The following is a 57,671-nucleotide window of genomic DNA, read 5'->3' as shown; positions in this document are numbered from 1 at the left end:
CATCTTCGATAATAACAATTTTATCGCGCCCATCCAGTTGCCAACAATCCGCAATACTAATATTTAATAAGCTTAAATTACCACCGATTAATTTTGCCGTAATAGGAGGACTGGTTTTGGCCAAACTATTTAAAGGGATTAACGAATTAATGACGATTTGTTGTTGTTTACCGAAAATAAAATCTAAGCTAATCTCTAACGCCGTTTGATCTAATTCTGGCTTAAGCAATGCCGCCGCGCCATAGCCATGCACCACTGGCCAATCAAGTTGTTGAGTAAAATAAATTAACAATGCCGTAATATCACTAAATCCCATTAATAATTTTTTCGGCGCGTGCATTAATTGATCTCGCAATGGCTGTAAATAGGGAATAAGATCCGCACTGCCTTCTCCACCTCTGAGTGGCCAAATCATTTGAATATCACTAGCTAACATATAATCGCGTAAAATTGCTGCGCGATATTGTGGTGATTTAGGTTGAAAAACATGATCATCATAAACGCATTCTATACCATAACGATTTTTTAAAATTTCGCTAACGTGTTTTGCATCTTCTCGCCGTAACGTACACGAAGCGGGTGCGACTAAACCAATTTTATTACCTTGCGTTAATGAATATGGATTTAAAATAGTTGTCATGAATCATTTGCCTTCAGTGATAAATCATTGTATTGTGTGCTACAAGAAAATTTGGTGCCAATTTATTATGACAGAAGTCGAGATTAAAATCAGTCAATCCGTTGCCATTTTAGTAGATGGTAATAATATCGAACGTAGTATCCACGAGCAATGCAGAAACGATGCTGCTATGTTGAATTTCGATACTCTGATCCCTAAACTAATCGACGATCGCGCGTTAAACCGTTTAATTTATTTTCGTGAAGGTAAACACATTTCCTCTAAATTAGCTGAGCGCTTACATGGTTTATATCATGGCTCGGTGGTACCTTGTCATAAAAGTGCCGATATTCCCCTCTCTATCAAAGCTACGCAATTAGCCAGTAAAGTTGACACCATTATTATTATGTCTGGTGATTCCGATTACATTGAATTAGTGCGTCATTTGAAAGCCATGGGCGTACGCGTAGAAATTGCCGCGCTTGAAAGCACTACCTCTCATCTCCTCATGGAAGAAGCCGATCATTTTCATCCCATTGTCGAAGAAGATTGGTTTATTTTATCCACACGTAAACCGCTTAATCATCGCCGCCGAAAATATCGCGACTCTTCGAATTAGCCGATAACCCGAGAGCTATCGCCACAGCGGGCCAAACAGCGCTGATGGTATGCCACCATGCTCTCATGCCCAGCTTGGTGGCAAACTTTTCTTGATTTACCGCTGCGATAACGTTGCTCAAGTGCTCAAAAATCAATAAGATGCATTAAGCTAATACTGCTCGCCAATGAAAAAGCGGTGAGCACCTTGCAATCGCTGGGAATACATCCACCCGCGTCTTGTCAAACTATTTAAGTTTTCTAAAACATTGCCGATAATATTATCGGGATACTGTATCTTATGTTTTTGCAGCCACATTCTTCAGGATTGAGAATGAAACATTACCTTGGAATAAAAGCTGATGAAAAATAAAATCATTGATGAAATCGTACAAGAAATTGATCGATTAGTGAAAGCAAATCACCAATTTGCCATTATCGCTATTAAGATAGAACAATTTTCTCATATTAATACTATCTTGGGTTTTCATATAGGTGATCAACTTTTGCATCAGATCAATAAACGTCTTCACGAATATGCCCAAAACTGTTTTATTCGCAAACTTGATCACGCTGAATTTATTGTGATCCATGCTCATAAAAATCAACTCGATTTATTGGATGGATTTGTTCGCGAACTCAAAAAGCAATTAATTAATTTGTATCATATTAATAAACATGAGCTCCAAATTGCGCTACGCGTGGGTTTAACGACTTACCCCAATACTGAAAAAAATGCTCAGAATTTACTGCACCAAGCAAAAATCGCGATGAACCATGAGATTGAATCACCTCATCAAGATTATGTTATTTATCATGAAGAATTTAAACAATCAGAAAAAATTCATCACTTAATTCAACAAGAAATTTGTAAAGGATTAAAAGAAGAAGAATTTATCTTGCACTATCAACCCAAAATTGATTTGCGCACCGGTGAAATATGTGGTGTTGAAGCCGTTGCCCGTTGGAATCATCCAACATTAGGATTAATTCAACCTAAGCAATTTATCGGTGTTTGTGAAAATGCCGGTTTAATTTCGCAAATTGAAAAATGGACGATTAAGCAAGCTTTTTCTGCATTAAAAGAATGGCAAGACTTATATCATGCTAATTTTCATGTGGCAGTTAATCTTTCAACAAAAGAGTTGATTAATCACACCATGATTGATTTTATCAGTAATATTATCGACGAGAAAAAAATTAACCCACGCCAGATTGAAGTTGAAATTACCGAAAGCTTGCTCATGGAAAACTACTCAGAATATGAAAGTGTTTTATATAAAATTCATGATTTAGGAATTCACTTAGCCTTAGATGATTTTGGCACAGGATATTCTTCACTACATTATTTAACGCATTTTCCATTTGATATTGTCAAGCTCGATAAAGCCTTTGTGGATTCACTCTTAACCAACTCCAAATCTAAAATCATTACCAAAGCTATATTTAATTTATGCAAAGAATTAGGATTAACAACCGTTGCTGAAGGTATTGAAACTCGCGATCAATTTGATTGTCTACGAGAAATGAATTGCGATCAAGTTCAAGGATTTTATCTTTCACCACCCTTAACTCAAGATAAAATTTCAGCATTTGTTAATACTAAAGGCCATTTATGTGCAGAACGTTTAATCCAAAAATCGAGCACTCATCCCACACAATCATTGCAGCTTCAGCAGTTAAATCAATTAAAAGAGGCTCACCATAAAATCAAACACAACTTTTATGCCGCAATTGAATTATTCTCAAGCTTAATCGCCATGCATGAACGTAATAGCGGTGGTAATTCTCATGCCATAGCCTTACAAGCGCGCGATTTTGCTGAATATCTGGGATTAAGCAAACTCGAGCAGCAAACCATTTACTATGCGGGTTTACTGCATAATTTAGGTAAATTTGCTTTGCCGCTCCATTTAGTCAATAAACCATTTTTTCAATTATCGCGAGAAGAACGCGAAGAATATAAAAAACATCCTCAATTAGCCGAAAGTACCTTATTACGTTTAGAAGAATTACACGATGTCATTCAATTATTAAAATTTCATCGCGAGTACTGGGATGGCAATGGTTATCCGCATAAAGTATCCAAAAGCGAAATTCCTGTGGGATCGCGCATTTTAAATATTGTGATTGAATATCATGAATTACAGCATGGCCATATTTTAGAAGAGTGCATGAGCACCACCAAAGCGCAAGCGTTTTTAACCATGAATAGTAATACTCGTTATGATCCGAGACTTGTCAAAAAATTTATTGAATTTTTAAATAATGGTACTGCTCAAGAGTTTGCTTTAAGCGAAATCCATGTTCATCCTGAGCATTTACAAGAAGGAATGATATTAAATCGCGATTTAGTCACCCAAGGCGGGATGGTGTTATTAAGAAAAAATCAAATTTTAAATCGTAATATGATTACCATGATTCAAAAATTTCATGAAGCAAAACCTGCTGATGTTCGCGTTTATATTAAAGCAAAATAACAAAGTGAGATTTAGCCTGGGTTATGATTAACAACAACATTTTTTTAGTGAATTAAGCGAATTTTCAACGGGCTTTTCTAAAAAACTACCTAAGACATAGCCTGCAAATGAAAATACGGTAACATATTCCGTATCGCGATCGTTATGACCCGAACCAGGCAAGCTTAACGGCGATGCCACATAGACACCTGATTCTACCATGGCATTTTTGAATGCAGAGGCTTCTTCGGGAGTTAATAATCCAAGTTTATGTGCCGCTTTCGTTAGACCATAATTCATCACAAAAATTAATAATCCACTGAAAATTGCCCCAACGGTTTCTTCATTGCCTAAGAGACTACCTAAATAATCACCGAATATTACCAAAGGTTGAAATGTGGTATTTATCACACTATAGGTAATAAAGCGTTGTAGCGATTTTTTTGTGATTTCGATGATTTTTTCTTTATTAATTTCCTCATCGGCGCATTGAATTAATTCGTTAATAAAATAAAATATTGCACATACTGCCCCGTCACACACGCCAGTTAACGATGAATTAAATAAAAATTTCAACACTCCAGTTACATTAGATTTAAGATCCGACCAAGCAAAAATGGCATCACCGGCTTTATAGCCACCCAACCAAGCAATGGAGCTCACCATACTTTGAGTGAGATTAGAAATTTCTCTTACTATAGTGCTAAAAGATGAGCCGCTTGGAGGTGTGGGTGAAGGTGAAGAAGATGTCGGTGAGTTATTGAGTGAAGTTGACGAGCGACTATGAGGTGATGCCATCCGAGAACCTGTCATAAGCCCTGATTCTAATGGAGAAGGAGTTGTATTATTTTCTGTATTATTTTCTGTATAATTATCTGCTTCTTCATCATCACTATCAGAATCCACCGTAATCTTAGAAGAATCGATCATACTATTTGATTCTAGTGATTCTGACGAAGGTGGAAGTAATTTTTCAGTTAATGCAGAAGTCGATGAAAAATTCATAAAACATCTTTAACACTATCATTATTATTGTGGTCATTATCTAATTTTTGCTAACAAAATGCTACCTCTCTTTTTACTCCAGATTATTAGGAGCAAAAGTTAAGACTAAATCGATAAATAAGTTTTTTGCTACTGACCAGGCCAATGTGGATTAAGTTTTATCCCCACTGATTAAATCACGAATTTCATCTAAGCTCATGGTGGCAACGGTTTCACGAGTAATATTAAACATAGCCCCAAATTCACCGAGCACCGTATCTAATAGTTCACGGGTCATTCGCTCATTTTTGGTTAAATCGTCTTTTTCTGCCATTAATTGATTAATTTGGTTACGTAAAGATTCCAAGGTTTCGTCTTTATTATCGACATTCTCGGAAATAGGTGCGATTGTCTCTGGTACTGAGAGTTCAGTCTCGATATTCCCCTCAGCTTCTGCGGGTTGATTATTTTCTGAAATAGCTTCTTCGTCTTGACTCACATCAGCAATTTCATCAAAAACTTCCTCTACATCTTCCTCTGGTTTATTTTCTGCAGGAGTTGCAGCATCAGGTTCTTTTGCTTCTTGTTGCGGAGTTTCAAGCAATGCCGGTTTTTCTGCTGCGGGCTTAACTTCAACAGTCATAAATTCACAACAGGTACTCAATAATTTCAAGAGAGTTGGCTCAATATTTTCTAACGATTGATAATTATTTCCTGTAATGCCATCGACGATGGCACTGTAGATAATTTTTTCATTTTCACGGTATAGATTGCCAATACTCGCTATAGTTTCTTCAGATAAATTTGTTTTATTCAAAATTTCCATGACACTTTTGTGTCTGCTTTCTTTATCAGCAGAAACTTTATTAACCATACTATTCATGGCACTCATTCGTTTTTTACTATTTCTACTCTGCAAAAATACCATGAATAGAATTAATAATAAAAGGACAACACTCGTCATGATTAATATAGGTAATAAATATCCGCTCATAACATTTCCTTCATGGCTTCAATTTTTTTAGCTCGTCTTTTTTTAGCTAAAAAATATAACGCTAACGCTGTTAACACAATACCTAAACCGGAACCTGAAGCAATTAAAATTGGTTTTAATCCAGATGACTTGGTTTTTTGATCTTCTTCTTTGGGTGGTTCTTCACTCTTGGTTTCTGCTTTTTTAGAATCCTCATTTTTTATCTCTTCTTTTGGAGAGTCTGCTGTTTTAATCTCATCTTTGGATATTTTTTCGTCGGCGCTTGCTTGCGGCTTAGTTTCTGGTTTTGGGATATTACCATCGCCCACTTCAATTTCACGACTCGTCACTTTAAATGGACGACCATTGCGCATAGATCCCTCCATATCAATTACAATTTTATGAACACCAGGCATGTTGGTATTGATATTAATAGTATGATTGGGAGTTGAGGCTAATAATACTTGATTGCGCGGTTCTTTATTCGATTCCACTAAACGTACGGAATAACGCATGGCATTATCAATCACTAAATCGGTATTGGGTTTAAACACGATTTTACTGGGCGTTTTGGGATCATCCGATTTTATATAATCAAATTTTACTGGCGATTCATAGACGGTAACGGTTTGTTTGGCGACACGACTAAATGTTTTACCACTGGCGGTTACCGTCACAACATAATTTCCTGGTTTATCAGCAAATTTAATTAAATGTTCACGGATTGCAGCATTCTCCTCGGGTGGCTGATTTTCCTCTGTTTCTTCAGCTGAGCTAGGAGATGCTGCGGGCTTGTTATCTTCCGCAACAGGTTGTGGTTTTTCCTGATGCTCTGGTTTCATCACTTTGGCAGGTTCGGGGGCTTTAATAGGCTTTGGTGCTGGAATTTTTTCTCCATACGGAATTTCTTCAGGCGAACGCTCTTCTTCAGGTTCTGCTGGCGGTGGAGTGGGTTCTTGAGTAACTGTTTCAGCGTTTTTTTCATCTGTACTCGATTTATTTTCCGCTGGCTTATCGGTGTTATTGTTATCCGTTGGAGTATTCGATTCTTCCGACTTTTTCTCTTCAACTTTCACATCATTTGATTGCGTAGTTGCAGATTTTTTTTCGCTATCAGCTTCACTGCTGGTTTTGCTAGATTGTTCAGTCGTTGGTGCCGGATCTGCTGTCGATTTCGTTTCTTCTTGCGGTTTCTCATTTTCCTTGGATTTTTCGTCTTGCTTAGGTTGATCGGAATCAGTTAAAGGAATTTGCACGACCTGATCGGTGGCTGGCGCCGTTTCCACTTTTTTTTCAGAGGTCTTAGTGAAATCTTCGAGTCGCCAAATTTTTTCTTGCTGATCGGGTCCTACTTCACTGACAATAAATTCGACATTTTCTAAAAATTTCTTTTCCGTAATAATTTTATCTTTATTCAATAAAGCTACTTTCATAGGAATAGTTTCATTAACAAATACGTTATAAGGTAAAATATTGGTATTTAAATGCAAATCACTTAAAATCATCGCATGCTTATCATCTCCCGCACCTTGCAATGTCCACTCGCCAACTTCCGGTGCGGGGATAGTGACTAAATCATAATTTTTTTCGTGAAACCACCTGACGTCCTTCGGATGTTGAGTGTGTTGATATTTTTCACCACTCGGAGTTTGGATGGTAAAGTCGGGCTTATTATTAAATGACAAAATCGTCAGTTCTTTTACCGATGCATCTATCTTGAAAGTCCTACCGTCTATTTTCACACTCGGCGGTTGCACATCTGCTTGAAACATTTCAAAAAATGTTTTTTCTAACTCTTGATTAGATTGAATGGCAATATATTTTCCACCGGTATCATTAGACAGACGCTTTAATAAATCCTTATCGGCATTATCAGACAGGGCGATTGAGTAAATTTTTATCTGTGATTTTTTTAATTTTGGCAATAGCTCATTTAAAATATATTCACGTGACGCTTTATTTTTATTCTCGTCTTTGCCAATATCAACAAAGCCATCGGTTAATAATAAAAGACTACGATGATATTGGCTATCTGGTTTTTTTTGCCAGTCTACAGTAACTGTGTCGAGGGCTTTAGCAATATCAGTCAGCGAACCATTGGAATGAATTAATTTTGGTTTGCTAAGTTGCTTATCTTTCCATTGCCGATCTACCGTTGCCGAAGAAATTAAATTTCCAGTATCATTAGCAAACGTCCAAAAACCAATTTTATTATTGTTAGGAATTAAATTAATTAATAACTTTGCAGCCGGTATTCTTAAATTATCGGGATCATTTTTTTTCATGCTACCGGAAACATCAATTAATACGCGCATATCATGAAGTTTGGCGGGAGTAATTTTTTCGTTACTAGAATTGGCATTGCTAGCAATAGTAATTAACATTACTACCCACGCCAAACCATATCCTAGTAATTTATTTGCTTTCACAGTTTTCCTTCACTCTAAAACCAATAACATTTTATCCACCGAGATTTAACAACTTAGTGACTAAAGGGTTTAACACAATGGCCTCTTTATTGAGGTATAGGTGACAGGGTTAGCAAAAGCAAGTTAAATACTGGGATAATTTCGAAGAAACATCAATTATCGGCAATATTTGCCAAAATAAATTACCAGGCAGTGGATGCGTTTAGGTGCGAACTTTGCTGTGATTCACTAACAAACAACCCGCAATGGCAATCAATCCACCGAGGATAGCAAGTGGTTGGACTATTTCGCCCAACGTCAGCCAAGCGAGTAATAAAGTGATGATAGGTTGGCAATATAAATAAGCGGTTGCTTGGCTTAAAGGAATTTTTGCTAGTCCATAACTCCATAACGTATAGGCTCCGGCAGCTGGAAATAATCCTAAATAAATTACCCACATGATGCTTGGAGTTGATAAGTGATGAACATCATGGATTAAATTTGGAGTAAATATCAATAATCCTAAAAAGCTCCCCCAAATTGCTACGGTGGTAAATTCAATGGGATGAACTGCTTTTAATAAATATTTTTGTCCAACTGAAAATGAAGTACCCAAGATCACCGCTATTAAACCTAAATAAATACCATCGTGCCAGGTTATTCCTCCATGTTGTGCGAGAATAAGTATGACAATTCCAACGACACTCACTAAAAAACCTAGCCAACCTAGCGATGATAGCCGTTCACGCAAAAATACGCAGGCAAATAATGCGGTGAGAATTGGGCTTTGTTGATTTAAAAAACTCATCGTACCAGCCGTTAATATTTTTTCTGCAGTCATCAAAAAAATATTGTAAACACCAATACCAATAAACCCTAACAATAATACTTGAATAAAATGCCAATTTTTTAAAGTTAATTGATCGCGGCGATACCCATATAAAACTAACATACACAGCGATGCAATCGCATAACGAAATAGCGCTAAGCTCGTTGGATGAAAGAAATGCAATTCATAACGGATAACGACATATACCGATGCCCATAAAGCACAAGCAATAAAACAAGCGATGTGAGCCACGCGATTCATATCACCACCTAATTTATGTGCTAGAGGTATACTTAGGAACCAGTTTATTGATGACAATATAAAATACTGGTGTAATATAAAGCGTGATAAATTGTGAAAAAACTAAGCCACCGACTACTACAATACCTAAACCGCGTCTGGCTTCACCACCCGCGCCTGCGCCTAAGGCAATGGGTAATGTGGCGGCAATCGCACAGAGAGTAGTCATCATAATTGGGCGAAAACGAATCGAGCATGCTTGTAGGATTGCTTCCTTTGCCGTGATTTTTTGCTGACGCATAGCATCGAGAGCGAAATCAACCATGATAATCCCATTCTTTTTCGTGATCCCCACCAACATAATTAAACCGATAAAACTAAAAATATCGAGCGCTTGTCCAAATAAAATTAAACACAATAAAGCACCAAAAATTGCAAAAGGTAACGCCGTTAAAATCGTTAAAGGATGAAAAAAGTTTTCATAAAGAATGGCCAGCACCATATAAATAACTAAAATGGTGGCGAATAATAATAAGGGTAACGTTGTTAATGATTGTTGGAATTTTTCTGCGGTTCCGGCAAAACTTCCAGTAACATCGTTGGGTAAGGTTTGATTAGCCAGCTCAGTAATTTCATTGATAACATTACCAAGTTCAAACCCAGGTTGTAAATTAAATGATAAGGTAATTGCTAAGAGTTGCCCATAGTGATTAACGGCAAGCGGCCCTGCACTTTGCGATATTTTTACCACATCACTCAAAGGCACCATGTTACCCGTGGTCGATTTTAAATTTAGATTATTTAATACATCCATGCTGCGTTGATATTGTGGATCAACATCCATAATCACATCATAGTCACCATCGGATCGTAAAATAGAGGTCACTTGTTGCTGACCATAGGCCGAATATAACGTAGATTCAATAATGGCGGGAGTAATCCCTAACGCTGCTGCTTTTTTGCGTAAAATTCGCAGGCGAATTTCTGGATTATTTAATTGTAAATCACTATCAACATCGGTTATACCTGGAATAGTGTGTAATTTTGTTTGCATTAAATTCGCAGCTTTTTCCAAATTTTCCCAAGACATGCCTTGCAACACAAATTGATAGGTACTATTAGAAGATTTCCCGCCAATGCGAATTGCTGCTGGATTGGTTAAAAAAATCTTTAACCCAGCGACTTGTTGTAATTGATGTTTTAATTGTTGAATCACTTTAGTTGCATTATCTTGACGTTCTGCAAATGGTTTTAATTTAATAATCAAACGTCCGGTGTTGGCACTAACACTAGCATCCGAGCCTTGTCCTACAGAGGAAATCACTGCTGCCACATTGCGGTTTTGTTGAGCAATATTTTTAGCCAGTGTTTGTTCTTTTAAAAAATTTTCATAGGTAATTCCTTCTGGCGCTTCCACACCACCAAAAATCATGCCGGTATCTTGGGTTGGAATAAATCCTTTTGGTACTAAATAAAATAATAAGATGGTTACCACCATAATCCCACCTGCAATTGCTAGCATGAGTTTATAATGATCTAAAGCTAAACTTAAACTATGCTCATAGGCTTGACGACAACGAGTAAAAAAATCATTAAATTTAGAAGAATTATGCTGGGTGTCTAGTTTATCGTTAACTAATCGCGCACACAACATGGGAATTAACGTTAATGCCACCACGGCTGAAAATAAAATGGCAATCCCTACGACGCTGGCGAATTCATGAAATAATCGCCCGATAATGCCATCCATGAAAAATATAGGGATAAACACGGCGACTAATGATAAGGTCATCGCAATTACCGTGAAGCTCACTTCTTTCGCGCCCAGCAAACTTGCGCTAAATTTATCAACGCCTAATTCAATATGACGGACAATATTTTCCAATACCACAATGGCATCATCAATAACAAATCCCACCGCTAACACTAGCCCCATTAAAGATAAATTATCGAGACTGTAATCTAATAGATACATTAATCCAAACGTGGCAATCACTGAAACTGGTAAGGATAAGCCAGTGATGAGGGTAAAACGAAAATTTCCAAAAAATAAATAAATAACAATGACCACTAATAAGATGGCAAATAATAAAGTAAATTGCACTTCATGGATAGAAGATTGAATAAATTCCGCGCGATTATAGACGACGTTTAACGCGGCATCGCCAGGGAGCTGTTTAGAAAATTGTGGCATGGTTTTTAAAATCGTGTTGACCACTTTTACCGTATTACTTCCAGGTTGACGTTCAATCGCTAAAATAATGGCACGTTGATTATTATACCAAGTGGCTGCTTTATCGTTTGCCGTACTATCCTCCACCGTGGCAATATCTTTTAAATAAATGGGCGCATTATTTTTTATGGCGATAATTGCATTAGCAAATTCATTAGCATTCTGCAAACCACCATCAACTTTAATTAAATGATAAAAGCCTTCTGTTTGTAACGTACCAGTAGCCTGATGACTATTTAAACTTTGTAGCGCTTGGCTAATGTCATCCAAACTTAATCCGCGATTTTTCAAGGCATCGGGATTAATATGAATGCGCACCGCATATTGTTGCGCGCCAAAAACATTCACACTCGCCACACCACCCAACATCGATAAATTAGGAGCTAAATAATTTTCTGCGAAATCATCTAATTTGGTGAGAGAAATATGATTAGCTGTTAGCGCAATATACAACACTGGCGATTCTGCCGGATTCATCTTGCGCACACTCGGTGGATTTGGCATTTGTTTAGGAAGTCGGTGTGCCACTTGCATTAATGCCGATTGCACATCTTGCGCAGCAGAATCGATATTACGACTTAAAGCAAATTGAATAGTGATACGCGTTGAGCCTGCGGTACTCACGGAGTTCATGGAATCGATATCGGAAACTGTACTCAGCGCTTTTTCTAACGGTGTGGCCACTGAAATGGCCATCGTTTCTGGATCGGCACCGGGTAAATTCGCACTCACCACCAATGTTGGAAAATCGATATTGGGTAATTCACTGATGGGTAAATTAAAATAGGCTAATAATCCAGTTAATACTAATGTTAAGGTTAAAATAATTGTGGCAACAGGTCGCTCGATAAAAGGTTGGCAAAAATTCATGGTTTTTCCTGCGTTAATTCCTGAGTGCTGACAATAACCTTGGCATTATCTTGTAAATTTGGCGGAAATACCGTTGCCACCTCATCCCCTGCTTGCAACCCCTCGCGAATATATGTCCACTCACCCATTTGCCGCAATATTTTAACTTGTTTAACTTTTACCTGATTATTTTTGATTAAATAGACAAAATAACCTGCTTGATCCACTTGTACGGCCTGGCTTGGAATGGCCAGTTGATTTTTTTCTACAGTAAAAATTAATTTTGCAATCACCGATTCCCCAGGCCAAAGTAAATTATTTTTATTAGGCATTGTCGCTTTTAACAGTACTGTGCCACTATCACTATTAACCGTATTATCAATAAACGTTAAGGTTCCTTTATCTAATAATTGTTGTTTATTACCTGTATACACTTCGACACTTAATGCTTGTTGTTGCTGATATTTCATTAATAAGGGTAAATCGCTTTGAGGTAAATAAAAATTAACAAAAATAGGCGAAAGCTGATTTACCGTCACCAAAACATTCGTGCTATTAGCATTCACTAAATCCCCTTCTTTAACCATAACATTGCCGGTTTTTCCGGCAATCGGTGCTAGTATTTTGGTATAGTTCAATTCTGCTTGAGTTTGTTGGATATTAGCTTCATCAAGTTTGATGATGCTCATTTGTTCGTCTACTTGGCTTTTGATCTGATCGTATTGCTGATCGCTGACAAAGCCTTTTTGCAATAATTTCTGATAGCGTGCTTCATCTTTTTGATAGGTTTGTAATTGCGCCTGATCTTTCGCAAGATTCGCCTGTGCTTTGGCTAAGGCCGCTTGATAGGTCGTGGAATCAATTTCAAATAGCAATTGCCCTGCTGTAACGCTCTGACCGGGAGTAAAACCAATTTTTTTAATCACTCCCGTCACTTGCGGTTGAATGGAAACGGAGCGCGAAGCTTCAATCGTCCCTTGCGTTTTCATGATTAAAGGCGCATCTCGTAATTTAACCTGGGTCACAATCACTTTGGTCTGAGGCTGATGATTAAATTTATGCTGATGCTCGCGTAACACGCGATAGCCAACAATGAAAATAATCAGAACGACAATCGCAATAATCATTAGCTTCTGCTGCTTTATTTGCATACTCACGCGGTCAACCTCACTCTCAGAATGGAAAAAATGGTAGCATACAAACCACTTAGGTGCTATAGGAATGAAGTGCTCTTAACTCGAGGCGCTCTTGGCTATTGATTAAAAAATGCAATCTGTATAGAATGCGCCCAATATTATTTTACGCTCCACCCAGACGCGAAATTTTTTCAAAACCATAACAACAAGGGAAACGATATGCTGGCGAATATTTTCAACACAAGTATGAATTTTTTAAAGGCTTTAACGGGTAATAATTCTTCTAGCTCTGTAACAAGCTCTAATACATCTTCTTCTCAAAGTCATAAGTCTGCTGACGATGGATCATACGTAGTAATTAGTTGCAGACTACCCATTGATGATAGTGCCAACACAAAGATTAATAACGAAATTGATACTAAAAAACAAGCAGAAATACAGAGTCCATTTCAAACAAGAATTGAAAGCATAACAACAAAATTACAGGGAATTAAAAATCCTAATAAAGATTCAATTATAGCATTTTCTGGAGATTGTTTATTTAACATAACGTGGAGTAATCTAGAAAATGCCAGCCGATGGTGGGAAAACTATCACAGTTCTATCCAAAGTTTGGATGAACAAGCCTGTGAAAATGAACGCCTGGTTAATACTCTAAGAATAGCAGATAGCACTTCTACCGCCACAACGTCGTTAGTAGCAAAACCCACATTAACTCTTAATCATGTTAAAGATAAAACACCTACGAATAAGCTTAAAACGATGTTTCTTGATAATATCGAAGGATTGCTACAGTATAATTTAAATGATCGAGCCTATAATTACATGCTCGAAGTTAATCAAGAGAATATTAAACTTAGAGACACGATTAGAGAGATTCAGGGAACTGTTAACGTGTTAACATCTACAAATGAAAGTTTACAGCAACAAATCCCTTCTGTTAACCGCTCTGTAAATTTAACCTGACATCGGTAAAAGCTCAATATTTCCTATTTAAAGAGGCGGAAATGCCATTTTTCGCCTTGTTTTTATTTAACCCAACACTAAATTGCATTTGCATTTTTCTTCGCCCTGATGTAAATTACCTCTTTAAGAGGTAATTAAGCTTATTATGGCAAGAAAAAACACCACACGTTACGCAATTTTAGGCGTGCTTAGCACCAAACCTAAATCCGCTTATCAAATTCAAAAGGTCATGCGTTCTAGCATTTGTCATTTTTGGTCGGAGAGTGATGGGCAAATTTATCCAATGTTGAAAAAACTCACCGCAGAAAAACTACTAGACTGTCATGCAGAAGCGACACCTGGCGGACGAGTAAAAAAAATTTATCACCTCACTAAGCAGGGACGCGATGAGTTAAAACGCTGGCTAAAAGAAGATATTCACCCAGAACCCCCACGCATTGAATTATTACTGAAATTATATTTTTCGCATAACGTCAGTGACAAGATAGCAATTCAGCATTTAGAGAAAAAACAACAAGCGGTCGCTCAAGCGCTCGCTGATTATCAAGACATTGAAAAAAACCTTTTAGCTAAAAAATTAGTCACCGCAGAAGATCGCTATGCGTATTTAAGCTTACAATTTGGCATCCAACACGCTGAGATGTTATTAAACTGGTGTGAATTTTCCGTCGCAACTATTAAAAAATGGAAATTATCATGATTAAACTTATTGCTCAAAAATTCAATGGTTTCTTAAGTCTATTGCTAAGTTTTTTACCGTGGATACTCTATAGCCTTGTGGCGGGCCACAGTTTATTATCAAAAGAAATTGGAATTTTTACTGCGATAGTCATCACCTTAATATTAAACTTCGATAAAATACGAAAAAAATTTATTCTTGATTGTTTCGGGTTGCTTTTTTTTATAGCGTTGGGTCTTGGCATTTATTATTATCCGCATGCCTGGTGGATTAATCACACTGGCATTGTCTCTAACCTTGCGATTACTACCATCACATTAATTTCATTAATCATAAAAATCCCTTTCACTTTACAATATGCCAAAGAAACTACACCAGAATTTTTATGGAAAACAGAAGGATTTTTAAAAGTTAATCAAGTTATTACCCGTGCGTGGGGCGGCGTATTTTTATTAAATAGTCTATTACAATGCGGTGTTGCAATGAACTGGTGGAATAATTCATTTTCGTCTATTGCAGAAATAATTCTCTATTTATTAGTAATCCGCTTTACTCGTAGTTACCCTGAATATTACCGCGCACAGCGATATTGGGCTTACCGTCAACACCTTAAGCCGCTGAATACCCGCTTTTTGAAAGGTAATTTTTCACCTATTACGCAAGAATCAGAAAGTCATCACCTTGACGTCGAGGGTCATATCCCTCCGACACTGCAAGGGATTTATATGCGAAATGGCCCCAATCCTCAGTTTGAACCCTTTAGCTATCAATATCCTTTTGATGGCGATGCTATGATCCATGCCATTTATTTTCAGGATGGCAAGGTTAGTTATCGCAATCGATTTGTGTTAACTCCAGAATTAGCAGCAGAACGCTGTTATGGCGGTGCGATTTATGCCAGCGTGATGACTCCCGTAAAACCGGATGCTAGATTATTAAATGATCACTGCGATCCACAAATTAAAGCGGGTAATTTTATTCATATCATAAAATTAGGAAATAATTATTTAGCATTACATGAATCTAATCCTGCCTATCAACTTTCTCGCGATTTAGACACTTTAGGGAAATGGCACCCGCAAAATGATCCGCGAATCATTCCTATCAATGCTCATACCCGTAAAGATCCTGACACGCAATCGCTGTATGCTATTAATTATAATATTGATAAACCTCCTTATTTAACCCTCTATCATTTTGATAACATAGGTAATTTAATTGAAGAAATAAATATTGAAAAAAATTATCCAACCATGATCCACGATTTTTTAATGACTAAAAATTATGTGATAATTATTGATTCGCCCGTGATTTTTGATATTAAGCTGATGGCTGAGAAAAAAAATATTTTACAGTGGCGGCCTGAATTGGGCACAGCAATAGGATTAATTCTACGGGCTAACCTTAAAAAAATACCCATATGGATAAACACTAAATCATTTTTTGCATTTCACTATTCAAATGCCTTTGAGCGAGATGGTCGGATTGAATTTATTGGCGCTCATACTTCACCATTTCCCGATAGCGTAGAAAATGATTCGCCAACACAATTAATTAAAACCACCATTGATTTATCAACTTATCAGGTTGACTTTAAAGATTTAGGTATTAATGATGGCGAATTTATGCGAATTAATGATCACTATCAAGGAAAAATAAATCGTTATCTGTATATGCCCATTTCCGTCAATAATTCATTTTCACGGCTGGTAAAATATGACGATGAAACCGGCGCAATCCTCTCTCGTGACTTTTCTGGCTATGAATTATCAGAGCCTATTTTTGTGCCAACATTAAATTCCAATACCGAAGATGAGGGTTATATTGGATTTTTTGCTCATCATCTTGCCAGTAATAAAAGTTATTATTATTTATTACATGCGAATAACTTTCTGGAAGCGCCGCAAGCTATCATTCATCTACCCCACCGCGTACCCAACGGTCTTCATGGAAATTTTTTTCATGAGTAAAACACTTACATGACTCTTGAGTGAATTTTTATTTTCGTGACAAGATGTAATTGTTTTATTTAAATGGTGGCCAGAGGTGGAATCGAACCACCGACACAGGGATTTTCAGTCCCTTGCTCTACCGACTGAGCTATCTGGCCACATTGTTCAAATCATTCACTGCTAAGTGAGTGGTGTATTAAAGCGGGTTGAAGGGATTGTGTCAAGCGAAAATTTACTTACCTTTTTAGCAGCGCAGGAAGTCTGCAAACCATAGAAAAATGCAGGCAAATTGTGGGGGATGAACCTCTTCTCTTTACAGTTTAAGCGCCGTTTATACACTGCTCTCACCAATCACCGCACCTTCAAAGGATGGGTGATCGCGAAGTGCCAAGCCTAAGATCCCGGCGATGATAATCACCGTGGGTAAGATGCTCAAGCCATGACGATAGGCTAAGGCCACGCCCTGTGATTGATAGTACACAACGATAGATCCAATTAACGGTTGCAATAAAATTGGCATCATCATAATTAATAAATTAGTAGCGCCCATAGCCGTGCCTAAAGTAAATTCAGGGACGTTGCGCTTCACGTGGGTAAAGGCTAATAAATAAGTTGCCGTACTAAAGCCCGTAGCAAACGATAAGATACTCAGTTCAAACAGCGATAAATTTGGAATATAAAAAAAAGCACTTAAAAAAATGAAGGTGGCAATAGAACCAAAAATCATCAGTGTTTTGCAGCGATAATAATTACTTAACCAACCATAGAGTGGCGAACCAATTCCCACTCCTAACATCGCTAGCATCACCACAACATTACTCATAATTAATGAAAAATGATAAACATGTTGCAAAAATGGAATTCCCCACAAAGCAATAAAAACGGTGACTACCGACATCATGAAGCCACCATAAATTCCACTGATCCAAACTTGTTGGTTATGAAAGCTACAGGAAATATTTTTCCAAAGTTGTTTGAACGATAAGTCATTTTGTAGAGAATTCTGTGGCGAGGGGCGTAAAAATAATAATAAAATAACGACAATTATCATCGCTAAAATACCGCAACCTAACATCGCCGCTCGCCAACCAATAGTAATTACAGCATAAGAAAATAAAAAATTACCTAGCACGGTCACGGCTAATCCTAATAGTTCTGCTAGCGAAATCATTAAGGCAAAATAGCGCACCGCAAACCAATCACGCACCACAGTTAACATGCCCACAAAAGCAAAACTCGCGCCGAATCCCATCAGCATCCGGCTTAGCACGGCAAGCCAAAAAGAATTCGTCATGCTAAAACAAATACAGCCCACACTTAACAATGCACAGGCTGCCGATAATAGTAAACGTTGATTGCAATGATCTAATAACAGACCGACAATAATTTGCATAGCGACATAAGTATAGAAAAAAGCAGACGAAATAATAGCCACTTGAGTTGCTTGCAAATGAAAATCGGTGAGCAATACAGTGAAAATTGGCGCTATTGAACTTTGCAAAAAAAATTGAAATGCCACAAAAAAAGTAACGCCAAACCACATAACCAGTGGATGGGACTGTTTAAATGTTATATTTTTCAGCAACAGCAATGGATTTACTCCTCTTGGCGTGGCACAAAACCCGCAGGTTTCGCACTTCCTTCGCCAAATAAAAATTTCTCCATTTCTTCTAATAAAAATTGGCGTGCTTTGGGATCGAGCGTTGATAAATGATATTCATTGATTAACATCGTTTGATGAGCTACCCACATTTGCCACGCTTGTTTGGAAATGGATTGATAAATTTTTTGCCCCATAGCACCTGGATAAGGAGGACGTTCAAAGCCTGGTAATTCTTGTTGCAGTTTGCTGCAAAAAACGGTTCGAGTCATGTTAATACCTCAGGATGTTTAATGTTTTCGATTAATTGTTTAATGGGTTTTGCTAGGCCAATAGCTGGCAAAGCATTCATGTAGTACCATTTTTCCTCATCAAATTCTTGAACCTTATTAATTTTTTTGGTGACTGTAAAATGATGCGGAATAATCTGCAAATGAAAATGACTAAAAGTATGAGTGAATTTGGGTAATATATTATGCTGGTGAATTTTTACCGAAAATCTTTGCTGACAATAGTCGATGATAGTGTCGGGCTCTTGATATTCTGGAAAACACCACAACCCTCCCCATAATCCCAAGCTTGGGCGTTGTTGTAAAAGAATTTCATCTTGTGATTGTAAAATAATAAAATGACTGTGGCGTGTTGGTTTAATTTTTTGAATTTTCTTGCCTGGGTAATCTGCGATGGCTTGGGTTAGATTAGCAACACACTGCTGTTGCAAAGGGCATTGCTCGCATTTGGGTTGAGTGCGAGTGCAAATGAGCGCCCCCATATCCATTAAAGCCTGAGTAAATTCTCGTGGTTTATTGTCGCGAACATGAGATTCTGCAAGCTGCCACAGTTGTTCAGCCACTCGCGATTCCCCAGGCCACCCGGCGATACCATGAAATCGTGCTAATAAGCGTTTGACATTGCCATCTAAAATCGCGGCGGGTTTAGCAAATGCCAAAGAAAGAATAGCACCCGCAGTCGAGCGACCAATGCCAGGTAATGCCATTAACTGGCTTAATTCTTGAGGAAATTCACCCTGGTAATCTTCTGCAATAATGTTAGCCGTGCGATGTAAGTTTCGTGCGCGCGCGTAATAACCTAAACCCGTCCATAGATGTAACACTTCGTCTAAATTCGCTGCGGCTAAATGATTAACGGTGCTAAAACGTTGAGTGAAGCGCTCAAAATATGGGATCACCGTTGCCACTTGTGTTTGTTGCAACATAATTTCCGACAACCACACTCGATACGCATTTGGTTTAATTTGCCAGGGCAACTCTTTACGACCAAAGTGTTCGTACCAATTGAGCACTTCACCACGAAAACTAAAACCTTCCATCGCAGACATCAAAAGTTTTTTAATAAATTATTTAATTTTTGATTATCACCACCACCGAGCTTTTTCTGAATCAATTGATCCACTTTTTGCGTGATATTATTTTTGGTTTTATCTATTAATTTTTGCTCGTAGAGTTTCAAAGCAACTTGCACCATATAATTCATATCAGGTTGCACACGCGGACTTAAAAATGCACCATTCACATCAAACGCCAGTGGAATTTGCGCAATTTGTTTATACCCTTGGCCACCATGTTGCTCAGAATTTAAATGTGCAATCACCCGCATATTAACAAAACGTTGCAACGGCAAATTGACATCACCCTTGGCATTTAAATTCAGTATAGGGCCATCTAAATTAAATTGGCTATTAGCAATACCCTGATTAAATTGATTATTTAAGATGATATCGACAAAGCGAGTATTGCCGGTATTATCTTGAGCTTTTACCGGTGAAGTTTTATTGATTTTAGCAAATACTTCATTGATAACATGACTCAGTTGATAACCTAAATCGATGCCATTGATTTGTCCATTATCAAAACGAATACGCATTGTACCCGTCAACGAATTTAGCCAGGCATTTTGATTATTCCCTGTGGCGGTTAAATTCCACTGTGCTTGACCTTTACCACTAATACTTTTTACGCCTAAGGAATTTTTCTTGAACTGTAAAAAGTCTTGGATATTGAGATCGGCTAAATCTCCTTTAAATGCTAATTGGGGTTGTGCGCTTCGCACATCAAGAGAGCCTGTGCCTTGATATTGTCCTTGATAAAGCTTAGCTCGACTATTATTTACGGTAATTAAGCCTTGATTGGCACTTACATTCATCTGTAAATCATTAAGTAATTTTTTATTTACCATTAATTTTGCAATAGCAAGATTAATTTTCCCGTTGAGTTGACGAAGCAAATTAATGGGTAACACTTCTGATGAACTAGCGCGTGAGGATACCGTTGGTGAAATTGTTGGGGTAGCATTATTTTTCACCCCGCTAGCTGTTTTTAATGAGTACTGATCCAGATCCAATTGATCAGCTGTTAAATTAACTACATAATTTAACGGTTTTTGTAAGTTAACGCGCAGCTCCCCTGTTATCGAAGTGTCATCAACTTTTGCTTGTAATTTATTAATGCTAATACTTGCGCGATCAGCGTAATACTGTCCCGTAGCATTGGCATGAGTTAATGCACTACTATTAACCAAAGAAATTCTTTGTCCTATATCATTGAACACTTCGCGGATATTCATATCATGAAGATTAAAAGTACCCTGAAGTTTAAATTGATTTAAAATATCTGTGCCTTGCACGGTAAAATCTGCATTAGCATGAGAAGTTTGTAGAGTGAGTGGGTTGATTTGTAGCGTTTGCTGATTAAAATCAATCAAAGCATCTCCGGTAATTTCCCCAGTAAAATTCCCGCTAGTAAACAGTTTGCTATTTAATTTTGTATCTAGGCTAACATTATTTGCAGTGATTCGGTTGCTCACGGTATTTAAATTAATCGTACTGCTCAAACGCATATGGCCATTTATGCTAGGATTACTACTAAGCAGATCTAAATCGAGCGCTACTGGAATACTCTGGTTAAAAGCGATATCACTACTTTTAAAATTAAAATGATTAATTTGCAGCGTTTTATGTTGCGATTGATCATTCCAAGTGACTGCCGCATCTTGAATATCAATACCGGCAATGTTAACTGGATATTTTGCCGCAATTGCGGATAAAGAAATAGTTTTAGACGATGAACTTTGATTTGTTGAAGATAACGCGGCGGTATTACCACGTGGATTGCGAGTTGGCAGATAGTTGAGAATATCATCCCAATTGGTGATGCCCTGGGCATTTTTCGCTAAATTTAATTGCAATCCAATGATTTTAATATTACCTATTGCAATTTTCCCAGTAAATAAGGGTAGCAATTTAAATTTAACATCCACTTCTTTGATTGCAGCAAAATTAGCAGGAGCAAAATTTTTGGCATTTTCTAAATCAACTTGTGGGATTTTAATGCCAAGCCACGGAAAAAATGACCAATCCATTTTTCCTTGAATCGTTAAATGACGCCCTGTGCGCGCATAAATTTGATCGCTTAAAAATTTTTTAATCTGATCAGCATTGATGTAGTGGTAAACCAACACGGCTGCGGTAATAAATAACACAACAATCAGTGTTAAGGTAATGCCTAATAACTTCAATATTGTTTTCATGATAGTGATTCCTAATTTTTAAATAAATTTCCTAAAATTGACCCTTCGCCTACCGATTTTCCACCTTCCGCAGGCGCGCTCGCAATAATGCGATCACACAAACGCGAAAATGGCATTGATTGTAACCAGGCGGTGCCAGTGCCACTTAAGGTTGCTAAAAATAATCCTTCGCCGCCAAAAATCATCGATTTTAAATTACCAGCGCGTGCAATATCGTAATCAATTTGTGACTCAAAGCCAACAATACAACCCGCATCGACTTTTAAGGTTTCATTATTTAATTGTTTTTTTACAATCGCTCCCCCTGCGGCGATAAAGGCCAAACCGTCACCCATAATTTTTTGTAAAATAAATCCTTCCCCGCCAAATAATCCGGCACCGAATTTTTTAGTCAGCGTAACCGTAATTTGCGTACCCCTCGCGGCACATAGAAAAGCCGATTTTTGGCAAATAATATTCTCATTATGTTCTTTAAGATTAAGCGGAATAATCGCACCCGGGTAAGGTGCCGCAAACACTACTTTTTTCTTAGTTTGCGCTTGGTTGGTAAAATGAGTTAAGAAAAGAGTATCGCCTGCCAGCCAACGCTTCCCCGCTCCCCACAAATTATCTAAAATCCCTGACTTTGGGTTAGAGCCATCGCCTAATTTTGCTTCGTAGGAAACCCCGTCTTCCATATACATCATGGAACCCGCTTCTGCAATTACGGTTTCTCCAGCATCCAATTCAATTTCAACATATTGAAAATCATGACCTTGGATTGAGTAGTCGATTTCTTGGCAGTGCATCATCTTCTCCAAAAATTAAGCAAGGCATGAGAATAATCTAGTTAACACTAAATCACAAGTTGGCAAGCTAGCATGAATTGTTTATCATTAAGTGATGTCATCCGTAACCAAAGGTAGCCCAGTCTTGAACATCTTTGTTAATGACAAAAAAGTTGAACTGGCGGCAGATGCCAGCATTGCGCAATTGATTACTAAGCTTAATCTCGAAGGTGAAGATTTTGCCCTTAAACGCAATGGTTTAGTCGTCCCACACAGCTTATTCGCGCAAACCCGGTTAAAACCAGGCGATCAACTTCAGGTTTCGCACATCGTAGCAATGAAATAATAAGGAAAATTTGTGGATACTTTTTATCGTACTGTTCGCAGTTTTGTGCGCAGAAATGGCCGTTTAACTCCCAGTCAAGACCATGCCTTAACCCATTCTTTTGCGGAATATGGGCTAACAATTACCGATCACCCTCTTGATTTCACGAGCATTTTTAAACGCCAAGCGCCGCTCATTTTAGAAATTGGTTTTGGCAATGGTGAAACACTTGCAAGTATGGCGCAAAACATGCCCGAACACGATTTTATCGGCATTGAAGTGCACCGGCCTGGGGTTGGCAACCTCATTAAACTCATCCAGCATCACCAATTGACGAATATTCGCATTTTTTGTGACGATGCGGTGGAAGTGCTTAAACAGGCAATTGCGGATAACTCCTTAGATGCCATCCACATCTTTTTTCCTGATCCTTGGCATAAAAAACGTCATCATAAACGCCGCTTAATTAATGAAAACTTTATTCAATTAATTACCCCCAAATTAAAAATAGGCGGTACACTACATTTAGCAACGGATTGGGAAGATTACGCATTACAAATGATGGCAGTTTTATCTCGGCAAACAACATTTAGCAATCTTGCGGGACTAAACCAATTTGCACCACGCCCCGCTTCTCGCCCACTCACCAAGTTTGAACGCCGTGGTCAGAAATTAGGGCACGGGGTTTGGGATTTACTCTTCTGCCGGCGTTAACTTAGGATAATAGGATCATGGAACACGACCCATTCATCACGACACCATTAGCTCAAGCATTTTCTGCATTAAAAGCATTTTTTTTGCAAGAAAATAATCCTTCATTAAATCAACGTTTATTCCAATTAAAAAAATTACGTCAATTAATTAAAGAAAACCAAACGCAAATTATTCAAGCCATTCAAGCAGATTTTAATTATCGTAGCCAAACAGAAATGAAGCTTGTTGAAATTTTTCCCAGTTTGCAAACTCTAGATTATCATATTAAATCTTTACCAAAATGGATAAAACCAGAAAAGCGTAAAACGAGTCAATGGTTTTTACCAGGCCGATCGCGAGTTTTTCACCAAGCTCTAGGTGTGATTGGGATTATTGTCCCTTGGAATTACCCACTTTATTTAACTATCGCTCCACTGTGCGCGGCATTAGCTGCGGGTAATCGCGTCATGATTAAGTTTTCTGAATTAACGCCCCATTTTGCTACGGTAATGACAGAATTACTAAAAAATTATTTAGGCAAAGAGTGGGTTTATGGCTGTCAAGATGATGGCAGTCTTGCCAAACCCTTTGCGCATTTACCATTTAATCATTTATTTTTCACAGGCTCAACGCGAGTGGGTAAATTAATTATGGCAGCAGCCAGTCAACATTTAACGCCCATTACCTTAGAATTAGGCGGTAAATCTCCTTGTATTATTGGCGAAACTTATCCCTTAGCCGCTGCTTGTGAAAGTATTGTCATGGGAAAATTAATGAATAGTGGTCAAACGTGTATTGCACCGGATTATGTTTTATTGCCTAAAGCCCGTTTATCCGAATTTATTGAACTCATGAAAAAAACCGTACAACGTTTTTATCCTCATCTTAAAAAAAATGATGATTACACGGCAATCATCAATCAACATCATTATCAACGCTTACAAGACTATTTAAACGATGCTAAAAATAAACAAGCTATCATTATTAATTTAAGCGCTGACGATTTACCCGCCTATAAAATGGCACCGCATCTTATTTATCAGGTTAACGATACGATGCTTATCATGCAAGAAGAAATTTTTGGTCCTTTGTTGCCTATTATTACTTATGAACAATTAGAGGAGGCTATTAATTACATTCAACAACGCCCACACCCATTAGCCTTGTATTATTTTGAGCATGATCGGAAAAAAATTCATAACATTCTTACGCGCACACTAAGTGGCGGTGTTACCATCAACGACACGTTATTACATATTGCTCAAACCGATTTACCCTTTGGTGGTGTCGGTTTAAGTGGACTCGGAAGCTATCATGGTCGCGAAGGATTTTTGCGGTTCAGCCATGCGAAAGCGGTTTTTTATCAATCTAAGTGGCGTTTAAATCGTCTTGTTTATCCACCTTATGGTAAACTAACGCAGTTTTTCTTAAAAATCATGAATCGATAACACCATGCAATTACCCAAACCTTCTACTAGCGCCAGCGCTCACAGTGAAGAATTAAGTCAATTAATTCGCGAAAAAATTCAGCAAGAACATTTTATTTCGTTTTACGACTTCATGCAGATGGCATTGTATCAACCAGGACTTGGTTATTATCATGCCGGCTTAGATAAATTCGGTGCGGTAGGTGATTTCATTACCGCACCTGAAATTTCGAGGTTATTCGGACAATGTTTAGCTCAACAATTTTTAGAAATTTCCCATAACCTGGATGATGCCTGTATTTTTGAATTTGGCGCAGGAACAGGTAAATTATGTTTTGATATTTTAACCGCATTACAAAAACACCAAGCCTTACCTAAGTATTATTATATTCTTGAAATTAGCCCCGATTTGCGTCAACGACAACAACAATTATTAAGCCAATTTCCTCAAGTTATTTGGTTAGATACGTTATTAGAAAAACCTATGAATGGTTTAATTATCGCCAATGAAGTTTTAGATGCCATGCCCATACAACGTTTTCATATCAATAATCAAATTATTTATGAAATGGGTGTAACCATGGAAAATAATCAATTTAAATGGCACTTATACGAAAATCCTACATTAACCGCACCAATACTATCCTTATTTAACACGTTGCCTAATCACTATAGCTCTGAAATCAATTTAAATTTATCGCTGTGGTGTGCGAGTCTTTTTCAACAACTTCACCAAGGTGTGGTATTACTAATCGATTATGGATTTTCTCGCCAGGAATATTATCATCCACAGCGCAATCAAGGCACCTTAATGTGTCATTATCGCCATTTAAATCACGATGATCCTTTTTATTACCCAGGCTTGCAAGATATTACTGCTCATGTGGATTTCACGACGCTTGCTTATGCACTTGCTGAGCAAGGATTTACCTTAGAAGGATTTTTAACTCAAGCTAATTATTTATTAAATTTGAATATTTTAAACCTTGCCCAAGAAAATCACTCGACCTCCGATTATGATATGCTAAAATTGTCTCAAGAAATTCAACGTTTATTAATGCCGCATGAAATGGGTGAATTATTCAAGGTACTGATTGCGAGCAAACAATACTCGCACCCACTCAGTGCGACACAAAAACTCAATCAATTATCCAAACTAACACGAGTAAACCATGCATTATAAACAATTTTTACCACAGTATTGGTTTGAATTTACAAGCATCGTGATGCTCTCATTAATCTTGATAGTAATCATCAATACCATACTTTTTTTTCGGACTATAACTACCACTACTGCACCTATTAATCGCTCAACCACTCCCACTCAGCCAACCTATTCCGCAGAAAATATTGCCCATTTTCATGTTTTTGGTATAAGTCCACAATCGGCGTTACCGCAAACTAATTTAAATATTCGCTTAATTGGGGTGATGAGCGGCAAAAATGCCCAAGCCATTATTCAATTGGAAAATGGCCAACAACAGGTCTATAGTATAGGTGACCATTTGGCAAATGGTGCTATCATCGAGCAAATTCAAACCTCTGCGGTGATACTCAATTATCAAGGCCATTTACAACGTTTGGATTTACCCGAATTAAAATTACAATTCGCTCCCATTTGGAAAGGAAATTTACCATGATAAAATCGATTATAACCGCATTACTGGTCATCGGCTTGTCCGCGTGCGCCACCACTCCATTGAAACAATCTTATCAACTCGGCGAAGCCAACTTCAAAGCACAAAACTATCAATTAGCATTTAAACAACTGCAACCTGCTGCAGCTCACGGCAGTGCTGAGGCACAATATGCCCTGGGATATATGTATTATTACGGTTTAGGCACACCTAAAAATATTAATTTAGCCAGAATGTGGATCGATAAATCCGCGGCACAAGGTTTAGCAAAAGCACAAAAAGCGATGGCTTTAATTGATGCGCCGGTATGGGGCGAATAAAAGCCTGTTTAAATTCCTTCAATTCAGGTTGAAGTCGCCAGTTCTAACTCAATATCCACCATTCCAGGATGATCCAATCGTTGGATATTTAAATTTATTATTTTAAAATAAATTTTTTGATCCAGCTTAGTTAGCCAGTCGATAAAACGATCAAAACTTATCGTTTTAAATATTATTTTAATTTGACCATTTTCTTCTGCACTTAATTGCGCGTTAAATCGTTCCTGGGTAAAGAGTTGACTCAATCGAGTCAATAATTCATCCGTTGATATTTTTTCGCGAGTAATTGCCTGCTGTTTAACGTTTAATAAAGGTTGTTTTGCTTGCATCCAAGCCAATAATTGTTGTTGTTCAGTTAAAGATTTTTTTAACGTTTCAAGATGATGATAAAGTGGCGATAGTAATAATGAATAGCCACTAAACAATACAATGGCGATAGTGCCAAGCAATAAAAACAATTGCTCACGTGAATTATAAGCTTGCCAACGTTGTTTCAATAAATTCATCATACGCCTCCGAGAGTAATTGTGGCTAATACTTCATTAGGTTTGGTTTGTAATGAATGACTGAAGTGTAATCCCGAGTGCGACAAATCACTCAAAAATTGCGTCATTTCCCGCAAAAGCTGTGTTTTGACATGTAAGACCAGTTTATTATCCTGAAATTGCAGAGAGAGCATGGTCACGGATTGATGAGTTGATGCCACGCCCGACAGTAGATTAAAAAATAATTGATTCGGATTATGCTGATTAAGACCATTCAACTCACGTTCAATTCGTAAACGCGGGCTTATCACACTGGTCGCTTGCGGAAATAGCTGATAATACAGCGTGGCAATATGGTTTTGGACGATGCTTAATTGACGGGTTAAATACCACCATTGCAGCGTTTTGCTAATGGAAAAAACCACGATTAAAATAATAGCTAAGATAGCAAGTATTTTAATTTTGCGCTCACGCTGATTTTTTTCACGCTTGAGTTGATAGTCGCCTTGTAAAAAATTGGCTGATGAATATTGTTCTACGTGTTTTGCGAATAAATATAAGGGAGACGCTGGAGTTTCGTGCCAGTCAATGTCAGGATCATTAAAAGAAAATTGCTGAGAAAAATCGTAGACGTGAATTTTAGCCACTTTTTCCTTTGCAACCGTCTCTGCTGATATTGTGGTTGCCGAATTAGAAAATACTTTAGTAGATAAGGCTAATTGCGTTTGCCAATTCTCCTGATCAGCAAGAAATCCTTGCCACTCTGCGTTGCGGACTAGATAATAATGTTGATAACACAATACACTCGGCTGTAAGCGATCGTATGGAATTAATAACAGATCGGGCAGCACGGCCTGCACACGGATCGCCTGTTGCGTTATCCAACGCACAAGCTCATCCATATGTGTACGGTTAATTATTGCACATACGAGGGGATCGTGATTAAGTGGGGTAAAGACTGGAAAAAATAAATCTGCGATAGGGCTTAATACTTTTTCTTCAATAGCAAAGGGTAATGCTTGTAACCGTAGATGAGGTTTTACTTTTGGCAATGCTACTGTTTGTAAACGAAAAAATCGACTGTGCAAAATAATGGTGATGGGTAGATGAAGTTGCGCTAGCTTGTCACTCGCCATTTGCGGGTAATATTGCATGGGCTCGCCATTGGCAGCTACGTGTAAGACATCAACAGCACTCGCTGTTAAATCGGTTAAATATAATAAATACCGTTCCACTACGTTGCACTCCCATTACTTTGCCAGATGACGGTAACTGTGACTTTGCCATTTTGTATAGAGCGCTGCAATAATCGGTAAATGGTGAGTGTTTGATTATCAATTTGCAGCGTGATTTTTAACATAAAATAATTACTATACAAGGTAAGCTGATTTAAGGGAATATTTAATTCGTGTAAATAAGGTAAGCTCATAAATTCTGCTATACTGTGAAATCCTTGGTGCTGCTGACGATATTCAACAACGGCTTGTGCTTGCTCGAGGGTCATCCCTAAACTGGTGAAGACCATTTTACTCGCGCTATTAATATTAATAGGTGTTATTTTAGGTAAGGCGATAACGTAGGGTACTAAGGCTAAATAACGCTGTGCATTTATTTTATCAATTAAGCGTAATTCTGAAATATTCACCAACCATCGTGAATTACTCATCGCGGGATTAATTAAATTTTGTTGACTAGGCACATCCGTACTAAGGTAGCTTAATATCGCACTGGCAATTTTACTAATTTCTTGCCCTGCTAGTTTCCCCTTCCAGAGTTGATTCGCTAACATAATAAAAGAAGATAATTGTTGAGGATTGGTAATATTATTAATATTAAATTTTGCTTCTGCATCCATTAATACGACATTAACGTTGAAGCCATTTAATGAATAATGATAGTGTTGGGGAAATTGCTGGATCATTTCACTCGTTGTTTGCAGGTTAATGGGGTGATTCAATTTTTTTATTGCCCAATCATTGGCGGCTTGACTGATAATTTCAGCATTTTCGACATTAAACATCATCCGCGTGCGAGTAATGGCAATACGTGTTTTTAACAACATCATAACTGCCATACTCGCCACAATCATCACAATAAGTAATGAAGTTAGCAGCGCACTCCCTTGTTGTTTTTTCATAGGCTAAAAATCCTATCGATACAACGCCTTGGTTGTAAGCAAAGTGTGACTTTCACCGCTTTTGGTAAAGACATATCAGGATTGCTATAAAATGGCCAGCTACTTAACCATTTATTGTGTTGATCAAGTACCGTCAGGTGAAAACTATCGAGACCATCTAATAATAAAATTTTATTAGGAACAGCATTCACATCACGATCGAGTGTTGAAAAACTGAGTCGCCACAGTTGATGATGATTAAATTGATAGACCACACGTTGCATAATACTGCGCTTAGCAACCGCTAATGGATTCACAACACCGAGCCGAGTTAATTGTAATTCTAGGAAGGGTTGAATGCTTAAACTCAACGCCGGTTCGATTTTTCCATTCGAAAGTTTAATGGGTCTATCGACGACTTGGGTTAAATCATTTTCTAGACGATAAAAACACCATTGTAATGAAGAAAGTGTTTCAGCATGATGATTAAAATCCTCTTGCGTTGCGATCGATTGCTCTAAGACAACCATTAATATACTCGCAATAATTGCAAAGATTAGCAGAGCAATAATAATTTCTATTAAGGTAAATCCATTATGACGCTGGAATGAGTATGTGTTCATAGCGTTTGCCATCGGTTTTGGAATAAACATTAATTTGATAATTCGCTTGTTGATCGCGCACTTCCCAATGCCAAGTTTGATTAAACACCATTTCATCGCCTTGTTGAGGGGGTGTTAATAATTTTAATTGTATGTTATTAGCAATGTTTAATACTAGCCAATGCGCCATTGTTTTATTGCTCACATAATTTAAATCTTGTACGGAACGCCTCGTTGCCATCACAATCGCCAATAGTGCAATGGCTACAATTAATGTTGCCACTAAAACTTCGATTAAGGTAAAGCCCCTGTTATTTTTCATGCTTTTTGCAAAGCAATGTTACCATTGGCTAAGCCTACTATTTTATAGCCCATTGTATGTTTGGCATTTTCAATAATTAAAGTAAAGGGTGTAATTTCTCCCGTACTATAAAAAACAATAGGAGGAATAGCATCACGGTTGAGTATTTTAATCGTTAAATGATCCGACAAGACATGAAGACCATTTAATGGAGAAGTTGAAATGATTTGCCACGGTTTATTAGCATTATCGGGATGAAAAGCGACAAATTGATAATCATGATCATCAATCATTAATCCCAGTTGTTGCGGCTTGAGCATGGCATATTGTTTGGCAAATTGCATTAAGGCATTCAGCTTCAAAGCGGCTGTTTTCATATTACTTTCACTATCGATATTCCCCATCGCAAGCACAGCCATAGTAGCAATAATGCCGAGAATAACCACCACGATCATCATTTCAATCAAGGTAAAACCATGATTAATTTTTTTATTTGGCATTAGTCCAATTTCCAATAAGACCTTGCTCGCTGCCTTGACCCTGCGGGCCGTAAGAAAATAAATCATATTCTCCATGTTGACCTGGAATTAAATATTGATAAGGATGCCCCCACGGATCTATTGGTAGTGATTTTAAATAGGAATGCCAATTATTAGGAATGGGATCGCTGGTGGGTTTAGACACCAGCGCTTGCAACCCCTGATCGGTAGTAGGCAAATTTCCATTATCTAATTTATAAAGATCTAATGCTTCAGCAATGGATTGTATATCTTGTTGCGCTTTGACTAAGCGTGCTTGTTCTGGGCGATCTAAAATCTTTGGTACCACAATTGCAGCTAAAATACCTAAAATAACCACAACCACCATAATTTCAATTAAAGTAAAACCTTGTTGCTTTTTCATGTTAACCCCGGTAATTGATCGAGTGAAAAAATTGGTAATAATACGGCTAGAACGATAAATAATACGATACATCCCATCACTAAAATTAAAATAGGTTCAAATAAAGTTAAACTCATATTAACATAACGTTCAATATCACGATCTTGCATGAGTGCTGCGCGTTCTAACATCAGCGCTAAGCGTCCGCTATTTTCGCCACTGGCAATTAAATGCAACGATAATGGCGGAAAAAAATCAATGTGTTTAAATGCTTGATAAATTGAGCTACCTTCAGCAATCTGTTGGCTCGCTTTAGACAAAGCGTGTTGTAATGGAATTAATTTGACAACATTCAGGCTCTCGCGGACACATTTTAAAATATCAGTACCTGATTGCGCTAAAATTGCAAAGGTATGAGCAAAACGTGCGGTATCAATTAAACATAAAAAGCGATTTAATATTGGAATGCTTAATAACGCTCGGTGCCATCGTTCACGCCATAGGGGTTGTAATAATAAATAGCGAAAACCCAGTATTAGCAAAACCAATAATAATACCAACCACCAACCATCATAATGAATAACATGACTGATTGTTAATAGGAGGTGGGTAACCCAGGGTAGTTGTTGATCATTTTGTTGAAATACTGCAATCATTTTTGGAACGACATAAATCATTAGAAAGGTGACAATAGTGAATGAAATAATCAACATTAAACTGGGATAAATCATCGCTTGTTGAATTTTTTGTTTAATGCTTTGCTGTTGATCGACATAATCTGCTAACTGCTCTAAGATGTGATCCAAACGTCCTGTTTCTTCACCAGCAGCCACCGCCGCACGATAAATCAGAGGAAAGGCTTGAGGATAATAATTCAAACTGGTTGCGAAAGAAAACCCTTCCTGAATTTTACTGCGCACGCCTAATATAATTGCTTTGGCGCGAGCTTGGTGAAGTTGTTCAGCAACCGTAGTTAAACTTTCGGCTAATGGCATCGATGAATTTAACAAGACACTTAAATGTCGTGTTATTAAACTTAATTCTGAAGTTTTTAAGCGATATTGCCGACCGGTTAATTGCAGCGATTTTTGATGAATGGGCTTAATTTCCAAGGGTATTAATCCCTCCGCTCGCAACATTTGACGCACGCTACGCGCAGAATCATGCTCGGTAATTGCTTGCACCGTTTCACCGTGTTTATCAATGGCTTTATATTCAAATGCGGGCATCTTGCATTCCTGTGACTCGAATAATTTCGGTGAGAGTAGTATTACCTGCAATCACTTGTTGATAAGCATTGGTAAGCAAACTTGGATAAGTTTCACGAATGGTATTTATCATTTGTTGTTCGCCATAGTTTTCGTGAATGGATTGTTTTAACGTATCGTCAATGGGAATAATTTCATAAATTGCCGCACGTCCGCGATAGCCTAAATTATCGCACTGTTTACAGCCAACGTCACGATACAGTAATTGCGTGGGTTTAATGTTTAAGAGTTGACATTCTTCTGCACTAGGTTGATACGCTTCTTTGCAAGCCTGACATAATAAACGAATTAAGCGTTGAGCAATCACACCCACCAAACTCGAAGCAATTAAAAATGGTTCAATCCCCATATCGCGTAATCGCGTAATCGCACCAATGGCAGTATTGGTGTGCAAGGTGGATAATACTAAATGTCCAGTGAGACTGGCTTGCACGGCAATTTCTGCGGTTTCGACATCGCGAATTTCTCCCACCATCACCACATCAGGATCTTGGCGTAAAATTGCCCGTAAACCCCGCGCAAAAGTCATTTCAACTTTGGGGTTCACCGCCGTTTGACCAATGCCAGGTAAATCAAATTCAATCGGATCTTCTACGGTTAAAATATTGCGAGAAATTTCATTTAATTGGCTGAGTACCGCATAGAGTGTGGTAGTTTTTCCAGAGCCAGTAGGGCCAGTCACTAAAATAATGCCATGCGGTTTTTGAATTAATTCTTTCATTAAATCTAATTGAGATCCATTCATCCCTAAATCATTTAAATCTAAGCGAATGGTATTTTTGTCGAGAATTCGCAGAACAATTCTCTCACCATCATTGGAAGGTAATGTCGACACTCGCACATCAATATTATGACCTCCAATGCTTAGACTAATTCGACCATCTTGGGGCAAACGTTTTTCCGCAATATCTAATTTGGCCATGACTTTTATCCGCGATGTTACAAAAGGCGCTAAAGCACGACGAGGTTGTAAAATATCGCGCAATACTCCATCAATGCGAAACCGCACTATCATATTTTTCGCATAAGTTTCGATATGAATATCGGATGCTTGTGATTTTATGGCTTGGATAAATAAGGCATTCATTAAACGAATGATGGGAGCATCGTTTTGATCGTCTAAGAGTTCTGCTGTTTCGGCAATATGTTCAACTAAATCATTTAAATCTAAATCTTCTTCTAAATTTTCTACCGCGGCTTTGGCATTCGAATGCCCAAAAAGTTTTGGTAATAATTCGGTAAAACGTTGAGATGATAGTGTAAATATGTGAAGTTCTTGGTTAAAATACCGGCGAATTTCTGCAATGGCATCGGCATCGGTGTGGGCGTGAATTAAAACATATAATTGTTTAAATGCGTTCATCAATATTAGCACGCCTTGCTGTTTAGCAAATTGATAGGTCATGTGCGTGCGCAAATAATTTAAATCGCTGTGATTAATTAATTCCTGCAATTGCGTTTCAGTTAATTCCATCACCATGAATTGGCATCCTCACAAAAGGTGAAGGTAATTGAGCTTGCCCGTGCAAAGGCGGTAAAATACTGGGTTGTCCACCATAATTAAGCGGGTAACCAAATTGATCCAATTGTTGTAATTGGCGTGTGCGAATATAATCATATTTACCATCGGTGACATTAATATTTTGATTATCATTGCGTAAAATCACCGGACGTAAAAATACCATTAAATCTTTTTTCTCCATATCATGTTCTTTATCACGGAAAAGTAACCCCACGCCAGGAATATCACCTAAGATGGGTAATTTATGTAAAATTTCCACCATTTGGTTACTCATTAAACCACCCAGTACGAGAATTTCACCGTTATTAACAATCACTGAAGTTTTAATATCACTTTCATCGGTAATTGGATTAGGATTTTGATTGCTAGATGATCCATCCACTATCGATTCATTGCCTTGTTGAATTAATAATTTTACCGCATTACCTTGATTAATTTGTGGCGTAACTTTTAATTCGAGTCCGACATATTCACGCTGGGTGGTGGTATAAGGATTATTGAGTGAACCATCGGCTGCGGTGCTATAGGAGCCAGTAATAAAGGGTACTTTTTTCCCAACTTTAATATCGGCCGTTTGATTATCTAATACGATGATATCGGGGGTAGATAAAATATTAGTGGAGCCATCGCGTGCTAACGCCGTGATCATTGCGCGCATATCGCCGTTATGAATAAAACCAACCCCTAAGCCACCGGTGAGTTGACTAAATTCTGGATCGCTTGATAAAACAGGATTAGTATCACCAGGTAATTTGCTTGTACCCCATTGAATGCCTAAATGTTTTAATTTCGTTTCGTCAATTTCCACAATCGCTGCTTCCACTAACACTTGTGCTGGACGCAAATCGAGACGATTAATCACACTGCGTAACGTGCGCATCACATTATTGGGTGCAGAAATAATTAATGAATTAGTGGAAGGATCAGATTCAATTTCCACATGTTTGCCTTTCGCACTAATACTCGCATTCATGCTTTCTTGTTCGGGTTTATTTTTTTCGGAGGTGTCGGTAATTTTTTGAGTATGAGTATTGAGAGTGGCATCTTCGCCAAAACTCGCTTGGGCAATTCCCGCTAAAATCGGCACTAAATTTTTAGCCGTTTGATAATGCAAATACACGACTTGCGTATTACCACTTCCGCCATTGCTATTAATCGCATCGAGTTGTTGAATTAATAATCGTGCCCGCGCTCGCTGAGTGATATTACCGCTCATGATAATACTATTCGTGCGATCGTCTGCCGCTAAAGCCAGTTGTGGCATGCCGGGACTGGCCATATTCATCATCGTCACTAATTCTTTCACCACATCGGAAGCCAGCGCATTTTGCAATGGCACAATATCAACACCACTCTGATTGGCGGTATCCACCTCGTGAACTAAATGCGTAATTTTCGCAATATTGGCGGCGGTATCGGAAACGATTAACGAATTCGAGGGTAAATAGGCACTTAAACTTGAACTCGGTGGAATTAATGGACGCAACACGGGAACAAGTTGTTCTGCCGATTTATTTTTAACCGCGATCACTTTAACTACCATCGCGTCTTTAGGTTGTAAATGAGTATTTCCAACTGGCGTATTTTCTTGTAGCGCATTGATCATAGGTAATATCTTGATGGTATGTCCATCTGGAATTGCGGCATAACCATTCACGCGCAGTAACGATAAAAATACGGGATAGACTTCGTCTTTCGTGAGCGGGGTGGCTGAAATAATGGTCACTTTACCTTGCACCCTGGGATCCACAATAAAATTTTTGCCGGTGACTTTCGCCACTTCTGCAATCACACTGTGAATATCGGCATCGCGCAAATTCCATAACGTGGTATTATCGCGATGAGGATGACTTGGCACTTCGGCCAAGGCAATGCTTGCAATGAAGAGTAATAACCAACCTAAACGCACGAGTCGGATCACAGAATTGTCCTATGGGGTTAACTTGGCAAAAGGATAACATTAGCAAATCTTTAGTGCGAGTTTTTTATGTAGGTTAACCTGTTTAAGAATTAGGTTTAGGTGTCTTTGAACTGGTTATTTTAGGCATTGCTAAATATTGCTCATTCTGCATTGCCATTAACTTGAATGAATAGGCATTAGGATGTTTAGCGTTTTCTGTGGAGGCCTCCTCTGCGGCCTGCTGTAGTGGAGTGTTTGCTTCTTCATAGTTTTTTACCAAGTAGTGTCTTAAACCCGGGTGAAACGCTAACTCTACCGAAAGTCTCGGATCATTTGCTTTATAAATAAATAACTCGTTAGGAAATAGCTGCTCTGTGGGATCATTAATTAAAGCATTTATCAGCTTTCCCATTTGACAATCTAATCTTAAAAGTTCATCTAAGACCAATTTACTTCTTAACTCATGGTGAGTACTATTCGGAAGCAACTTCAGAAAAGCTTTTACATCCAGATAAGAAAAAAGCGTATGTTGAGATTGACTAGGTTTTTTTGCAAGTAAATTAATTTTTTTGATCGCCTCTTGTGAAAGCCAATTTCCAACCTGCTCGTTTTCATTAATAATCGAAATCAGTTTGGAGATATCATCTGCAGAAAAATTAGCAAGGGCACAAATTGAATTATCAATATCGCCTCGATACAAAAGTAAAAAATATTGACCTGAATAGCAGTGCAATAACTCATACTGTTCACTATAACAATTTTGTCGAACACCTTCTTCTTCATCTTCATTTTCAGGTTGTTGTGCATTTTTCGACTTACTGATTATTTCAAGCACCTCTTCTTGAATCTCTTGGTAATTTTTATAGGCTTCACTGAATAAATTTATCACAACTGGGTTTGAAGATTCATTTAATCGATGACTTACATTAATAAACCAGTTTGTTAATAAATATCGATATAAATTTGCTTTTATCATTTTAAAAAAACGATTTTCATGCAAAGGCTTTATTGCATCCACAAGCAAGCAAACCAGGGTGTAATCTACGGCAACATTTTGGTCTAATAATATTGATAATTTTTTCATAAACTGATCATAATTATCATTACTATTGAACTGCAGATCACTAATAATCTTAGAATATTTTTTGGATTTTATAGGGTCTTGTTGAGTAATTTGATTTAACGTTTCTTCGATTTTTTTTAATTCGGCTGCTTTTTCATTTTTAAGTTTCTCTTGCTCTTCTTGCATATCTTCTTTTTTTTGTTTATTTTGCAAATAATTGAAAAACATAAAAAATCTCCTTGCCAATAATTTAATTATTATCTTAACAAAGAGGATGACATTAAGAGTTAGTCAAGCATACTGGAAATATGAGGGAAAAAGTTACTAGCAGGTGTAATCTGTTGGCTTATGTTTCATATGCATATTTTTTAAATAAAAAATAAAAACACCTGAAAAATGCTTGATGAGGCGCGTGATGAGGCGTTGCCAATATGCAGATGACTACCGAGAAGTTAAAATTAAAAAACCCGTTATCTCTTAATCTAATTAAATAAATCTGCATGCGTCCCTGTCCGCTCAAGTCGCAACGTAGTTTCAGTTAGCACATAAATCAGCAGCCAATCCGGCTCAATATGACACTCGCGAGTATTTTTATATTGACCAACAAGAAAATGATCTCGATATTTCTCAGCAAGTTTTTCGCCATAGCTTAGCAATTGAATTACTGTTTTTATTTTTTCGATATTTTTCCCCCGTTTGACTATTTTTTTAAAATCCTTTTTAAACTGATTAGAACGCTCAATAATCCGCATCGTAATCAATTTTCCAAGTCATTAAATAAATCGTTTATAGAATTAAATGATTTTAGATTTTTCCCTTTAGCACTTTCTTGTAATGTTTTATGAGTGACCTTATTTGGCACTTTAATTTCAAAGGGTAAACCATTATGTAATTTGATTTGCTTAAATAAGGCATTGATGGCGTCGGACATGGTGAGACCGAGATCTCCTAAAATATGATCAACATCTTGTTTTAAATCTTGGTTGACACGCGCCCTAACAATACTGTTTTTCATATGTTTAAACTCCCATAGTATATAGTAAATTATATGCTACAATGTGGTTACAAATCAAGCAAGAATAGATAATATAACCATGACAATTCACGATACGGGTTTTCTTTGCTTGGGTGTGGAAGTTATTGAATATTAGAGCAATGGGTATCAGATATTTGCGCATAAAGCTGTTGGGTTTCGGTGCTCCTCAACCCAACAACCTCTAAACTTTTTATGCGGCATGTTCGTGTTTGCTGGCGTGTAAACCTTTAGCGACGGTAATAAACGAACCAAAAACTAAAACAATTTCATTGTCTTCACAATCGTCTTTGGCGTGTTGGAGTGCATCTTCTATGCTTGGGAAACTGAGATAATCATCTACCTCTAATTGTTTTAAGATTTTTTGTAATTTTTCGCAGGAAGCTCCTCGTTCAACATCAAGACCCGAGATATACCATTTCACCACGTGTTGTTGAAAAGTCTTCAAACATTTGGGAATGTCTTTATCTTTTAGCATTCCCACGACCGCACGAATGCGTTTATTGGGAAAATTTTGTTTTACTTTTTGCATTAAATTTTCACACGATTGTGGATTATGCGCGACATCAAATACGGTAGTCACTTCATCATCCATCACCTGAAACCTTCCTGGTAATTCTGCTGCTTGAATTCCTTGATAAATGGCTGGTTTATTAACGTTCATAGTATCCTCTAAAATAGTGATTGCCATTAATGCGATCGCGACATTATCCAAGTCGAGACGGCAAAACGGCAATTGACAAAATTTACAAACTTCCCCCAAATTCCATCGCCAATTTTCATTGGCCATGTCATAAGAAAACTCTTTCCCTAAACGATACAACGGTGCTTTTAAACGTTGCGCTTGGCTTAGAATGGCATGTGGCGGTGCTGGCATGCCACAAATAACCGGTTTCTCTGCGCGCATAATGCCCGCTTTATGTTCTGCTATAGCTTCAATGCTATCGCCTAACCATTGCTGATGTTCTAACGAGACTGTGGTAATAATGGCGATATCGGCATCGACAATATTCACCGCATCGTCGCGCCCGCCCATTCCCACTTCCAGCAAAACAATATCTAACGGTGTTTGCTGAAATAACCACAGTGCGCCCAAGGTTAAAAATTCAAACGGCGTAAGCGTTATCGCGCCACGCGCCACTTCGATTGACGCGAATGCCGAACACAATGCGGACTCGCTCACCTCTTGGTTATTCAGCAGGATTTGATCGGTATAACGTAATAATTCCGGTGACGTAAAACTACCGGTGCGATACCCTGCGGCGTGATAAATCGAACGTAAACTCGTCACCGTGGAGCCTTTACCGTTGGTGCCGGTTACCATTATCACTGGACAATTAAAACGAGTTACCTTCAAGCGTTCGGCAACGGCTTTAATTCGATCCAAACCTAGGTCGATTGTGGTTGGATGCATGGCTTTAATATAGTGAAGCCATTGTGTTAAGTTTTGTGCTGGCATATAGACTTATAGCTGTCTACTCAATTAAGCCGTAGTGTAGAGGGATTTTGCCGACAGCGCAAGAGCTAACCGCACTTTTTTCTGTACGATAGTCGGTAAATAAGAGATTATCCCCCCGAGCATTTAGCAAACGAATAAAATTGCTTATTTCTTCCCACGGTTGTTAGAATACGTTTTTTCTCATCCTGAAATCTAAATTCTATGAGCACAACTACTTATAATGCGGAATCTATTGAGGTCTTAAGTGGCTTAGAACCGGTGCGCAAACGCCCGGGGATGTATACCGATACCTCGCGCCCCAATCATCTTGCCCATGAAGTCGTCGATAACAGTGTGGATGAAGCCATGAGTGGTTTTGCTAAACACATTCAAGTGACTTTACACGAAGATGGTTCGTTAGAAGTCAGCGATGATGGACGCGGCATGCCCGTCGATATTCATCCTAAACACAAAGTATCGGGTGTCGAATTAATCTTAACTCGTCTTCATTCTGGAGCGAAATTCTCTAACGAAAACTATCGGTTTTCGGGCGGTTTACATGGTGTTGGGGTTTCGGTAGTGAATGCCTTGTCCCTGCGCTTAGATGTCACCGTGCGTAAACAGGGAAAAATTTACACGATGAGTTTTGCCCAAGGTGAAAAAACGGGAAAATTAAAAGAAACGGGTACCACTACTAAACGCGATAATGGCACCACCATTCGTTTTTGGCCTGATCCTCAATTTTTCGATACCGTAAAATTTTCGCTCTCACGCTTTAAACATTATTTACGCGCCAAAGCGGTTTTATGTCCAGGTTTACGCATTTCTTTAACCGATAAAATTAATCAAGAACAAGAAGAGTGGTATTTTGAAAATGGTGTCGGTGAATATTTAATCAATAGTTTAGGTAATTTTCTAAAAATTCCCGAAGAGCCATTTATTGGCAATTTTACCAGTAATAATGAATGTGCTGAATGGGCTGTCTTATGGTTACCTGAAGGCGGTGAAGTGATCGCCGAAAGTTATGTTAATACCATTCCCACGCCGCAAGGTGGCACCCATGTCAATGGATTACGCACTGGCGTACTCGAAGCCATTCGTGAATTTTGTGAACTCCGCAATTTATTGCCTCGCGGAGTAAAAATTACCGCGGAAGATATTTGGGATAATTGTTGCTATATATTAGCTGTTAAATTACTCGATCCGCAATTTGCGGGACAAACCAAAGAACGCTTATCCTCACGCGAATGCGCAGCCTTTGTTTCCGGTGTGACGAAAGATGCTTTTAGTTTATGGTTAAATCAACACGCCAGCATTGGTGAAAGTATTGCAGAAATGGCCATTCACAATGCGCAAAAACGTTTAAAATTAGCCAAAAAAATCGAACGTAAAAAAATTGCCAGTGGTCCTGCATTACCCGGAAAATTAGCCGATTGTGTGAGCCAAGATCCCATGCGTGGCGAATTATTTCTGGTGGAAGGTGATTCGGCAGGCGGCTCTGCCAAACAAGCCCGCGATCGCGAAACCCAAGCCATCATGCCGTTACGCGGAAAAATTTTGAATACTTGGGAAGTCGATTCCAATCAAATTTTAAGCTCGCAAGAAATTCAAGATATTTCTATCGCCATTGGTTTAGAACCAGGTGCTAGCGATTTATCGTCTTTGCGTTATGGAAAAATTTGTATTTTAGCCGATGCCGATTCCGACGGCTCACACATTGCAACGTTATTATGTGCCCTCTTCATGCGACATTTTCGCGCACTCGTAGAAGCCGGTCATGTATTTATTGCCATGCCACCGCTTTATCGCATCGATCTCGGTAAAGAAGTTTTTTACGCCTTAGACGATGCCGAGAAACAAGGCATCCTCGATCGCATTGCCGCTGAACATAAAAAAGGAAAAATCAGTGTGCAACGTTTCAAAGGATTAGGTGAAATGAATCCTCAACAATTGCGCGAAACCACAATGTCTCCAGACACTCGCCGTTTAATGCGTCTAACGCTAGAACAGGGTGATGATACCCAGCAAATGATGGATATGTTATTAGCCAAAAAACGCGCCAATGATCGTAAAAATTGGTTAGAAACCAAAGGCGATTTAGCCGAAGTTTAACAGGAAATGAATGTATGAGCATGGTTGAATTTAATGATACTGTAGAAAATATTCCCTTAAAATTATTTACTGAAAAAGCCTATCTTGATTATTCAATGTATGTGATTTTAGATCGCGCGCTGCCACACATTGGCGATGGCTTAAAACCCGTACAACGTCGAATTGTCTATGCCATGAGCGAGCTCGGCTTAAAGGCCAGTGCAAAATTTAAAAAATCAGCGCGCACCGTCGGAGATGTCTTAGGTAAATTTCATCCTCATGGCGACAGTGCGTGTTATGAAGCCATGGTGATTATGGCGCAATCATTTACCTATCGTTACCCTTTAATTATTGGTCAAGGTAATTGGGGATCGCCAGATGATCCGAAATCGTTCGCCGCCATGCGTTACACGGAAGCAAAATTATCGCACTATGCTAGCGTACTCTTAAGCGAACTCGATCAAGGCACGGTCGATTTTACCGCGAATTTTGATGGTACCTTAGACGAACCCAAAGTATTACCCTCGCGCTTACCCAACGTGTTATTAAATCCAACCACCGGCATCGCCGTGGGCATGGCTACCGACATTCCACCGCATAATTTAACCGAAGTCGGCAAAGCCTGTATTTATGTCTTAGAAAATCCGCAAGCTGTCTTAAGTGATATTACCAAAATTATTAAAGGCCCCGATTATCCTACTTCCGCAGAAATCATTACCTCTAAAGCCGATATAAAACAACTTTATAAAACGGGTAATGGTAGTATTCGCATGCGCGCCGTTTATGCCTTAGAAGACGATGCCATTGTAATCACTGCCTTACCGCATCAAGTCTCGGGTAATAAAATCATGGAACAAATCGCCCAACAAATGCAGGCGAAAAAATTACCCATGGTCGAAGATTTACGCGATGAATCCGATCATGAAAATCCCACGCGTTTAGTGATTGAGCCCCGCAATAATAAAGTCGATATCGAAAAATTAATGGCGCATCTCTTTGCTACCACCGATTTAGAGCGCACTTATCGCGTTAATTTTAATGTCATCGGATTAAATGGTCGGCCACAAGTAAAAAATTTATTACAAATCATTCAAGAATGGCTCGAGTTTCGTAAAGAAACCGTCAAACGCCGTTTACAACATCGCTTACATAAAGTTTTAGATCGCTTACACGTATTAGATGGTTTACTAATTGCTTTTTTAAATATTGATGAAGTGATTCATATTATCCGCACGGAAGACGATCCCAAACAGGCATTGATAAAAAAATATCATTTAAGCGAACGTCAAGCAGAAGCGATTCTAGAAATTAAATTACGGCAATTAGCCAAACTCGAAGAAATTAAAATTCGCGCGGAACAACAAGAACTCAGTGCAGAACGCGATACCTTAGAAAACACCTTAAAATCAGCGCAACGGTTAACTGCATTAATTAAATCGGAAATCGAAGCGGATATTGCTGAACATGGCGATAAACGACGCACGCCGATTGTCGAACGCGAACAAGCACAAGCATTAAATGACATTGAAGTAATCCCTACTGAACCTGTTACCATTGTCTTATCCAAAAAAGGTTGGGTGCGTTCTGCTAAAGGCCATGATATTGATCCCACTAAATTAAGTTATAAAGCTGGAGATGAGTTTTTAATCAGCGCCCTGGCTAAAAGCAATGAACAATCTGTTTATATCGATACTACGGGTCGTTCTTATTCTATTCCTAATCACATGTTACCGTCAGCGCGCGGTCAGGGCGAACCTTTAACGAAACGTTTATCCCCTCCTCTAGGCGCAGAATTTGTAGGCATGATCAGTGGTAGTAGTGAACAATTAATTGTATTAGCCAGTGATGCTGGATATGGATTTATTGTTAAACTCGAAGAATTATATTGTAAAAATAAAAATGGTAAAGCCATTATTAAAGCCCCAGAAGGCTGCTTAATTTTACCACCACGCGTCATTCAAGATTTTCAAGCAAACTATTTAATCAGTGTCACCAACGAAGGTAGGATGCTAGTTTTCCCAGTAGCGGAACTTCCACAATTAAATAAAGGCAAAGGTAATAAAATTATAAATATTCCAGCGGATCGCGCTAAATCTCGCGAAGAATTTTTACGCGATATCGCCATTATGGGTGAAAATGATAAATTAACTCTCTTTGCTGGAAAACGTAAACTAACGTTAAAATTAAGTGATTTAGAACATTATCATGGAGAGCGCGGACGCCGTGGTCATAAATTACCGCGTGGTTTTGAAAAAGTAGACTCATTACAAGTAGGGAGTATGTAATTATGAGTTATATTGATAATAATTTATTAGTCAGTGAACATGTGTTGTATCGCGCTAAAACACATAAAATTATTTTTTTCACCGCGTGTATTTGGTTAGCACTTACTTTAATATTAGTTTCTTTGCATAAGCTCTTAGCATTGATTGGAATTATTACCTTTATAGTCGCGATTTATGATTTTCTAAAATCACTGATCCGCTATACCACTTCTGAATTTGCCCTCACCAATAAACGCGTTTTAGTTAAAATTGGTTTTATTCGTCGTCAATCGGTCGAAACATTTTTACAAAAAATTGAAGGCATTCAAGTTGATCAGGGAATTTTAGGACGTATTTTTAATTATGGTACGATTATTGTGTGTGGTACGGGAGGCACGCGCGATCGTTATTCATTAATTGAAAAACCCTTAGAATTTCGTCGTCGCGTGCAAGAGCAAGTTGAAATTGCGTTGAATCATCAAGAACATCAAGAATAATGCACAAAATGTCGCTGTGGTAGGGGTGTTGACAATTCGTTGTAATGAGCCATAGCTCGTTGATTTTTGCACACTAGCGTAACCTTGACACGCAGAAAAATGAACAACGAAACACCATAAATTAACGAGATACCGCCAGCACAATAAAATTGTCAACACGCCCTGGATTTTTGCGCTATTTTATTCTCCAGGAGTTTCGCACTGAAAGTGCGAAACTCCTGTTCTCATGCTAAGCTTAATAAAAGGAAAAAGTGAGTAAGGGATTTATGAATTTAGTTAACCCATTTGCTGGTATTCGCCCGTTAAGCGAATATGTCGATGAAATCATTGCTCCACCCTATGATGTCATTAATCGTATTGAAGCTTACGATTTTGCCCGCAATCGGCCGTGGAATTTTTTGCATGTTTCAAAACCTGAAATCGATTTAAGCTTTGATATCGATCAATACGATCCACGTGTCTACGCCAAAGGCATGGAAAATTACCGGCAACTACTTGCAGCCGGCATTTTACAACCCGATCCCAAACCCTATTATTATCTTTATCGTTTAACCACTGATGATCATGCACAGACAGGTTTAGTGGCAGCGGTTAGCATCGATGCCTATTTAAATAATCGCGTGATTAAACACGAATTAACCCGACCCGCCAAAGAATTGGATCGCGTGCGGCATATTACTTCTGTTAATGCGCAAGTTTCACCGGTATTACTCACCTATCGTTCACAACCGAAAATTAACGATTTAATCACCACGATTATTACACAACAAGCCCCCAACTTTTCCACCTTTGATGATGATGAAATACAGCACGAATTTTGGGTCATTGATAATCCTAATATTATTCACCAAATAAGCTTATTATTTAATAATATTAATTTTTTATATATTGCCGATGGGCATCATCGCACGGCTGCCGCCGCACAAGTTGCAGAAATGCGAGCAAAAAATTTAAAGCATCAACATGGCGCACATAATTATTTTTTAGCGGCCTTATTCCCAAGCGATCAATTAAAAATTTTAAGTTATAATCGTCTAGTATTAAATTTCGGTCAATTAACTTATTCCGATTTTTTAAAACGCATTGAAGAAATTTGCGATATCCACGAAGAAGATGAGGCAATTACGCCTAAACATCCCCTTGAAATCGGTTTATATCTCGATTCACGTTGGTTCCGTTTAGAGTTCCCAGAACAATTAATCAAACATGCCGATCCTATCGCGAAATTAGCGGTCAGTTTATTAGATCGTCATATTTTACAAGATATTTTAGGCATTATGGATTCGCGGACTGATCAACGCCTTGAGTTTGTGGGTGGTCAACACAGTATCGATGACATTGAAGATTTAGTTGATGGCGGCGAAGCGGTAGCTGGATTTAGCCTTTATCCCACCAGCATTGAGGAATTAATGACAATTGCCGATCAGGGCGCGATTATGCCACCGAAGTCCACCTGGTTCGATCCTAAACTTGCCGATGGATTAATTTGTTTAAGTCTTGATTCTTAAGCCCATCACTGATACAAAAGCACATAGGGTTTTTGAGTGAGGGTTTAACGTGAAATCATTTCTGACAACATGCAGTTTGTGCTTGGTGAGTTTAGTATTATCGGCTTGCGCCACCGTAAAGAATTCCCCTCAAGATCCCAGTGATCCCTACGAAGCATTTAATCGTCAAAGTTATCAATTCAACGAAGATCTCGATACCACATTTTTAAAACCCGTTGCCGAAGTTTATCAAAAATTATTACCATGGACGGTGCGCGCAGGGGTTACCAATGTTTTTAATAATTTAGCGGAAATTCCTACTGTTGCGAATGATTTATTACAAATAAATCCAGCACAAGCTCTGCATGATACTGGTCGCTTTGCCATTAATTCCACCATTGGTGTGGGTGGAATTTTCGATACGGCAAAACACATGGGATTAAAACCGCATAGCGAAGATTTTGGTTTAACCTTAGCACGCTGGGGTTGGACTCGCTCACCCTATTTAGTGATCCCGTTTCTCGGCCCCAGTACAGTGCGCGATGCCATCGGCATTCCAGTCGATTATTATGCCTTTACCATTTATCCTCATTTAAAATCGAAAGTCACTTATTCACTATTAGCCTTGGACGGATTAAATTATCGCGCCAGTTTGCTCAGTGCTGAAGAAGTTGTCGATCAAGCAGCACTTGATCCGTATGTGTTTTTCCGCGACGCTTATTTCCAACGTCGACAAAAAATGATCCAGCAAAATTACGCTCGTTCAACCACGACTGCCACCAGCGAAAATCATGCCACTAGTGCGGAAGAAGAGGATGTCTTAAGCGGGATTGACACAAACTAATGGTACACGTTGCTTTATTAGAACCTGAAATCCCTCCCAATACGGGAAATATTATTCGTTTATGTGCTAATTGTGGTGCTCATTTACATTTAATTAAACCGCTAGGATTTGCCTTAGAAGATAAACAATTACGTCGCGCTGGATTAGATTATCATGATTTAGCCAATGTTAAGATTCATGAAACTATCGATGAATTTTTTTTGCAAACTTCCTCGCAACGAATTTTTGCCTGTTCGACAAAGGGTAAAAAAATGTATACCGAGGTGAATTATCAAGACAATGATATTTTATTATTTGGCGCAGAGACGCGTGGTTTGCCTAATAATATAATTGAGCAGTTTAATCAGCAAAATACCTGTATCCGCATTCCCATGAAACCCAATAATCGCAGTTTAAATTTATCCAATGCCTGCGCGATTATTTTATTTGAAGCCTGGCGCCAGCTAGGATTTAATTAATTGATGTAGCCTGGAACAGAGCGCAGTGTAACCTGGAACGCAGCGCAGGGTAGCCTGGAACGCAGCGCAGCGGAGATCCAGGATCGGTGTTTTAAAGATGCTCTGGATCCTGGATCTCCGCTGCGCTCCGTTCCAGGCTACAGCTACGTCAATTTTCATCTTTAGGAATACGAGCTAATAACGTTTGCACTGCTTTTTGCACGGTTTGGTGGTGATATAATACTTGGAAAACTTGTTCGCAGATCGGCATTTCAATCTGGTATTGCGTCGCTAATTGAAAAATTTCTTGGCTAGTATTAATTCCCTCAATGGTTCTAGCTATCATTTGTTTCGCTTCAATCAGAGATTTCCCTTCGCCTAAGGCGATACCAAATCGTCGATTACGCGATTGATTATCGCTACAGGTTAAAATTAAATCGCCTAATCCAGCTAAATTTAAGAGTGTTTCTTCTTCTGCGCCTAATGCTTTACCTAAACGCCGCATTTCGGTAAATCCACGCGTCATTAATCCAGCACGCGCATTCATGCCAAACCCTAAACCATCACTGATCCCGACGGCAATTGCTAAAACATTCTTAACCGCACCACCAATCGCAACACCCACTAAATCGGTTGAGGTATATACGCGAAAATACGGCGTATGAAAATACGCCTGCCATTGTTGCGCATAACGAAGAGAATTAGCTGCAATGGTCACTGCCGTGGGTTTTTGTTCAGCAACTTCCGCAGCAAAAGAAGGCCCCGATAAAACCGCGATATCGCGTTGCCCTAAATACTCAATCACCAATTCATGTAAAAATTTTCCTGAATCAGGATCGAGCCCCTTGGTTGCGAAAGCAAGTTGATGATGTTTTTTTAGCAACGGTTTTAATTGAGCCAAACAAGCGCTGAAACCATGAGAAGGGATCACAATTAACACGCCAACAACGTGTTGTAATACCCATTCAAGATCGGCATGTGGAATTAAATTCGCTGGAAAATTTGCATTGGGTAAATATTTTTGATTACAACCGGTCTGTTGTAAGTTGGCGATGTGTGACGCATCGCGCCCCCACAAAAAAACCTGATGATGTTTACGCGCCAAGGCAATGGCTAGCGCAGTTCCCCAAGAACCTGCGCCAAGCACTGCAATGGATGAAGACAAATTATTATTGCCCACCATTTTTCTTTTGTTTCAAATGCTCTGCATACACAGCATCGAAATTAATGGGAGCTAAATACAGTTGTGGGAAGCTGCCGCGTGTGACGATATCGGAAACCGTTTCGCGCAAATAAGGAAATAAAATGGTTGGGCAGAAACTACCAAGAATTCCTTCTTTTTGTTCGCCCTCGATGCCTGAAATAGTGAAAATTCCAGACTGTTTTACTTCCACTAAAAATGCCACTTTTTTGTCAACTTCTGCCGTGACAGTTACTGCTAAAGTGACTTCGTAATTGTTATCGCTTAATTCATTATGCGATGTATTCAATTCAAATTTAACTTCAGGTTTCCATTCACCACGAAATACTTCTGGTGCATTGGGAGATTCAAAGGATAAATCTTTGACATAAATTCGTTGAATTGCAAATTCTGGTTTATTATCAGTGTTAGCATCATTCACCATGATTATTTCCCCTTGTAAAAATTAAGCTAGTAATTCGTCTAATTTACCTTCACTATCGAGCGCGTATAAATCGTCGCAACCACCAATGTGTTGTTGGTTGATAAAAATTTGTGGAACCGTATGGCGGTTACTGAGTTGTTCCATCTCACGGCGTTTTTCAGGATCATTATCCACACTAATCTCGGTAAATGTTGCATTTTTTTGCTGCAATAATTGGCGTGCCCGTATGCAATAAGGACAGGTACTTTTGGTATAAATAATAATTTCTGCCATGATTTTTTATCCACTCAAAATAATAAGGCTAACTTATTCTGTAACCATAGGCAAATTTTCACTTTGCCAAGCTTGCATACCACCTTGTAATATTCGTACGTCGGTGAAACCTTGCGCTTTTAATTGTTTAACAAATTTAGCTGCCTGCTGACCATATTGATCGCAAATGATGATGGGTTTTTCACGATGTTTATTTAATTTTTTGATTTGCTTCTCAACGTCGTTGGCCTGAAAGTGCAACGCATTTAACACATGCCCCTGTTTAAATACCGATTCATCCCGTATGTCGAGAATTACAGCATCGCTACTGTTGATTAATCGAATGGCTTCTGCGGTGGAAACCTTCTGCCCGCCGCCTTGTGCTGAAATGAATTCATAAGCGATAATAATTATCATCAGGGTTATGGCCATAGCAACCAGCACCCAGTGATTATGAATAAATTCGATAACTTGATGATCCATGGTTTGATTACTTAAGATTAGAAAGGCAGAAAGTATACCGAAGCTCATGAGCTTAAGCCAGAATTTATTAATTTAAGGAGACAATCATGAAAATATTAGTGGTAGGCGGATCGGGCACAATTGGTCAGGCGATTGTTAAAAACTTAAGTGAACGTCACCAAATTGTCGTCGCCAATGCCCATTCCGGTGATGCGCAAGTGGATTTAAGCGACGCACATTCAATTAAAACCCTCTATGAAAAAATTGGGTCGGTCGATGCCGTGGTGTGTGCCGCAGGGCTCGTCCATTTCGACGACTTAACCGCTATGACACCGGAGTTATTCAAAATTGGTTTAGAGAATAAATTAATGGGACAAGTGAATTTAGTCTTACACGGTCTCAATCATGTAAACGATCGAGGTTCATTTACCCTGATTAGTGGCTTGTTAAATCGCGATCCCATTCGCTATGGCGTTTCAGCTGCGATGGTAAATGGGGCGTTAGAAGGATTTGTGACCGGTGCCGCCATTGAAATGCCGCGTAGTTTACGCATTAATTTAGTCAGTCCCACGGTAGTCAAAGAATCCTTGCCGGCGTATGAAACGTATTTCCGCGGTTATCCGCCGGTAGAAGCGCAAGTGGTTGCAGCGGCCTTTGAGAAATGTGTCGAAGGTTTGCAAACCGGTCAAGTGCTACGAGTGGGTTGGTGATATTCTCGGTGTTCCATGGAGGTTTCTCATTTACCATAGCACCTATCAATTACCCCTAAATAAAAAAATTTTAAATCAATGTGTTACAGTATCTTGCTGTTTGGCCGCAGGAGAAAGTTTTATGATAGAACGCCGTAAGTTGCAAAACGCAAGACGCAAGTATTCACAAATCATGATTTATGCTATAGTTTAAATAATTAAACAAAAAATAGGATAGGATAATGAAAACCATTGCTGCTTGTATCATGATTTTAGGTTTGACGTCTTTAAGTTCCATGTCACTAGCAGCGGATGCACCAGTTGATTGCACGGCTGGCCCTATTACTATCACACTTCCTTCTATGAATTCTATGACTGGCAACATAACCACCATGGCTAATCCACCAATACCCGATTCTTGTACAGACATTCCGGTCGATGGTATGAATGCGACAGCCCAATGCTCAGTGAAGGGTAGATCACATATTTTTGGGCAACTTGGGCCTGATGTAAACTACACTTACAATTGCCAAATAAACGCTCCTTTTAACGGTGTATCATTAAGTGTAGCATCCTCCCCCATCGTTGCTGGTACGTGTTTTCGACTAGGTGACTTTTCTAGTACGGTAATAAACTTATCGGGAACTCCTCCATATCCGTCAGGACTTCCTTTACAGAATACAACTGGGCAGCCTCAAGCCATTTCAATGATTGTTCACGCCAATCCTCCTATCATGACAGGGCCAGGAGCAACGGTGACATGTACTTTCACGGATGTTACCCCACGCTGAAGCGCAAGGAATCAGCACTTGATCAGGCCAAGATTGGAAATTTTACATGGTCATCAGAGTATTTCTAATTCTGGAATTACTCGCTTTATATAATCACTAAATAAAGGCACAGTAAACGCATTATCGCCGTGCGCTGGGCTATAAATCATTCCTTTGGCAATTAAACTTGCACGGGTTGGTGCCACGGCTTGGACTTCACGTTTTAGCAAATGCGCAATATCGCCCGAACGGCGTAAATTTAAATCTAATTCAGCCATCGCCCTCAGATATTTTTTTTCTTGAGGTGTTAAACGATCAAAACGCACACGGAAAAAACTCATATCAAGTTCAGTGATGGCTAACTCTGTCGCTAACTTTACATCGTTAAGTGTAATAGGTGATCGTTGCGCCACTTGCCAACTGTGTTTACCCCACTCTTGAATAAAATAGGGGTAGGATTGTGTTTGTTTTAAAATTTCGTCCAAGGCAACTTTTGCAAACTTAACTTTCAGCTTTTTGGCCGGCACTTCAAGCGCTGCTTTTGCAGCAATTTCACTTAAAGGGCCAATTTCAGGATATTCAAATAAGCGTTCAGCGTAGGATTTTGCACGCCCTGCTTGCCCCACTAATTGTGGTAATCCCGCTCCAATTAATAATACAGGAAGGCGTTGTTGCGCGCATTTATGCAGTGCCATAATTAATGCCGCAAATTGATCTTCTTTAATATACTGAATTTCATCGATAAATAATGCCAAGGCCGTATGGTGAGCTTGAACTGTTTTTCCTATTTCAAGGAAAAGTTCTACTAAATCATGTTCCAAATCGCCGGAATCCGCAATACCTGGTTGTTTACCTAGATCGACTCCAAACTCGACATCATCATATTTCACTTTCATTGCTGTCACAAAACCACCCAGTACTCGCAATGCTTTTTGGGCTAATTGACCCATGGCGGCTACGCGATTAAGTCTCAATAATACGGCGCGTAATGCTGGTATAAGTAATGCAGGTAATGAGCGTTTTTCAGGTGTTTCAATTGTTACTACCGCAAAATCGTTAGCTTGTGCTTCTTGAGCAATTCGATTTAACAATACGGTTTTTCCCACTCCACGCAATCCGACCAAAACAATTCCCCGCGCAGATAGCCCGTTGCGGCAACGATCTAAGGCAATAGCCGCTTTTTCGATAATGTCCTCTCGCCCCGCCAACTCGGGTGGTTGCGTACCTGCGCCAGGGGCATATGGGTTAGTGCGTGGATCCATATATAACAATCTTAGCTAATGTTATGAATTTTTTATAAACTACCATAACTTTTCATAAACTACCATAACTTTGTTATAACCAGGAGTAGCGCACTGGTGCGAAACTCCTGTTTAGAGTGGTGAAAATTTCGCGGTAAAATGACGTAAAAAACGCGGTTGCCAAACAATTTTTACCCCACGTAATTTTTCACGCTGGCAATATAATTCCTGCAAACATTCGATGACATAATCAAAATGACTTTGCGTATAAGCTCGACGTGGAAATGCTAACCGTACCAAATCCATGTCTGCGGGTTTTTCGCTGCCATCGGGTTGTTTACCAAATACTACACTACCAATTTCACATGCCCGAACACCACCGATTTCATATAATGCGATACAGAGCGCTTGTCCTGGATAATCTAAAGGATCGATATGCGGCAACATGGCACGAGCATCCACATAAACCGCATGTGCGCCCACGGGTTTAATGTGTGGCACTCCAATTTTTTCTAACGCATCGCCCAGGTATTGCGCGGTGCGAAGTCGATAATGCAAATAATCTTCTGCGACAATTTCTTTTAAACCTTGCGCAATGGCATCCAAATCGCGTCCAGCTAAACCACCATAGGTTGGAAAACCTTCGCTAATCACTAATTCATTGCGGCATTGTTCGGCTAATTGATCGTCATTTAATGCCAGCCATCCACCGATATTGGCAAAGGCATCTTTTTTAGCACTCATGGTCATGCCATCTGCATAAGAAAAAATTTCACGCACAATTTCTTTAATAGGCTTATTTTCATACCCTGCTTCACGTAATTTAATAAAATACGCATTTTCAGCAAAACGACAACCATCGATAAATAATAATTTACCGTGTTTTTCACAAATACGTTTGGTTTCGCGAATATTGGCTAATGAAACCGGTTGACCACCACCGGCATTATTGGTGATCGTAATCATGACTAATGGAACTTGCTGTGAATATTGCGCTAAATACGCATCCAATTTTTCAATATCCATATTACCTTTAAACGGATGCAAGGTATTAGGTTGATTACTTTCTGCAATAGCGAGATTTTCCGCGAGCGCGTGTGTGGCCTCAATATTCGCGCGTGTGGTATCAAAATGGGTATTATTGGGAATGCGTTTTCCTTCGCCACCCACAATCGACATTAAAATTCGTTCTGCGGCACGACCTTGATGAGTAGGAATAATGTGACGAAACGGCATTAATTCTTGAACGCTTTCAACAAAACGATAAAACGAGGCGGAACCTGCATAACTTTCATCACCGCGTTGTAAGGCTGCCCACTGCTCCGCACTCATCGCCGACGTACCAGAGTCCGTTAATAAATCAATTATCACATCTTGAGATTGTAGACCAAATAAGTTGTAATCCACGCGGCGTAATAATTCTTGACGTTCTTCGCGAGTAGTCATGCGGATGGGTTCTACGCTTTTAATCCGAAAAGGTTCGATGATGGTTTTCATTATTTTCCTAAAAGTATAAGTTGAAAAAACAAAACAATATACGCTCCTGACAATTTCATCAAGTTTAGGTTAGAATGCCCCTCATTTAAAATATTATGGAAACGAGAAAATGCATACTATTGTCGTAGATGATGTTGATGTTCGCAATAAACGGGTGCTAGTTCGTGAAGATTTTAACGTCCCATTACAAAATGGCGTCATTACTAATACTAAACGTTTAGAAGCAGCACTGCCTACGATTAAATTATTGCAGCAACGAGGTGCCAATATTATTCTAGTATCACATTTAGACCGTCCCCAAGAAGGGGAATTTAATCCTGAATTTTCATTACAACCTATTGCTAATTATTTATCGCAAGCGCTGCAACAAGAAGTGTCTTTAATCACAGATTGGCAAGCGGGCGTAACATTACAACCTGGCCAAATTGTTTTATTAGAAAATATTCGTTTTTATGTCGGTGAAAATAAAGATGACGATAATTTAGCACAACAACTCGCCAATTTATGTGATATTTTTGTGATGGATGCTTTTGCCACCGCTCATCGCGCCCAAGCATCGACGCATGGGGTTGCCAAATTTGCACCGATTGCGTGTGCAGGTCCATTATTAGAAGCGGAATTAACAGCATTAAGCAAAGCGCTCGATAATCCAAAAAAACCCGTAGTTGCAATTGTGGGTGGTGCAAAAGTATCAACAAAATTAGCCTTATTAGATTCACTTTCCACTATCGTCGATCATTTAATTGTCGGTGGAGGCATTGCCAATACTTTTTTAGCTGCTAAAGATTTTCCAATTGGAAAATCTTTGGTAGAAGTTGATTTAATTCCCACTGCCAAAAAATTATTATCTAAAATTACTATTCCATTACCTGTTGACGTGGTTACTGCTAAAGCTTTTGCCGCCGATGCGCCATTTGCCATTAAATCCGTCACTGAAGTGGCCGATAATGATTTAATTTTAGATATTGGGCCACAAACGCGTGCTCAATTTACCGAATTAATCAATAAAGCTCATACCATTTTATGGAATGGTCCAGTGGGCGTGTTTGAATTTCCGCAGTTTAGTGAAGGGACTGCTGCACTTGCTAAAGCAATTGCCCATTCTTCAGCATTTTCTATTGCTGGTGGTGGTGATACGTTAGCCGCAATTGATAAGTTTAATATAGCGAAAAATATTTCTTATATTTCCACGGGTGGTGGGGCATTTTTAGAATTTATTGAAGGAAAAACGTTACCCGCCGTCGCCATTTTACAACAACGTGCGAAGGAATTTCATCATGCTTAGACGAACAAAAATTATTGCAACCTTAGGCCCTGCAACTGATGATCCCATGGTTTTAGAAAATATGATCAAAGCCGGATTGGATGTGGTGCGCCTCAACTTTTCTCACGGCAGTAAAGAGGATCACGCGAAACGCATTCAAATGGTGCGAGAATTGGCAAAAAAACATCAAAAACACATTAGCGTTTTGTCTGATTTACAAGGCCCTAAAATTCGCATTGCGCGTTTTAAAAATAATAAAATTACTCTAAAAAAAGGCGCTAAATTTATTTTAGATGCTAATTTAGAGGTCAATGCTGGCGATGAATTGCAAGTCGGAATTGATTATAAAGAATTACCTAATGATGTCAGAGCTGGCGATATTTTATTATTAAACGATGGCTTAATGGAATTTGTAGTCGATAAAGTTCACGATCAAAAAATTTACTGCGAAGTTTTAGTCGATGGCGAATTATCGAATAATAAAGGCATTAATCGCCAAGGTGGCGGATTATCGGCAAAAGCATTAACCGATAAAGATAAAGCCGATTTAAACATTGCCGTAGAATTAGGCACCGATTATTTAGCCTTATCTTTTCCACGCAATGCTGAAGATGTTTTAGAAGCCAAACAGTTATTAACACAAGCCGGTTCCACCGCTGGTGTAATTGCCAAAGTGGAACGTGTCGAAGCCATTACTGCTATCGATGAAATTATTGATGCCAGCGATGGGGTCATGGTGGCGCGTGGTGATTTAGGCGTTGAAATTGGTGATGCCGAATTACCTGCGGTGCAAAAACACATTATTCATCAATGCCGCTATCGCAATAAACCGGTGATCACCGCTACACAAATGATGGAATCCATGATCGCTAACCCAATTCCTACACGTGCCGAAGTATTCGACGTTGCGAATGCGGTATTAGATGGCACCGATTGCGTGATGTTATCGGCAGAAACCGCAACCGGACACAATCCGGTAAAAGTCATTCAAGCAATGAGCCGTATTTGTTTAGGTGCCGAAAAAAATCGCATTAATTTACAATCCAGAAATCGTATGGAAGTTGAAATTAAACGTTTTGATGAAGCCATCGCCATGTCTACCATGTATTGTGCGAATCATTATAATATTAAAAGTATTATTGCTTTAACAGAATCGGGGTCGACGCCTTTGTGGATGTCGCGCATTCGTTCAGGAATTCCAATTTATGGATTAACCCGTAGTGATCAAACCTTACAAAAAATAAATTTATATCGTGGGGTCTATCCGGTAAAATTTGATTTATCCACCATGTCACCAGAAGAAGTCAATCGCGCAGCGGTTGCTGAATTAGAAAAACGCAACATCGTGCAAAAAGGCGATTGGGTGATTATTACGCGCGGTGATTTATTAGGTCAACACGGCCACACCAATTCATTAAAAATTGTTGAAGTGGGAAATGTTTATTAAATTTGTTAGGAGTTATTTATGCCCTTAATTACGTTACGCCAATTACTCGATCACGCCGCTGAACATCATTATGGTGTTCCCGCATTTAATGTCAATAATTTAGAACAAATGCGTGCAATTATGGAAGCTGCCGAGCGCACCCAATCACCGGTGATTGTGCAAGCCTCGGCTGGTGCCAGAAAATACGCGGGTCCACGTTTTATTAAACATTTAATGGATGCCGCACTCGAAGAATTTCCAGATATTCCTGTTTGCATGCATCAAGATCACGGCGCATCTCCTGCGGTGTGTCAACGTTCTATTCAATTAGGATTTTCTTCTGTGATGATGGATGGATCGTTAATGGAAGATATGAAAACACCCGCGAGTTATGACTATAATGTCAAAATTACTCAACAAGCCGTGGATATGGCGCATGCGTGTGGTGTTTCCGTAGAGGGTGAATTAGGTTGTTTAGGATCGTTAGAAACTGGCGAAGCCGCAGAAGAAGATGGATCGGGTGCCAGTGGTAAATTACATCGCGATCAATTACTCACGGATCCAGAGCAAGCTGCCGATTTTGTCAAACAAACCCACGTCGATGCTTTAGCCATTGCCATTGGCACCAGTCATGGCGCATATAAATTTTCTCGTCCACCCACCGGCGATGTTTTAGCCATTGCTCGGTTAAAAGAAATTCATCGACGCATTCCCAACACGCATTTAGTGATGCATGGTTCTTCTTCGGTGCCGCAAGAATGGCTAGAAATTATTAATGAATACGGCGGAAAAATTCCCGAAACCTATGGTGTGCCTGTTGCTGAAATTCAAGAAGGCATTCGTCATGGAGTAAGAAAAATTAATATTGATACTGATTTGCGTTTAGCTTCCACCGGCGCTATTCGGCGTTTTCTGGCGAAAAATCCCAGCGAATTTGATCCACGTAAATATTTACAAGAAACGATTAAAGCCATGA

The 57,671-nt window shown here is 38.8% G+C and carries 54 protein-coding genes and 1 tRNA gene (2 of these 55 cut by a window edge); 22 read left to right on the top strand and 33 right to left on the bottom strand.

Annotated features, from left to right (window positions below; all coding sequences use genetic code 11):
• On the bottom strand, positions 1 to 640 hold the 5' portion of the coding sequence (locus KIT27_02880) for an LD-carboxypeptidase (GenBank protein ID MCW5588588.1). It extends 290 nt beyond the left edge of the window; only the first 640 of its 930 coding nucleotides appear in the window; it begins with the start codon at positions 638 to 640; its stop codon lies off the left edge, out of view.
• 67 nt (positions 641 to 707) lie between these two features.
• Between KIT27_02880 and KIT27_02875 the strand changes: the two genes are divergently transcribed.
• Together KIT27_02875 and KIT27_02870 are read left to right on the top strand one after the other, a co-directional pair.
• Positions 708 to 1,238: an NYN domain-containing protein gene (locus tag KIT27_02875; GenBank protein ID MCW5588587.1), complete on the top strand. Its 531-nt coding sequence runs from the start codon at positions 708 to 710 to the stop codon at positions 1,236 to 1,238.
• A 340-nt stretch (positions 1,239 to 1,578) separates the two neighbouring features.
• Positions 1,579 to 3,696, top strand: a complete 2,118-nt coding sequence (locus KIT27_02870) for an EAL domain-containing protein (GenBank protein MCW5588586.1) — start codon at positions 1,579 to 1,581, stop codon at positions 3,694 to 3,696.
• 27 nt (positions 3,697 to 3,723) lie between these two features.
• Here KIT27_02870 and KIT27_02865 read toward each other — a convergent pair whose 3' ends face one another.
• The 6 genes from KIT27_02865 to KIT27_02840 form a co-directional block, all read right to left on the bottom strand.
• Entirely contained in the window at positions 3,724 to 4,680 is a 957-nt protein-coding gene (locus KIT27_02865; protein ID MCW5588585.1) for a hypothetical protein, read from the bottom strand.
• A gap of 151 nt (positions 4,681 to 4,831) precedes the next feature.
• Positions 4,832 to 5,653, bottom strand: a complete 822-nt coding sequence (locus KIT27_02860) for a hypothetical protein (GenBank protein MCW5588584.1) — start codon at positions 5,651 to 5,653, stop codon at positions 4,832 to 4,834.
• Entirely contained in the window at positions 5,650 to 8,061 is a 2,412-nt protein-coding gene (locus KIT27_02855; protein MCW5588583.1) for a VWA domain-containing protein, read from the bottom strand. The genes KIT27_02860 and KIT27_02855 overlap by 4 nt, the downstream gene beginning before the upstream one ends.
• 202 nt (positions 8,062 to 8,263) lie before the next feature.
• Positions 8,264 to 9,130 carry an EamA family transporter gene (locus KIT27_02850; protein MCW5588582.1) on the bottom strand — a complete coding sequence of 289 codons (867 nt, stop codon included), beginning with the start codon at positions 9,128 to 9,130 and terminating at the stop codon, positions 8,264 to 8,266.
• 13 nt (positions 9,131 to 9,143) lie between these two features.
• Positions 9,144 to 12,212 carry an efflux RND transporter permease subunit gene (locus KIT27_02845; protein MCW5588581.1) on the bottom strand — a complete coding sequence of 1,023 codons (3,069 nt, stop codon included), beginning with the start codon at positions 12,210 to 12,212 and terminating at the stop codon, positions 9,144 to 9,146.
• On the bottom strand, positions 12,209 to 13,342 hold the full coding sequence (locus KIT27_02840) for an efflux RND transporter periplasmic adaptor subunit (protein ID MCW5588580.1): 1,134 nt from the start codon (positions 13,340 to 13,342) through the stop codon (positions 12,209 to 12,211). The genes KIT27_02845 and KIT27_02840 overlap by 4 nt, the downstream gene beginning before the upstream one ends.
• 204 nt (positions 13,343 to 13,546) lie before the next feature.
• On the opposite strand from KIT27_02840, the gene KIT27_02835 reads away from it, so the two are divergent.
• The 3 genes from KIT27_02835 to KIT27_02825 all read left to right on the top strand — a co-directional run bounded on the left by KIT27_02835 (position 13,547) and on the right by KIT27_02825 (position 16,942).
• A complete protein-coding gene (locus tag KIT27_02835; protein MCW5588579.1) occupies positions 13,547 to 14,293 on the top strand; it encodes a hypothetical protein in 747 nt (248 codons plus the stop codon).
• 145 nt (positions 14,294 to 14,438) lie between these two features.
• Positions 14,439 to 14,993 (top strand): PadR family transcriptional regulator, encoded by a 555-nt coding sequence (locus KIT27_02830; GenBank protein MCW5588578.1) that lies wholly within the window; start codon positions 14,439 to 14,441, stop codon positions 14,991 to 14,993.
• Positions 14,990 to 16,942, top strand: a complete 1,953-nt coding sequence (locus tag KIT27_02825; GenBank protein ID MCW5588577.1) for a carotenoid oxygenase family protein — start codon at positions 14,990 to 14,992, stop codon at positions 16,940 to 16,942. Before KIT27_02830 ends, KIT27_02825 begins: the two co-directional genes overlap by 4 nt.
• A 64-nt stretch (positions 16,943 to 17,006) precedes the next feature.
• On the opposite strand, the gene KIT27_02820 is transcribed toward KIT27_02825, so the two are convergent.
• The 6 genes from KIT27_02820 to KIT27_02795 all read right to left on the bottom strand — a co-directional run bounded on the left by KIT27_02820 (position 17,007) and on the right by KIT27_02795 (position 22,861).
• Positions 17,007 to 17,082 (bottom strand) — tRNA-Phe (locus KIT27_02820).
• 173 nt (positions 17,083 to 17,255) lie between these two features.
• On the bottom strand, positions 17,256 to 18,443 hold the full coding sequence (locus tag KIT27_02815; protein ID MCW5588576.1) for an MFS transporter: 1,188 nt from the start codon (positions 18,441 to 18,443) through the stop codon (positions 17,256 to 17,258).
• Between the two features lie 77 nt (positions 18,444 to 18,520).
• Positions 18,521 to 18,796 (bottom strand): oxidative damage protection protein, encoded by a 276-nt coding sequence (locus KIT27_02810; GenBank protein ID MCW5588575.1) that lies wholly within the window; start codon positions 18,794 to 18,796, stop codon positions 18,521 to 18,523.
• Entirely contained in the window at positions 18,793 to 19,854 is a 1,062-nt protein-coding gene (gene mutY, locus KIT27_02805; protein MCW5588574.1) for an A/G-specific adenine glycosylase, read from the bottom strand. Before mutY ends, KIT27_02810 begins: the two co-directional genes overlap by 4 nt.
• Positions 19,855 to 19,862: 8 nt before the next feature.
• Positions 19,863 to 22,070, bottom strand: a complete 2,208-nt coding sequence (locus KIT27_02800; GenBank protein MCW5588573.1) for an AsmA family protein — start codon at positions 22,068 to 22,070, stop codon at positions 19,863 to 19,865.
• Between the two features lie 11 nt (positions 22,071 to 22,081).
• Positions 22,082 to 22,861 carry a TIGR00266 family protein gene (locus KIT27_02795; GenBank protein ID MCW5588572.1) on the bottom strand — a complete coding sequence of 260 codons (780 nt, stop codon included), beginning with the start codon at positions 22,859 to 22,861 and terminating at the stop codon, positions 22,082 to 22,084.
• A gap of 121 nt (positions 22,862 to 22,982) precedes the next feature.
• On the opposite strand from KIT27_02795, the gene thiS reads away from it, so the two are divergent.
• From thiS to KIT27_02765, 6 genes are read left to right on the top strand one after another with little or no spacing between them, the layout of a single operon-like run.
• Positions 22,983 to 23,183 (top strand): sulfur carrier protein ThiS, encoded by a 201-nt coding sequence (thiS, locus tag KIT27_02790; protein MCW5588571.1) that lies wholly within the window; start codon positions 22,983 to 22,985, stop codon positions 23,181 to 23,183.
• Positions 23,184 to 23,195: 12 nt separating this feature from the next.
• On the top strand, positions 23,196 to 23,876 hold the full coding sequence (gene trmB, locus KIT27_02785) for a tRNA (guanosine(46)-N7)-methyltransferase TrmB (GenBank protein MCW5588570.1): 681 nt from the start codon (positions 23,196 to 23,198) through the stop codon (positions 23,874 to 23,876).
• A 17-nt stretch (positions 23,877 to 23,893) separates the two neighbouring features.
• Positions 23,894 to 25,303 carry a coniferyl aldehyde dehydrogenase gene (locus tag KIT27_02780; GenBank protein ID MCW5588569.1) on the top strand — a complete coding sequence of 470 codons (1,410 nt, stop codon included), beginning with the start codon at positions 23,894 to 23,896 and terminating at the stop codon, positions 25,301 to 25,303.
• A gap of 4 nt (positions 25,304 to 25,307) precedes the next feature.
• Positions 25,308 to 26,465 (top strand): SAM-dependent methyltransferase, encoded by a 1,158-nt coding sequence (locus KIT27_02775; GenBank protein ID MCW5588568.1) that lies wholly within the window; start codon positions 25,308 to 25,310, stop codon positions 26,463 to 26,465.
• Complete coding sequence (locus tag KIT27_02770) at positions 26,455 to 26,922, top strand: hypothetical protein (protein MCW5588567.1); 468 nt, start codon at positions 26,455 to 26,457, stop codon at positions 26,920 to 26,922. Before KIT27_02775 ends, KIT27_02770 begins: the two co-directional genes overlap by 11 nt.
• Complete coding sequence (locus KIT27_02765; GenBank protein ID MCW5588566.1) at positions 26,919 to 27,239, top strand: SEL1-like repeat protein; 321 nt, start codon at positions 26,919 to 26,921, stop codon at positions 27,237 to 27,239. Before KIT27_02770 ends, KIT27_02765 begins: the two co-directional genes overlap by 4 nt.
• A 23-nt stretch (positions 27,240 to 27,262) precedes the next feature.
• Here the strand turns inward: KIT27_02765 and KIT27_02760 are convergent, their stop codons facing one another.
• The 14 genes from KIT27_02760 to folC all read right to left on the bottom strand — a co-directional run bounded on the left by KIT27_02760 (position 27,263) and on the right by folC (position 39,870).
• The gene (locus KIT27_02760) at positions 27,263 to 27,748 is read right to left on the bottom strand and encodes a type II secretion system protein M (protein MCW5588565.1); all 486 of its coding nucleotides are present in this window, start codon (positions 27,746 to 27,748) and stop codon (positions 27,263 to 27,265) included.
• Positions 27,745 to 28,959, bottom strand: a complete 1,215-nt coding sequence (locus KIT27_02755; GenBank protein MCW5588564.1) for a hypothetical protein — start codon at positions 28,957 to 28,959, stop codon at positions 27,745 to 27,747. The genes KIT27_02760 and KIT27_02755 overlap by 4 nt, the downstream gene beginning before the upstream one ends.
• A complete protein-coding gene (gspK, locus tag KIT27_02750) occupies positions 28,959 to 29,861 on the bottom strand; it encodes a type II secretion system minor pseudopilin GspK (protein MCW5588563.1) in 903 nt (300 codons plus the stop codon). The genes KIT27_02755 and gspK overlap by 1 nt, the downstream gene beginning before the upstream one ends.
• Positions 29,858 to 30,463: a type II secretion system minor pseudopilin GspJ gene (gene gspJ / locus KIT27_02745; GenBank protein ID MCW5588562.1), complete on the bottom strand. Its 606-nt coding sequence runs from the start codon at positions 30,461 to 30,463 to the stop codon at positions 29,858 to 29,860. Before gspJ ends, gspK begins: the two co-directional genes overlap by 4 nt.
• Positions 30,435 to 30,764: a type II secretion system minor pseudopilin GspI gene (gspI, locus tag KIT27_02740; GenBank protein MCW5588561.1), complete on the bottom strand. Its 330-nt coding sequence runs from the start codon at positions 30,762 to 30,764 to the stop codon at positions 30,435 to 30,437. The genes gspJ and gspI overlap by 29 nt, the downstream gene beginning before the upstream one ends.
• The gene (gspH, locus tag KIT27_02735; GenBank protein ID MCW5588560.1) at positions 30,761 to 31,243 is read right to left on the bottom strand and encodes a type II secretion system minor pseudopilin GspH; all 483 of its coding nucleotides are present in this window, start codon (positions 31,241 to 31,243) and stop codon (positions 30,761 to 30,763) included. The genes gspI and gspH overlap by 4 nt, the downstream gene beginning before the upstream one ends.
• Positions 31,233 to 31,646: a type II secretion system major pseudopilin GspG gene (gene gspG, locus KIT27_02730; GenBank protein MCW5588559.1), complete on the bottom strand. Its 414-nt coding sequence runs from the start codon at positions 31,644 to 31,646 to the stop codon at positions 31,233 to 31,235. Before gspG ends, gspH begins: the two co-directional genes overlap by 11 nt.
• Entirely contained in the window at positions 31,643 to 32,854 is a 1,212-nt protein-coding gene (locus tag KIT27_02725) for a type II secretion system F family protein (protein ID MCW5588558.1), read from the bottom strand. Before KIT27_02725 ends, gspG begins: the two co-directional genes overlap by 4 nt.
• On the bottom strand, positions 32,841 to 34,298 hold the full coding sequence (gspE, locus tag KIT27_02720) for a type II secretion system ATPase GspE (protein MCW5588557.1): 1,458 nt from the start codon (positions 34,296 to 34,298) through the stop codon (positions 32,841 to 32,843). The genes KIT27_02725 and gspE overlap by 14 nt, the downstream gene beginning before the upstream one ends.
• 55 nt (positions 34,299 to 34,353) lie before the next feature.
• On the bottom strand, positions 34,354 to 36,336 hold the full coding sequence (gene gspD / locus KIT27_02715) for a type II secretion system secretin GspD (protein MCW5588556.1): 1,983 nt from the start codon (positions 36,334 to 36,336) through the stop codon (positions 34,354 to 34,356).
• Positions 36,337 to 36,418: 82 nt separating this feature from the next.
• The gene (locus tag KIT27_02710; GenBank protein ID MCW5588555.1) at positions 36,419 to 37,606 is read right to left on the bottom strand and encodes a hypothetical protein; all 1,188 of its coding nucleotides are present in this window, start codon (positions 37,604 to 37,606) and stop codon (positions 36,419 to 36,421) included.
• 254 nt (positions 37,607 to 37,860) lie between these two features.
• Complete coding sequence (locus KIT27_02705) at positions 37,861 to 38,136, bottom strand: type II toxin-antitoxin system YafQ family toxin (protein MCW5588554.1); 276 nt, start codon at positions 38,134 to 38,136, stop codon at positions 37,861 to 37,863.
• On the bottom strand, positions 38,136 to 38,393 hold the full coding sequence (locus tag KIT27_02700) for a type II toxin-antitoxin system RelB/DinJ family antitoxin (protein MCW5588553.1): 258 nt from the start codon (positions 38,391 to 38,393) through the stop codon (positions 38,136 to 38,138). The genes KIT27_02705 and KIT27_02700 overlap by 1 nt, the downstream gene beginning before the upstream one ends.
• 211 nt (positions 38,394 to 38,604) lie before the next feature.
• Positions 38,605 to 39,870, bottom strand: coding sequence for a bifunctional tetrahydrofolate synthase/dihydrofolate synthase (gene folC, locus KIT27_02695; GenBank protein ID MCW5588552.1), 1,266 nt, complete (start codon positions 39,868 to 39,870; stop codon positions 38,605 to 38,607).
• 201 nt (positions 39,871 to 40,071) lie between these two features.
• Between folC and parE the strand changes: the two genes are divergently transcribed.
• From parE to trmL, 6 genes are all read left to right on the top strand, one after another.
• Positions 40,072 to 41,961 (top strand): DNA topoisomerase IV subunit B, encoded by a 1,890-nt coding sequence (gene parE, locus KIT27_02690; GenBank protein ID MCW5588551.1) that lies wholly within the window; start codon positions 40,072 to 40,074, stop codon positions 41,959 to 41,961.
• 14 nt (positions 41,962 to 41,975) lie between these two features.
• Positions 41,976 to 44,225 carry a DNA topoisomerase IV subunit A gene (gene parC, locus KIT27_02685; protein MCW5588550.1) on the top strand — a complete coding sequence of 750 codons (2,250 nt, stop codon included), beginning with the start codon at positions 41,976 to 41,978 and terminating at the stop codon, positions 44,223 to 44,225.
• Between the two features lie 2 nt (positions 44,226 to 44,227).
• A complete protein-coding gene (locus KIT27_02680; protein ID MCW5588549.1) occupies positions 44,228 to 44,701 on the top strand; it encodes a PH domain-containing protein in 474 nt (157 codons plus the stop codon).
• 266 nt (positions 44,702 to 44,967) lie between these two features.
• Positions 44,968 to 46,209: a DUF1015 domain-containing protein gene (locus tag KIT27_02675; protein MCW5588548.1), complete on the top strand. Its 1,242-nt coding sequence runs from the start codon at positions 44,968 to 44,970 to the stop codon at positions 46,207 to 46,209.
• Positions 46,210 to 46,258: 49 nt separating this feature from the next.
• Positions 46,259 to 47,032: a VacJ family lipoprotein gene (locus tag KIT27_02670; protein MCW5588547.1), complete on the top strand. Its 774-nt coding sequence runs from the start codon at positions 46,259 to 46,261 to the stop codon at positions 47,030 to 47,032.
• Positions 47,032 to 47,490 carry a tRNA (uridine(34)/cytosine(34)/5-carboxymethylaminomethyluridine(34)-2'-O)-methyltransferase TrmL gene (gene trmL / locus KIT27_02665; GenBank protein ID MCW5588546.1) on the top strand — a complete coding sequence of 153 codons (459 nt, stop codon included), beginning with the start codon at positions 47,032 to 47,034 and terminating at the stop codon, positions 47,488 to 47,490. Before KIT27_02670 ends, trmL begins: the two co-directional genes overlap by 1 nt.
• A gap of 148 nt (positions 47,491 to 47,638) precedes the next feature.
• Here trmL and KIT27_02660 read toward each other — a convergent pair whose 3' ends face one another.
• From KIT27_02660 to KIT27_02645, 4 genes are read right to left on the bottom strand one after another with little or no spacing between them, the layout of a single operon-like run.
• Positions 47,639 to 48,652, bottom strand: a complete 1,014-nt coding sequence (locus tag KIT27_02660) for an NAD(P)-dependent glycerol-3-phosphate dehydrogenase (GenBank protein MCW5588545.1) — start codon at positions 48,650 to 48,652, stop codon at positions 47,639 to 47,641.
• Positions 48,639 to 49,094 carry a protein-export chaperone SecB gene (gene secB, locus KIT27_02655; protein ID MCW5588544.1) on the bottom strand — a complete coding sequence of 152 codons (456 nt, stop codon included), beginning with the start codon at positions 49,092 to 49,094 and terminating at the stop codon, positions 48,639 to 48,641. The genes KIT27_02660 and secB overlap by 14 nt, the downstream gene beginning before the upstream one ends.
• Positions 49,095 to 49,115: 21 nt before the next feature.
• Positions 49,116 to 49,367: a glutaredoxin 3 gene (gene grxC, locus KIT27_02650; GenBank protein MCW5588543.1), complete on the bottom strand. Its 252-nt coding sequence runs from the start codon at positions 49,365 to 49,367 to the stop codon at positions 49,116 to 49,118.
• Between the two features lie 33 nt (positions 49,368 to 49,400).
• Positions 49,401 to 49,829: a rhodanese-like domain-containing protein gene (locus KIT27_02645; GenBank protein ID MCW5588542.1), complete on the bottom strand. Its 429-nt coding sequence runs from the start codon at positions 49,827 to 49,829 to the stop codon at positions 49,401 to 49,403.
• An 86-nt stretch (positions 49,830 to 49,915) separates the two neighbouring features.
• Between KIT27_02645 and KIT27_02640 the strand changes: the two genes are divergently transcribed.
• Positions 49,916 to 50,518, top strand: coding sequence for a short chain dehydrogenase (locus KIT27_02640; protein MCW5588541.1), 603 nt, complete (start codon positions 49,916 to 49,918; stop codon positions 50,516 to 50,518).
• 221 nt (positions 50,519 to 50,739) lie between these two features.
• Positions 50,740 to 51,288, top strand: coding sequence for a hypothetical protein (locus tag KIT27_02635; protein ID MCW5588540.1), 549 nt, complete (start codon positions 50,740 to 50,742; stop codon positions 51,286 to 51,288).
• Between the two features lie 53 nt (positions 51,289 to 51,341).
• Here the strand turns inward: KIT27_02635 and KIT27_02630 are convergent, their stop codons facing one another.
• Together KIT27_02630 and KIT27_02625 are read right to left on the bottom strand one after the other, a co-directional pair.
• A complete protein-coding gene (locus KIT27_02630) occupies positions 51,342 to 52,529 on the bottom strand; it encodes an ATP-binding protein (protein MCW5588539.1) in 1,188 nt (395 codons plus the stop codon).
• 111 nt (positions 52,530 to 52,640) lie between these two features.
• The gene (locus tag KIT27_02625) at positions 52,641 to 54,005 is read right to left on the bottom strand and encodes a tryptophanase (GenBank protein MCW5588538.1); all 1,365 of its coding nucleotides are present in this window, start codon (positions 54,003 to 54,005) and stop codon (positions 52,641 to 52,643) included.
• A gap of 109 nt (positions 54,006 to 54,114) precedes the next feature.
• On the opposite strand from KIT27_02625, the gene KIT27_02620 reads away from it, so the two are divergent.
• The 3 genes in view from KIT27_02620 to fba are tightly spaced (at most 18 nt apart) and all read left to right on the top strand, a layout consistent with a single transcriptional unit that may run on beyond the window.
• Positions 54,115 to 55,290, top strand: a complete 1,176-nt coding sequence (locus tag KIT27_02620; protein MCW5588537.1) for a phosphoglycerate kinase — start codon at positions 54,115 to 54,117, stop codon at positions 55,288 to 55,290.
• The gene (pyk, locus tag KIT27_02615) at positions 55,283 to 56,716 is read left to right on the top strand and encodes a pyruvate kinase (protein MCW5588536.1); all 1,434 of its coding nucleotides are present in this window, start codon (positions 55,283 to 55,285) and stop codon (positions 56,714 to 56,716) included. Before KIT27_02620 ends, pyk begins: the two co-directional genes overlap by 8 nt.
• A gap of 18 nt (positions 56,717 to 56,734) precedes the next feature.
• Positions 56,735 to 57,671, top strand: the 5' portion of a protein-coding gene (fba, locus tag KIT27_02610; GenBank protein MCW5588535.1) for a fructose-bisphosphate aldolase class II. 128 nt of this gene lie beyond the right edge of the window; the window shows 937 of its 1,065 coding nt (coding positions 1-937); it begins with the start codon at positions 56,735 to 56,737; its stop codon lies off the right edge, out of view.

It is taken from the genome of Legionellales bacterium, assembly GCA_026125385.1.
Taxonomy (GTDB): Bacteria; Pseudomonadota; Gammaproteobacteria; order JAHCLG01; family JAHCLG01; genus JAHCLG01.
Note: the sequence above shows the minus strand (reverse complement) of the source record. Positions and strands in the feature narration are given on the sequence as shown.

Coding starts and splice junctions, on each gene's coding strand:
- KIT27_02620 (MCW5588537.1), top strand. CDS start 54,115: ATGCATACTATTGTCGTAGATGATGTTGATGTTCGCAATAAACGGGTG.
- KIT27_02795 (MCW5588572.1), bottom strand. CDS start 22,861: ATGATGCACTGCCAAGAAATCGACTACTCAATCCAAGGTCATGATTTT.
- KIT27_02700 (MCW5588553.1), bottom strand. CDS start 38,393: ATGAAAAACAGTATTGTTAGGGCGCGTGTCAACCAAGATTTAAAACAA.
- gspI (MCW5588561.1), bottom strand. CDS start 30,764: ATGAAAAATAACAGGGGCTTTACCTTAATCGAAGTTTTAGTGGCAACA.
- KIT27_02825 (MCW5588577.1), top strand. CDS start 14,990: ATGATTAAACTTATTGCTCAAAAATTCAATGGTTTCTTAAGTCTATTG.
- KIT27_02810 (MCW5588575.1), bottom strand. CDS start 18,796: ATGACTCGAACCGTTTTTTGCAGCAAACTGCAACAAGAATTACCAGGC.
- secB (MCW5588544.1), bottom strand. CDS start 49,094: ATGGTGAATGATGCTAACACTGATAATAAACCAGAATTTGCAATTCAA.
- gspE (MCW5588557.1), bottom strand. CDS start 34,298: ATGACCTATCAATTTGCTAAACAGCAAGGCGTGCTAATATTGATGAAC.
- grxC (MCW5588543.1), bottom strand. CDS start 49,367: ATGGCAGAAATTATTATTTATACCAAAAGTACCTGTCCTTATTGCATA.
- KIT27_02680 (MCW5588549.1), top strand. CDS start 44,228: ATGAGTTATATTGATAATAATTTATTAGTCAGTGAACATGTGTTGTAT.
- KIT27_02865 (MCW5588585.1), bottom strand. CDS start 4,680: ATGAATTTTTCATCGACTTCTGCATTAACTGAAAAATTACTTCCACCT.
- KIT27_02780 (MCW5588569.1), top strand. CDS start 23,894: ATGGAACACGACCCATTCATCACGACACCATTAGCTCAAGCATTTTCT.
- gspH (MCW5588560.1), bottom strand. CDS start 31,243: ATGCCAAATAAAAAAATTAATCATGGTTTTACCTTGATTGAAATGATG.
- KIT27_02625 (MCW5588538.1), bottom strand. CDS start 54,005: ATGAAAACCATCATCGAACCTTTTCGGATTAAAAGCGTAGAACCCATC.
- KIT27_02760 (MCW5588565.1), bottom strand. CDS start 27,748: ATGATGAATTTATTGAAACAACGTTGGCAAGCTTATAATTCACGTGAG.
- gspK (MCW5588563.1), bottom strand. CDS start 29,861: ATGAAAAAACAACAAGGGAGTGCGCTGCTAACTTCATTACTTATTGTG.
- KIT27_02870 (MCW5588586.1), top strand. CDS start 1,579: ATGAAAAATAAAATCATTGATGAAATCGTACAAGAAATTGATCGATTA.
- KIT27_02765 (MCW5588566.1), top strand. CDS start 26,919: ATGATAAAATCGATTATAACCGCATTACTGGTCATCGGCTTGTCCGCG.
- KIT27_02875 (MCW5588587.1), top strand. CDS start 708: ATGACAGAAGTCGAGATTAAAATCAGTCAATCCGTTGCCATTTTAGTA.
- KIT27_02835 (MCW5588579.1), top strand. CDS start 13,547: ATGCTGGCGAATATTTTCAACACAAGTATGAATTTTTTAAAGGCTTTA.
- KIT27_02850 (MCW5588582.1), bottom strand. CDS start 9,130: ATGAATCGCGTGGCTCACATCGCTTGTTTTATTGCTTGTGCTTTATGG.
- KIT27_02640 (MCW5588541.1), top strand. CDS start 49,916: ATGAAAATATTAGTGGTAGGCGGATCGGGCACAATTGGTCAGGCGATT.
- KIT27_02635 (MCW5588540.1), top strand. CDS start 50,740: ATGAAAACCATTGCTGCTTGTATCATGATTTTAGGTTTGACGTCTTTA.
- KIT27_02630 (MCW5588539.1), bottom strand. CDS start 52,529: ATGGATCCACGCACTAACCCATATGCCCCTGGCGCAGGTACGCAACCA.
- KIT27_02675 (MCW5588548.1), top strand. CDS start 44,968: ATGAATTTAGTTAACCCATTTGCTGGTATTCGCCCGTTAAGCGAATAT.
- folC (MCW5588552.1), bottom strand. CDS start 39,870: ATGCCAGCACAAAACTTAACACAATGGCTTCACTATATTAAAGCCATG.
- KIT27_02775 (MCW5588568.1), top strand. CDS start 25,308: ATGCAATTACCCAAACCTTCTACTAGCGCCAGCGCTCACAGTGAAGAA.
- KIT27_02725 (MCW5588558.1), bottom strand. CDS start 32,854: ATGCCCGCATTTGAATATAAAGCCATTGATAAACACGGTGAAACGGTG.
- KIT27_02860 (MCW5588584.1), bottom strand. CDS start 5,653: ATGAGCGGATATTTATTACCTATATTAATCATGACGAGTGTTGTCCTT.
- KIT27_02770 (MCW5588567.1), top strand. CDS start 26,455: ATGCATTATAAACAATTTTTACCACAGTATTGGTTTGAATTTACAAGC.
- parC (MCW5588550.1), top strand. CDS start 41,976: ATGAGCATGGTTGAATTTAATGATACTGTAGAAAATATTCCCTTAAAA.
- parE (MCW5588551.1), top strand. CDS start 40,072: ATGAGCACAACTACTTATAATGCGGAATCTATTGAGGTCTTAAGTGGC.
- KIT27_02660 (MCW5588545.1), bottom strand. CDS start 48,652: ATGGTGGGCAATAATAATTTGTCTTCATCCATTGCAGTGCTTGGCGCA.
- KIT27_02645 (MCW5588542.1), bottom strand. CDS start 49,829: ATGGATCATCAAGTTATCGAATTTATTCATAATCACTGGGTGCTGGTT.
- KIT27_02830 (MCW5588578.1), top strand. CDS start 14,439: ATGGCAAGAAAAAACACCACACGTTACGCAATTTTAGGCGTGCTTAGC.
- gspJ (MCW5588562.1), bottom strand. CDS start 30,463: ATGAACACATACTCATTCCAGCGTCATAATGGATTTACCTTAATAGAA.
- mutY (MCW5588574.1), bottom strand. CDS start 19,854: ATGGAAGGTTTTAGTTTTCGTGGTGAAGTGCTCAATTGGTACGAACAC.
- KIT27_02845 (MCW5588581.1), bottom strand. CDS start 12,212: ATGAATTTTTGCCAACCTTTTATCGAGCGACCTGTTGCCACAATTATT.
- gspG (MCW5588559.1), bottom strand. CDS start 31,646: ATGAAAAAGCAACAAGGTTTTACTTTAATTGAAATTATGGTGGTTGTG.
- pyk (MCW5588536.1), top strand. CDS start 55,283: ATGCTTAGACGAACAAAAATTATTGCAACCTTAGGCCCTGCAACTGAT.
- trmL (MCW5588546.1), top strand. CDS start 47,032: ATGGTACACGTTGCTTTATTAGAACCTGAAATCCCTCCCAATACGGGA.
- KIT27_02800 (MCW5588573.1), bottom strand. CDS start 22,070: ATGAAAACAATATTGAAGTTATTAGGCATTACCTTAACACTGATTGTT.
- KIT27_02710 (MCW5588555.1), bottom strand. CDS start 37,606: ATGTTTTTCAATTATTTGCAAAATAAACAAAAAAAAGAAGATATGCAA.
- KIT27_02840 (MCW5588580.1), bottom strand. CDS start 13,342: ATGCAAATAAAGCAGCAGAAGCTAATGATTATTGCGATTGTCGTTCTG.